We start from the raw sequence: 56,541 nt of genomic DNA, 5'->3' as shown, positions 1-56,541 counted from the left end.
CAGGAACTCACGATCGCGCCCTGCAATATCCCCCGCTTCCAGGGAGAGGCTGGCGCTGTCCAGCATCTTGTAGCTCTGCTGGGATTTGACCCAGTCATCGGCGTTCTGAAGCGTGGTCAGCGTGTAGCTTGTAGTTTCATTGAGGTAATGGGTGGGGATGATGATCTTTGGCTTGAGCCGTTCCACGATGGCGTTGCCCTGATCATAATCCAGTATGTGCTGCGAGCCGTCCACCGGCAAGGTCAGCACATCGACCTGGCCGATGGCGTCCCAGAATTCCTGTGGGGGATCATGGCGATTGTCGCCCCAGATCAGCGTGCGGATACCGCCGGTTTCCACCAGATAGACCACCATATCCATATGGCTGACATTGTCCGGCGGGCAAGCCTGTACGCCAAACTCGCCCAGCGCGTTGGTCCAGTCATACCAGCCCGGCGCACGGCAGACATGTTTATCGGCAAAGCCGGTGATCTTGATATCGGCAAACTCGAAATTGCCGACCATCCGGTCCAGCACCATGGTCGAGACGGGGCGGTGAATCGCGTCATGGTCGAAATGTGTATGGGTGGACATGCAGATATCCACCGGGGTTTCCGGGAATTCGTTCTTGAACCACAGCCCCCAAGCGCCCGAAGGATCGTCGCGCCAGGGATCAAACAGAATTGTGGCCCCGCCGGGTGAGGTGATCTTGATCGCGCAATGGCCGAAATAATCCACGCCAACGGCACCTTCCACCGTATTGCCGGTGGTTTTCTGCAACTCGATCACGCCGTTATTGTTGCCCGGTTGCGTCCAGTCGGTGGATTGCGCCTGCGCAGAGCTGCTGCTCAGCAGGCTTGCCGCTCCACCCACGCCAGCGGCACCTGCGGCCATAAAGAAGGATCGGCGCGACAGGCCCGGCGCCATATCGTCCGTGCCGCCGCGCAGCAGCGTCGGCTTCAGATTCAGGTCGTCTTTTTTCATTTTTGGATTTCCCTGTTGTCTCACGATCCGGGGATGTCCTCGGATAATGTCATCGTAGCAACCGGGGCATCTGAGGAAGGTATCGAAAAACCATGTGGGAAACATGGGGCAAATCCCCATGTTTTACTGAATGGACAATAGCAGGCTGCGCAGGTTCTGACCGCTGCGTTTCAGGCCGAGTTTCGCGCGGATATTGTTGCGGTGAAACTCGATCGTGCTGGGCTCGCGCGAGAGGGTGCGGGCAATGTCCTTGGTGGTCTGACCGCGCATGATCATCTGTGCGATTTCCTGCTCGGCAGGGGTCAGCGCCTCGAACACGGTGGTCAGTTGCCCGCTCATTTCCGAGGTGATGGATTTGAGGCTTTCCTCGGCCAGTTCCAGATAGGCGCGGCCCGCCGGGTCCCCCTCTAGCCTGCTGCGCAGCTTGGCCAGATGTGGAACAACCAGCCCCTTGATCTGGCGCAATATCTTGGCGTCATATTCTTCGCGCGAGGTCTCGACGCTGCTGAGCAGAACGCGCAATGCGGTATTGGCCTCTTCCAGATCCGAAGTGCGGTTGGCGACGCGCTGTTCCAACTGATCCAGGGTCGCCTGCAATTCCGCCTCAAGCGCGATCCGCCGATCAATCTCGATCAGCAACTCAAGATCCGCCTCGATGACCCGCGCAAATTCCTGTAGCCCTTCGCGGAACAGCAGCGCCCGCCGGTTGCGCCGTGTATCGAGAACACAGATCGTTCCGAAAACCGACCCGTCAGGCCATTTCAGCGGATAGCCGATATAGAAGCGCATCCCGTGTTCCATATCGTCATTGTCGACCCATTCAGGATCGCAGGTCGCATCCTCGACCGTCAATTCGCCATCGCGTTGCAGGACCCCGTAACAATAGAGCTTTTCGTTGAGTGTGAACTGGCAGCCCGCCGCATAGGGGTTGCCTTTGGTCCTGCTGGTGACAAAGACCGAATGATGCGGCTCGTGGGTGCGCATCACCAGACTGGCAGGGACATCAGCGACATTTGCGATCAGGTCCACGATCCGCTGCCATTTGGCGATAGTGTCTTGCGAGATGTCGGGTTTCAAAGTTGCAGCCCCGGATGTGTCTGGCGGATGAACCGGGTCAGTCTAGGGGCGAAGTCGGGCGTCAGGCAAGCGGCGCGGGACTGGCGTGCAAATACCGTACCCGATGCATCCGGCTATCTGGAATGTTCCTTTACCAGCGTCTGCAGGAACACCTGCGTGATCCTCGTTGGCTCAGGGCTGCGTCGGTTGGCGGCGGAAAAGGTGGCGCGATAATGCAGCATCTCCGGTAGGATCATCTTCATCCGCCCCTGTTCCACAAAGCTCTTTGTGAAATGGTCCGGCAGGAACCCGATATACCGGCCTGACAGGATCAGGATCGACAGGGCATGCTCGCTCTGGACCTTCGCCGCACGGCGCAGTTTGAGGGATTGCCCGACATGGAGGTTCGGAGAGTTGACGCTGATACCCGCATAGCGCGCGGCGCGCACATCATCGAGGGTTATATCCGTTTGATCGCGCTCGAAGAACGGATGTCCCTGACCGCAGAACAAGTACATGTTTTCGGTGTAGATCGGGACATAGTTCAGGCTTTTCGACACCCGATGCTCTGCAATAATGCCTACATCGACATCACCGCTGATTAATTTTGTCTCAATTACATTCGGCGGCTCAAGCGAAAGTTCGATCTGCACATCCGGTGCCAGCACGTTGAATGTGCTGATCGCACGGGCCAGATGAGAGTCGGGATTGGAGGCGCATTGATCGAACAAAGCGACATGGATTCTGCCCACCAGGTCCTGTTTTATTTCATTCACCTCGGCCTGGAAGTCTGACACGGACAGCAGCAGCCTGTCGGCTGCGGCAAGGACCTTTGCTCCGTCCTCCGTCAACGAAAACCCGCCAGGACCCCGGTTGCACAGTTTCAGCCCCAATCGAATCTCAAGATTCGATAAATACTTGGAAATTGTGGACCTTCCGATGTTAAGCTCGGTCTCGGCGGCTGAAAGGCCACCGCTTTCAACTACCGACCTGAAAATCCGCAACAAGTTTATGTCGGCCTCTCCGACTTTGGTTACCAGTGACTGCCGCGCCATCCAATGTTCGCTATCTATGAAACTTTACGTTCAATAGTTACCATTTTGGCAACGCGAATCGCAAGCTACACGGGTCGGCACCGGGGCAGATTCGGACTGGAAAGTGCGCAAAGACGCACGTTCCGGCGCGCACCTCGGGTATCAGGACAAATATGCCGGAGGTCATTCATGTCATTTCTCAAGCGGGTCTGCACCACAACTGCAGCCATTTCCATTACGGCCATGCTGGTCGCGGGGGCTGCACAGGCCAAGAATTTCAAGATCGCAGTGGGCGACAGCGGGGGCTCCAGCCAGGAGGCCACCGGTCTGGGCTTCAAGGCCGCACTCGAAGAGCTGTCGGGTGGCAAGCACACCGCTACACTGTTTCTGAACGGTCAACTCGGATCAGAGCAGGATACCGTCAACGACGCGGCCATCGGCACGCTGGATATGTCGCTGCTGGCGATCAACAACATCACCCCGTTCTCGCCAACCGTCGGCGTGTTCACCCTTCCTTACGTGATCCTCAGCCTTGAGGATGCGGAAAAGCTGACCCAGGGCCCGATCGGTCAGGAACTGGTGGAAAACACCATCAATGACGCCGGCGTTCGCATCATCGGCTGGACTTATACCGGGTTCCGCCGTCTGACGAACTCGAAAAAGCCGGTGAAATCGGTGGCCGACCTTGAAGGTCTGGTGATCCGCGTTCCCAAAAACGAGATCATGATCGACACCTACAAGGCATGGGGCATCAGCCCGACGCCGATGGCCTGGTCGGAAACCTTTGCGGGTCTGCAGACCAAAGTGGTCGACGGTCAGGACAACCCCTACACCACCATCAACGCGATGAAGTTCTATGAAGTTCAGAAATATGTGACCAACATCCGTTACATCTTCTCGATCGAACCGCTCATCATTTCCGAGCAGGTCTTCCAGGAGCTTTCCGCAGAAGATCAGGAAATCCTCCTTGAAGCAGGCAAAGTCGCGACGCAGGCCTCTGCTGACTTCCTGCGCGCCAAGGAAGCCGAGATCAAAGAAATCCTGGTCGAAAAAGGCATGGAAATCGTCGATCCCGAGAATGACGAAGCCGAGTTCATCGAACTGGCGACCACCGCCGTGTGGCCGAAATTCTATGAAAGCATCGGTGGCGTCGAAAAGCTGAACGCAGTGCTGGCCGAAATCGGTCGCGAGCCGGTCTCTCAGTAACCGGCAACCGAGCATCCAACAAAAAAATTGCGGGGCACCAACTGGTGCCCCCAACAATAAATGGAGGGTCAGATGTCTAAATTCTGGGGAATTGTCGATAACCTGGAAAGCTATATTTGCCGCACCTTGCTGGCAATGTTCGTTTGCCTGTTGTTTCTGCAGGTCATCGTGAGAACGCTGTTTGCATTCTCGTTTTCCTGGGTCGAGGAACTGTCGATCTACATGTTCGTCTGGTTCGTCTTCTTTGGCGCCAGCTATGCTGCCAAGATGGGGGCTCATAACCGGGTCACGTTCCAGTTCAAGTTCCTGTCGGCCCGCGCGATCAAGTATATCGAAGCTTTCGCGGACCTCTTCTGGATATTCTTCAACGTCTATTTCGTCTATCTGGCGATCGATTTCATCTTCAACAAGATGAACCGCTTTCAGTCGTCTCAGACGCTCGGGTTCCACCTCAGCTGGGTCTACATCGTCCTGCCCATCGCCTTCACACTGATGACCATTCGGGTGATCCAGGTGAACTATCGCAAACTGGTATTGGACGAAGAAATGGTCGACCCGGATTCGATCGACCTCGACGCTGTCAAAGCCGAAGCCGAAAGCCATGACACCTCCAAATCTGAGGGAGACAAGTAATGGGCGCCGAAATTATCCCACTGCTGTTTGGCGGATTTCTGTTTCTGCTGTTCATCGGGGCTCCGATCACCGTGGCGCTTGGCGTCTCGACCCTGATCACGTTCCTCTATCTGGGGGAAAACCCCATCAAATTCGTCCAGATCGCCTTTACCTCGGTCGGGTCCTTCCCGCTGATGGCGCTGCCTGCCTTCATCCTGGCCGGTGCACTGATGGAGGCGTCTGGCCTGTCGCGGCGACTGATCAATGTTGCCGAAAGCTTCGCCGGCCCCTTCACCGGTGGTATGTCGGCTGCGACTGTCATGGCGTGTCTGTTCTTCGGCGCTATCTCGGGGTCCGGCCCGGCGACCACTGCGGCTGTCGGCATGCTGATGATCCCGGCCATGATCGACCGCGGCTATTCCAAGGGCTTCGCCTCGGCTATCACCGCCTCGTCAGGCGGTCTGGGCATCGTCATTCCGCCCTCGATCCCGCTGATCATCTTCGGCATCGCCGCGCTCGGCATGCCGCCCCCACCCGAAGCCGTGGAAGAGTTCGGTCAGTTCCAGACCGTTTCGATCCCGAAACTCTTCATCGCCGGTTTCATGCCCGCCTTCCTGATCGCAGGCAGCCTGTTGCTGATGAACTATATCCTTGCGAAAAAGAACAACTACACTGGCAGCACCGAAGGCTGGTCCGCGCGCCAGATGTGGTGCGAGATGTATCGCGGTTTCTGGGCACTGATGGCCCCGGTTGTGATCCTCGGTGGCATCTATTCGGGCTACTTCACCCCGACCGAAGCGGCCATCGTGGCGATCTTCTATACGCTGATAGTGGGTGCCTTCATCTATCGTGAACTGTCCTGGAAAAGCCTGTTCGGCGCGCTGGAGACAACCACATGGCTGACCGGCCGCGTGTTGCTGATCATGTTCACCGCGACCGTGTTCGGGCGGCTTCTGGTCGAAAACCAGGTTCCCGCCGTGATCGCACAGGGCATGCTGTCCTTCACCGACAACATCTATGTGATCTGGACGCTGGTCATCCTGTTCCTGCTGTTTGTCGGCATGTTCATGGAGACACTGGCGACAATCCTGATCCTGGTGCCGGTGATGCTGCCCGTGGCCTATAGCGTCGGTATCGACCCGATCCACTTCGGCGTGGTCATGGTCTGTACGCTGGGCATCGGCTTCCAGACACCGCCACTGGGTGAAAACCTGTTCATTGCGTCGGGGATATCGAAAATCTCGATCGAAGAGATCTCGCTGCGGGCGTTGCCGTTTGCCTTCATCAACACGGTCGCGATCTTTGTCATAGCGTTCTTCCCCGAGATCTCGCTCTGGCTGCCGCGTGTGTTTGGCTACTGAGGTGGTTGAAAGGAAAAACCCATGAAACAGAAGATCACACATATCCTCTTCGCCACCGCTCTGACGAAACACTCGAGCTACGCATTGACGCATGCGGCCAGCCTGGCCGAAGCAACCGGGGCAAAGCTGCATGTTCTGCATGTGGCCGAGCCGCTCAGCGACGATGCGTTGATCACGATGCGGATGTTCATGCAGGATGCGGGCTCGCGCACTGAGGCGCTCAAGGCCCGGCATGACCACATGAAAGCGGTGCTGACCGAGCGACAAAAAGAGTTCTGGGCAACACTGCCCGAAGAAGACCGGGGCATTCAGGATCAGATCGAGTCGATCGAGATCATCGACGGGCATCCCGCCGAAGTGATCCTGCGCCGCGCGCGCGAGTTGAAATGCGACCTGATTGTGCTGGGGGCCCACGAACACGGGTTCTCGCAAACCTTCCTTGGTACCGTCGCCAAGCGCGTTCTGCGCCGCGCCGACATACCGACACTGGTCGTCCCTTACAGGGACGACTGATCTACCCGCTAACCCTCTAAGAAAGAACAGAAAATGACCAAGACCCTAACCGCCAAGGATTTGGCGGATACCTTTGACTCGTTCAATCGTCACGATATTGACGGTGTGATGACCCATTTTGCCGATGACTGCGTGTTCTATACGGTCGGCGGCGACGAGAAATACGGCAACAAGGTCGAGGGCGCACCCGCCATCGCCGCCGCCTTCTCTGGCGTTTGGGCTGGCATGAAGGATGCCCATTGGGACCACCACAGCCACTTTGTGCATGGCGACCGCGCGGTGTCTGAATGGACGTTCTCGGGCACTGGTGCCGATGGCATGCGCATCGAGGCCGAAGGCGCCGATCTGTTCACACTGCGCGACGGCAAGATCATCGTCAAACAGGCGCTGCGCAAATCCCGGCCAATGTTCAAGGCCTGAGTTTCACCCTCTGTCCCGCGAGATTTCGTCATGGTTGATAATGCGATCCCCCGACACTGGCCCAAGTCCAGCTATGACCCGAAATACGATCCTATTGTCGATGCCGGTCCCGGTCATAACCGCGACCACGCGCCGACCTACTGGATCGGCACTGCCGGTACCCCGCCCGAAGATGACGGCCCCGTATCAGGCGATTTCGACGCCGATGTGGTCGTCATCGGATCGGGCTATACCGGCCTGTCCACTGCCATCCATCTGGCCAAGGAACACGGCATTCAGGCCGTTGTGCTTGAGGCCAATACCGTCGCCTGGGGGTGTTCGACCCGCAATGGCGGGCAGGCCCAGATCTCGTCAGGGCGGCTGAAGCGGTCGCAGTGGCTTCAGCGTTGGGGCGTGGATGTGGCCAAGGGCATGCATGCCGAGGTCACCGAAGCGTTTGAGCTGTTCAATGACCTGATCGCGCAGGACGATATCAACTGCGATCCGCAGCCCGGCGGGCATTACTATATCGCCCACCGGGACAAGGTGATGGCCGGTCTGAAGAGCGAGAGCGCGTTGTTGAACGACACGTTCGGCTATGGCTCTCGCATCCTGTCGCGCGAGGAGCTGCATGAAAGCCATGTCCGCGATCAGGAGGCTGCAGGTGCCTTGTGGGAACCCGATGGTACTTGCATCCACGCAGGCAAGCTGGCCTTTGGCTATGTCAACATGGCGCGCCGTCTGGGGGCCAAAATCCACACCGCCAGCCCGGTGACCGGATGGACCACCAAGAACGGCGTGCACCATCTGCGCACGCCGGGCGGGACCGTGCGGGCGAAAAAGGTGGCGCTTGCTACGGCGGGCTACACACCTCCAGGTCTGAACAAGAAGACCAAGCATCGCCTGATGCCGATCTTGTCGAACTCACTCGTCACCCGCCCCCTGACCGAGGCGGAACTGGCCGAATGCGGCATCCAGACCAAGTCACCACTGACCGACACGCGCACCCTGCGCCACTACTACCGGCTGCTGCCAGACAACCGGATGCAGATCGGCAGCCGCAGCGCTCTGACCGGGCGCGACGCGGAAAACGAAAAGCACCTGGCTCTGCTGCAAAAGGGTCTGGCCCGGAAGTTCCCGGCGCTGGAAGATATCAACCTGGACTATTCCTGGTGGGGATGGGTCGATGTCAGCCACGACATGATGCCCCGGATCTGTCAGCCCGACCCGGATGCGAGCATCTATTATGCCATGGGGTATGGCGGCAATGGCGTGATGTACTCCGCACAGGCCGGGCGCCGGATGGCCCAGCTGGTGGCAGGCGACAAATCGGACAAGGCGTTCTCGCTGCCGATTTTCACCTCGCCGCTGCCAAGCCATGGGCTGCTGACGCCCTTCCGTCGGGTGGGCCAGAGTTTTGCCTATGTCTGGTACTACCTGAAAGACGAAATTATCTAAATATAACAGCGCCGTAATGCGCCGCGCACAAGGACTCAAACAATGAAAATGACGACCGAAGAAGCCTTCGTCAAAACTCTGCAGATGCACGGCATCGAGCATGCGTTTGGTATTATCGGCTCGGCCATGATGCCGATCTCGGACCTGTTCCCGCAGGCCGGGGTGACCTTCTGGGACTGCGCCCATGAATGCACTGGCGGGATGATGGCCGACGGTTTCACCCGCGCCACCGGCGAGATGTCGATGATGATCGCCCAGAACGGCCCCGGCATCACCAACTTCGTGACCGCCGTCAAAACCGCCTATTGGAACCACACCCCGCTGCTGCTGGTCACCCCACAGGCCGCCAACAAGACCATTGGTCAGGGCGGATTCCAGGAGATGGAGCAGATGCGCATGTTCGCCGATTGCGTCGCCTATCAGGAAGAGGTCCGCGACCCGTCGCGCATCGCCGAAACCCTGAACCGGGTGATCATGGAGGCGCATCGCGCCTCGGCACCCGCACAGATCAACATCCCGCGCGATTTCTGGACCCAGGTCATCGATATCGAGCTGCCGACCATTCTGGAATTCGAGCGCCCCTCGGGTGGAGAGGCCGCCATTGCCGAGGCCTCAGAGCTGCTCAGCAAGGCCGAATTCCCGGTCATTCTCAATGGCGCGGGCGTGGTTCTGGCCGGTGCGATCCCGGCGTCGGCAGCCCTTGCCGAGCGGCTGACCGCGCCGGTCTGCTGCGGCTATCAGCACAATGACGCCTTCCCCGGCAACCACCCGCTGCATGCCGGGCCGCTGGGCTATAACGGCTCGAAAGCGGGGATGGAGCTGATCAGCAAGGCCGATGTGGTCCTGTGCCTGGGAACGCGTCTGAACCCGTTCTCCACCCTGCCCGGCTATGGCATCGATTACTGGCCCACCAATGCCAAGATCATTCAGGTCGATATCAACCCGGCGCGGATCGGGCTGACCAAGAAGGTCTCGGTCGGCATCATCGGCGACGCCAAAAAGGTGGCCGAGGGCATTCTGGCCCGCCTGGGCGACACGGCGGGCGACGCAGGCCGCGAGGCGCGTCAGGCGACCATCGCAACCGCTAAGTCGACCTGGGCGCAGCAGCTGTCCAGCATGGATCATGAGGATGACGATCCCGGCACCACCTGGAACGAGCGCGCCCGCAACCGCCAGCCCGATCACATGAGCCCGCGCCAGATGTGGCGCGCAATCGACAGCGCGCTGCCGAAAAACGCGATTATCTCGTCCGATATCGGCAACAACTGCGCCATCGGCAATGCCTACCCGTCCTTTGAGACTGGCCGCAAATACCTCGCTCCGGGTCTGTTCGGCCCTTGCGGCTATGCCTTCCCGGCCATTCTGGGCGCCAAGATCGGTCAGCCCGATGTTCCGGTTGTGGGCTTTGCCGGGGATGGCGCCTTCGGCATTTCGATGAACGAGATGACCGCCTGCGGGCGCGGCGACTGGCCTGCAATCACGCAGGTGATCTTCCGCAACTACCAGTGGGGCGCGGAAAAGCGCAACACGACCCTGTGGTTCGAAGACAACTTCGTTGGCACCGAGCTGGACCTGAATGTCAGCTATGCCGGTATCGCCAGGGCCTGCGGGGTCGAGGGCGTACAAGTGTCCAGCATGGATCAACTCACTGACGAGCTGAACAAGGCCATCGCCCGCCAGATGAAGGAGAACAAGACCACCTTCATCGAGGTGCTGTTGAACCAGGAACTGGGCGAGCCCTTCCGCCGCGACGCGATGAAGAAGCCTGTTGCCGTGGCCGGAATCAACCCCGGCGACATGCGCTCCAAACGCGTGGCCTGATACTGGTCCCTGCCGCCGCGATTTGGTTGCGGCAGGCTCAAACCGACACCAAAGCGCCCCAGCGGCGATAGACCAAACGACCGGCACCCTCCTGACCGCTTCGGTCAGCCGAGGGTGCCGTTTTTAGGATTGATAAGATGCAAACAGCGGATTTCACCCGTACCAAAGTACAGGGCCTTTCGGGATTTGTGCAACAGAATGGGCAGGGCTTCCTTGTCTCTGCCGTTGTCGCGGCAGCGGCGCAGTTTCTGTCGGAGCATTACGGCGCGCCCGCGATGCTGATGGCCCTGCTTCTTGGCATCGCCTTCCACTTTCTGGCAGAGGACGGCCCCTGCAAACCCGGTATCGAATTCACCTCGCGCACCGTGTTGCGATTTGGTGTTGCCCTGCTGGGCGCGAGGATCAGCGTCGAGCTGATGGTTGGGCTGGGTGCCGGTCTGATCACTGTGGTTATCGTCGCGGTTCTGGCCACCATCCTCTTTGGCCTGCTTGGCGCGCGGCTCTTGGGCCGAGGCTGGCGCTTTGGCGTGCTGACGGGTGGGTCGGTGGCGATCTGCGGGGCATCTGCGGCGATGGCGATCTCGGCGGTGCTGCCCAAAAACGAACATTCAGAGCGCAATCTGATCTTCACGGTTCTGGCCGTAACGGTCCTGTCGACCGTCGCAATGATCGTCTACCCGATCCTGACCGAAATCTTCGATTTCAACTCTGAATATTCCGGGGTTTTCCTGGGCGGCACGATCCACGATGTGGCACAGGTGGTTGGTGCGGGTTTCTCGGTCTCGGACCAGACCGGTGAGGTCGCGACCCTGGTCAAGCTGATCCGCGTGGCGATGCTGGCCCCCGTGGTTCTGGTGATCTCGATCCTGGTACGCAAATATGCCGATGACAACACGACCGACGGCAAGCGCCCGCCCGTGCTGCCCTTCTTTGTCGTCGGGTTCCTGATCTTTGCCGCGATGAACTCGCTGGGCCTGATCCCTGCTGCCGTGGTGGATCTGATGAGCAGTCTAAGCCGCTGGGCCTTGCTGATCTCGATTGCTGCGGTTGGGATGAAAACCTCGCTCAAGCGCATTCTTGACGTTGGTGGTCAGGCCATCGTGCTGATCGTCGCCGAAACCATCTTCATCGCGATCTTTGTCCTCTTGGGCGTGGTACTGATCGGCCATTGACGCAGCGCCATCCGCCCCATCCAGGAACGAATTCACGGAACGAAAAGGAACTCAAACCATGCAAACCCATGTCATCGATATCGCCAATGACACTCCGAAATCCACCGGCCAGCGGCGACTGACCGACCTGCCGGACCGCGTCGTCTCGGGCGATCCGCACCACAACACCGAGATCCAGTTCACCAGTCCCGACGGCAAGCTGACCGTCGGCACCTGGACATCGACGCCGGGCAAATGGCATGCATTCACCGACAAGGACGAATATTGCTATATCGTCTCGGGCCATTGCGCCCTGATCCACGAGGACGGCACCCGCCGGGAGTTCCGCGAAGGTGCCTCGTTCTTCATCCCAGACGGGTTTGTCGGGTTTTGGGAGGTCATCGAAACCACCACAAAACACTTCGTCATTCGCGACACCAAATAACCCCGCCTCACGTGGCGGGGTCATCGCCCCGTCACCGGCCCATCCAGCCTCCATCGACCACCAGAATCTCTCCGTTCACATAATCCGATGCGGAGGAGGCCAGGAACACTGCCGGCCCGGCAAAATCCTGCGGCGTGCCCCAGCGTCCTTGCGGGATGCGCTCAAGGATCGCCTTCGAGCGGTCCGGGTCATCCTGCAAGGCCTGGGTGTTGTCGGTGGCGATATAGCCCGGCGCAATGGCATTAACGTTCAGCCCATGCGGTGCCCATTCATTGGCCAGCGCCTTGGTCAACTGCCCGATCCCGCCCTTCGAGGCGGCATAGCCCGGCACCGTGATCCCACCCTGAAAGGTCAGCAGCGAAGCGGTAAAGATGATCTTGCCCCGGCGCCGTCCGACCATCCCGCGGCCGATCTCACGCGAGAGAACAAACTGGGCCGAGAGGTTCACCTCGATCACCTCATCCCACCAATCGTCAGGATGCTCGGTTGCAGGCTTGCGTTTGATGGTCCCGGCATTGTTGACCAGAATGTCGGGCGCGACCCCTTCAACGGACAGTTGCTCGGCAAAATCCAGCACCGCATCCCGATCCGAGAAGTCGCATTGATAGGCCCGAAAATCGCGCCCCATCGCGGTGACGGCCTGTTCCACATCGCTACCCGAGGTCTCAAGCGTGGCCGAAACGCCGACGATATTGGCCCCGGCTTCTGCCAGCGCCTCGGCCATGCCGCGTCCGATGCCGCGTTTGCATCCGGTGACCAGCGCCGTTTTGCCGCTCAGATCAAAGCTTGCCATGATACTCATGCTTTTTCTCCTACCTTGATCAGGCTTTTCATTGCTGTCGGGCTGCGGTCCAGGGCCTCGAACGCGGTCTGAATATCGGCGAGCGGGCTGACATCGGTGATCACCGTATCGGCGTCGATGCCGCCTTCGGCAATGAGTGCGATGGCCTTTTCGTAATCCTCGGGCTCATAGACCCGCGCGCCGATCAGTTTCAACTCGCGCCAGAAGAACTGGAACAGGTCGATGCTGGGTTTCTGCGCGTGGATGGCGACCATGACGATCCGCGCCCGCGTCGCAGCCACCGCCGTCATCGCATCGACCCCCGGCTGCGTGCCCGACACCTCGAACACCACATCCGCGCCCTTCCCGCCGGTACGCGCCCCGACCACGGCCTGCAGATCACCCTCGATAGGATTGACCGTATCGAACCCCAGCGTCTCAGCGATGGCCAGCCGGTTCGGATTGACCTCGGAGATCAGCACTTTGCCCCCCGCATCGCGGGCGACCATCGCCACCAAGACGCCAATCGGGCCGCCGCCGATCACCACTACGTCCTCACCCGGTTGCAGCCCAGAAAGCCGCACGTCGTGGCAGGCCACGGCGACAGGTTCGATCAACGCGGCATGATCCATACGTAGATCGTCGGGTAGAACATGCAGCGTATGGGCCGGCACCGTCCACAACTCCTGCATCGCGCCATCAGTATCGAGGCCGAGGAATTTCAATTTGTGACAGATGTGGCTATGCCCGGCCCGGCAGGCCGGACACTCCCCGCAATGGTCCAGCGGGCGTACCACCACTTTCTGACCCGGTTTGACAGTTGCGACATTTGCCCCGATCGCCTCAACCACGCCCGACATCTCATGGCCGATCACGCGGTCAAAACCAACACGCGCATCCATGTTGCCGTGATAGACATGCATGTCGGTGCCACAGATGCCGCAATAGGCGATGCGGATCGTGACCTCATCCGCGCCCGGTTCAGGCGCTGCCCTCTGCTCGACCGAGAATCTTTTGTCGCCTCTGTAGTAAGCGGCGGTAATGGTTTGATCGCTCATGATCTCACCTCCTTGTTTAGGTTTTCTTTGCCGGTCCCGAGGACATCCCAATCGTCACCCGAAATGCGCCTTGAACCGGGCAATGCATTGGCGAAACCCGGCCTCGAAATCGCCATTTCCAGGGTGGTAGACGGATTCGAAACTGATCACCCCGTCATAGCCATCCGCGCGCAGCGCATCGGCCATGGGCTGGAACTGATCCGCCAACTGCCCCGTACCCATCTCGCGCACCTCAAGCGTGGCCTTTGGCGTATCGACCTGCACATCCTTGATATGGACATGGCCCAGATAGCCGTCCTTCACCTCGTCATAGCCATCGGGATAAGCGCGTTCATGGCACCAGCAGTTATTGGCCGGATCCCAAAGCACCTTCAGCGTGTCCTTGGCATCCAGATCGTCGATCAGTTTGCGCGCGGTGTAGTTGGAGTTGACCATGGTGCCGTTGCCGGTTTCGACCACCAAGGTCACACCCGCATTGCGCGCCAGATCAACCGCCGGGGCGATCAGTGGCAGCATCGCATCCCAGGCACCATGGGCCACATTCCATTTCTCGGCCCCGCCGAAACCCCAGAGAATCTGCTCTTTCTTCGGTGTCATGATGCGCACCAGCGGTGATCCCACCACATGGGCCATATCGATCACGCGATTAAGCGCGTCCATATGCCGGGTGTGCAGTTCATCGCCCGGCCTGTTGGCAGCGGTCATCCCCGCAAAGATATGGCGGCTGAGGCAGCTGACTGACTTTCCGCGGGCGCGCAGCAGCGCGTCGATTTCCCGGATTTCATTGGAGGAATGGTCGCCCACCTCGGTATCGCCCACGAATTGCAGTTCGGCATAGGTCAGGTCAAATTCGTCCATCACATCGACCGCATGAACCAGATCGCGACTGATGCCGTCGCAGATTACGCCAAGTTTCATCACCCGCCCTCCTTAGCGATGCAGTTCCGCGCCGACGATCTCTTCCATCACGCGGGCGCAGATCCAGTTGTCGCCATGGGGGTATTTCGTCTTGCCCTGATGGAAGATTTGCATCGCGCTCGCCGCCATGAAAAGCGGCACGCCAAGCTCTTCGGCCATGCTGAGCGAGATGGTCAGATCCTTGTGCATGGTCCCGATGCCCGAGCCGGTGCCCTCGAATTTGCGATCGATGATGTTGCCAAGCGCGGTGTTTGTGATGCCGCAACCCGCGCTTGAGGTGGAGAACACGTTGTAGAGCACCTCGCCGCTCACCCCTGCCTTGGCTGCCAGCGCTGCTGCCTCGAAGGTTGCCCCGAACATGGCGCCAATCAGCGATTGCAGGCAGGCCTTGACCACCTGCCCCTCGCCCGGCTGCGTCCCGACCCGGTGGATGGTGGCCGAGACCGCCTCCATCACCGGCGCAAAACGCTCCAGCACGTCAGGCGCGCCCGCCGCCATCATGGTCAGCGTCCCGCCCTGTGCGCCGGGAAACCCACCCGAGACCGGGCTGTCGATCAGGTGGATGCCCGAGCCGTCCATCGCCGCGCCGATCTCGCGCGCCTCGGCGGGTTTGATCGTGGCGGTCAGGATCACCGCGCCGCCGGGCTGCATGTGGCCGATCAGACCGTCCTCGCCCAGAATGACCGATTTCGCCTGATCGCCATTCATCACCATGACATAGACCGCGTCCGAGTTCGCCCCGACCTCGGCTGCGCTTACCGCAGGCGTACCGCCCATATCGGTAAAGGCCCGCATCCGCGCGTCATCTAGGTCCAGACCGCAGGTCTCAGATCCGTTTGCCATCAGGTTCTTGGCCAGCCCGCTGCCCATGTCACCCAGTCCAATTACACCTACTCGCATATCAACTTCCCAGTTTCTTCCGGTGTCACCGGTGTTGCGTCTGGCGCTTTGGCGCCGGTTCAAGCCGGGGTTTCAGGCGCTGTGCACTGCGCCGGGCGGTCCGGAAGACACCCCGTGCCCTATTTGGATGGCGCATTAAGTCACTGCGCCAGCAGGTCGACCTCGCCTGCGTTCCCGTTGCCAGATGATCACGCCGGACAGAACGATCAGCGCCGCGCCCAGCAAGGTCGCGGTATCGGGCAGCTGATCGAACACGATGTAGCTGGCGATCGTCAGGTAGATGAGAAAGCTGTAGGAAAACGGCATCAGCACGCTTGCAGTGGCAAAACGATGGGCGCGGGTCAGAAACTCGTGCCCGGCCCAGGCGCACAGACCCAATGCCGCCCAAAGCGTCAGGACCAAAGGATCGGAAGAGGGCTGCCAGATTGCAATGGCAAACGGCGCGAGCAACACCGTCCCCACCGCGCCGGTAAAGAACTGCATCGTCCGGCTGCTGACCTCACCCGCCAGATGCCGGGTCAGCAGGGCATAGATCGCAAGGCCCGTCGCGTTCAGGATCGCCAGCGGTGCCGCCCAATGGAAATCGGCGCCAAACGGATTGATGGCCACAAGCACGCCAACAAACCCCAGCAGGATCGCACCCCAGCGCCAGGGGCCGACATGCTCTCCCAGCAGTGGGACGGACAGCAGGCAGACGATGATCGGGGCAGAGAACATGATTGCCGAGACAAGCGTCAGCGACAGGTAGGTCAGCACAAAGAAGTTCCCGACCGTCGCCAAAGCCAGCGCCGCCGCCCGAAGCGTCAAGAGCCCGAAATGCCTGCGAATGGGCGCAATCGGCCCCAGCCCGCGCAGCCCCGCCTCGCTGAGAGAGATCACGAAATGGCCCGCATAGCGCAAAAAGGCCAGCTGCAGCGCTGGTAGCCCCAGAGCCAGCATCCATTTGACCGAGGTATCGACGACAGAAAACAGCAGATAGGCCGTCAGCATCATCACGATGCCCAGCGTCGGTCGGTCAGAGAGCACCGGGGCAGCCAACGTCTCAGCCCGGCTTGGTCGCGAAACGCGCCACAAAATGGTCGAGCATCTGGCTGACCATGTCATCGCCGCGCCCCTCGTCCACCGCTTCGCGCAGCGCGCCCAGCGCCGCCGGAGCCATCTGCGAGGAAACCCCCGCATCACGCGCCATCTGGTCGTAATAGCCCACATCCTTGGCGGCGTTCTTGATGGCAAAGGCCAGCATCGCCGGGTTGCCATCAACCCCGTAGGCCTTGACGAAATCCATCATACCGGAATGCAGCGGCCCGGCGGCCATCACGTCGTAAACGCTCTGGCGCGGCACACCGGCGATATCGGCCATGGCAAAGGCTTCGGCCATGGCATTGGCCACGGTCATGCCGAAGAAATTGTTGATCAGTTTCGTGGTGTGGCCCGCGCCCAATTCACCCAGATGAAAGACGTTCTCGCCCAGATCATCCAGCACCGGCTTGACCCGATCATAAGCCGCCTTGTCCCCCGCCGTCATGATGTTGAGCTGCCCCTCCAGCGCATGTGAGGGCGTCCGGCCAAGCGGCGCATCCAGATAGCTGCCTCCGGCGTCGGCAACCTCCGCGCCCAGCGCCCGCGTGCTGGCGGGCAGCGAGGTGCCGAAATCCACCACCACAGCGCCGGGCCGCAGCCCGGCGATCACGCCCTCGGGGCCACGCATCCGGGTTTCGACACTGGCCGACGTGTCCATACACAACATCACCACGTCGCTGGCTTCGGCAACTTCCCGCGCCGTGCCAACCTCAGCCGCACCGCGCGCCACCGCCGCATCGACATTGGGGCGAGACCGGTTGGCGGTAACCGTCACGCGATAGCCCCGATCCTGCAGCCGGTTGACCATGGCCGAGCCCATAAGACCGAGACCGATAAATCCGATGTCAGGTTTGTTCATTTACAGCCCTCCCAGGCGTTAAGATTTTGCAAATTCAGGCATATGCGCACCCTTGCGGGTCTTGATATCGGTGGCCAGCAGGGCCTCGATCCGGCAGGTTGCCTCAAGCGTCCGGCTGGCATCTTTCAGGTTGATGACCGGCTCGGCACCACCACCTATCACATCGACAAAGTGATCGAGCTGCGCCTCAAGCGGGACAGCGCTCTGCACCGGCAATTGCGCGGGCTGCGGTGCTTGCGACCAGTCCCTCGCACCGGTCCAGAGCGTCAGCGACGGGAAGGAAACAGCGCCTTTCGTGCCGGTGATCCACCACATGTCCTGACCGCTGCTCGCGATGTTGGGGTTTTCAGCCGTTGCCGCCTCGAACCCCCAGGGGCTTGGCGTGGTATCGGCAAAGCTGATCGTCCCGCAAGCGCCGGACTCGAACCGAAGCGCCACAGCTCCGCTTTCCACCCGCGCCCCGTCGCGCTGATGATCCGCGCCAAAGCCGCAGATATCGGTGATCTCACCCAGCACGAACCGCAGTAGGTCGATATCATGGACCAGATTGATCATCACCGGGCTGCCCTCGGACTGACGCCAGAGCGTATTGAAATAATCATCCGGCTTTCGCATCGACCAGATCAGCGTCGAATTCACCGGATCGCCGATGGCACCCGAAGTGATCACCTCGCGCAGTTGGCGCACAGCCGGGTGATAGCGGCGGTGATGTCCGACGAGACAGCGCACATTTGCCCGCGCCGCGACCTGCGCCAGTTCATGCGCTTGTTCCACCGTGGTCGCCACAGGCTTTTCAATCAGCATGTGCCAGCCACGCGCGGCGCAATGCGCGCCCTGTGGGTGATGCAGCCCGGTCGGCGTTGCAATGATCGCGCCGTCAACCTCGACATCGACGTCAAAGAGATCCTGAAAGAACGGTGCCGTTCCATCACCGCGCGCCGGGTCAGCATCGACCACCCCGGCAAGACGGCAACGCGGATGCTGGCGCACGGCCTGCACATGACGGCTGCCGATCAGCCCGGCCCCTATGACGAGAATGCGCTTCACCTGTCCCTCATGCACAGAACGGCGCATCCGCTGGCCAGCGGTGCTGCGGCATATGCGTGGTATTGGCAAGATGGTGGCGGGCGTCCTGCCAGCTTAGCAGCCACATGCGCCAGTCCTTCAGCTCGGTTTCCGGGGCAGCACGAGACCGCGCGACAAAATCCGGGAACTGGGGTCGCCCCGTCGGTTGCCCCGTCACGTTGTAGCGAATATCGAAAGACCAGCGATACCCGTCCGACTGGTTCGGCCCGGCGCTATGGGGCGTATATGGGTCAATCAGGATGATCCCCCCTGCCCCGATCTCGGCCGGCACCGCGCGCGACGCATCAAGATGACCGGGCGCGATGGCGGTCTGACCTTGCGGGCAATGCGGCAGCATTTCAGCAGGCGGATTCGGGATCAGTTGCAGGCATCCATTCCTGACATTGGCATCCGTCACCGCGATCCAGACGGTCACGAAATCGGTCTCGTCAGCTTCTTCAAGTGTCACACCCTGATCCTGGTGCCAGGCGGTAGAGACGATATGCGCGCGCGCCTCATCGCCGGGGACCTCGCGCTGCGGAGGTTTGATCCGTACATGCTGGATCGGGTTCGATGTGATCTCTCCTCCGATCAGCGTTTCGACGATGTCCAGAATGCGCCGATGGGTCAGCAGATCGAACACGGCGGGACCGAAATGCATCGGCGTGTCTTCGGTAATCCCGTCATGGGGCAGGCTGATATCCATTGGCTGGAACCACTCCAACCCGGCAGCGCGGATGCGATCCAGTTTCTCCCAGAAGCTCCATCCGGAATCGGGCGCGGGCAAAAGACCTTCGCGCTGCCAACCCGCGTAGAGTCCATCCAACAGCCCGGCATATTCGGCTTGCACGGCATCAAGTGTCACCGTGTCGATCACGTTTTCAACAACCAGATATCCATCTTGCCGGAACTGGCGGATTTGGGTTTCGGACAGCATGAGACGCCCTCCCTCTCTAAAGCAGTACAGTCACGATGGACGGCCAGATCAGCAGCACCGCCAGCGCCACAAGCTGCACACCGATAAAAGGCAGGAAACCGCGGAAGATATCGGTCAGCGAGATATGCGGCGGGGCCACGGACTTGAGATAAAATGCCGCCGGTCCAAAGGGTGGAGACAGGAAACTGACCTGCATGTTCATACAGAACAGCACCCCGAACCAGATCGACACATGCTGCGGGCTGAGCTGGCCGATGAAGCCGATCTCTTCGATGGGCAGGCGTTGCACGATGGGCAGGAAAACCGGGATGATCAGCAGAACGATCCCGACCCAATCCATGAATGCCCCCATGAAGAGCAGGATCAGCATCATGGTCAGCAGCACCAGCATCGTCGGCATTTCGGCACCCACGATCAGATCGGCGATATAGCGCGGACCGCCCGCAAGCGTATAGGCCCCCGAGAGCGCGGCCGCGCCCACGGTAACCCAGATGATCGTGCCGGTTGAGCGCAGCGTACGCATCAGGCTGTCCCAGACCAGCGCAACCGAGGCCTCACCCCGAAAGAGAGCGATGATGAACACCGCCATCGCGCCCATACCAGCGGCTTCGGTAATCCCGGTGATCCCGCCATAGATCGAACCAAGCACCACTCCGATTACCGTGAATGGCGGCACCAGTCCCTTGCCATGCTGCCAGCCGAGCTTTGATCGCTCGCGCCCGAAGATGACAAAGATCAGCGCCAGCCCGAAGACAAAGCTGATGGCCAGCCACGGGATGTGATGCGGCATGCCCATCGCGATAGGATCGACATTCTCGCCCAGCGCTGCGTTCTGGCCAGTGAGCGTCAGGAACCCGACCCGCACCAGCAGCAGGGCCGAGACCCCTGCCAGAAGGATAGACAGAAAGGCCGCAAACATACCCAGCTTCTGCACCCCTGTCGGATCGCCGGGCTGCGGTTCGGGCAGCGGCGCGTCCTCGGGCCGCAACTGGGTCCGGATCACGATATAGAGGATGATGAAACTGGCCAGCATGAAGCCCGGCACAAAAGCCCCGGTAAAGAGCGCCTTGATCGATGTTTCGGTGATCAGCCCGTAGATGATCAGAACAATCGACGGCGGGATCATCGTGCCCAGCGAGCCTGACGCACAGATCGTGCCGATGGCCAGGTTCTGATTGTAGCCCAGCCGCAGCATCTGCGGCAGCGCAATCAGGCCCAGCAGCACAACCTCACCGCCGATGATCCCCGACATGGCCGCCATGATCACCGCCATCAGCGAGGTGACAATCGCAATCCCGCCGCGCACCCGGCTGAGCCAGAAATCCAGCGCGTTATACATCTCTTTGGCGATGCCGGATCGTTCCAGCAGTGCCGCCATGAAGATGAACAAGGGCACGGATATGAGCACATATTCCGTTAACAGATCGAATATCTTCTGGGTCAGGATGTAAAGCGCGCCTGTGCCGGGCCGCCCGGTCAGCATGCCTTCGCCAAAGCTGAGCGGGTTGAAGATCAACTCCGGCTCGAATTTCATGATCATAACCGCGAGCGCCAGCACCGCCGAGGCAAAGCCCAGCGGCATCCCGATCGCCAGCAGAATGATCAAGCCAAAGACCAGAACAAGCGAGATCGTTCCTACATCCATCAGTCAGACCCCACGCTGCGTTTGATTGCTTCAAGTTCTTCTTCGTCGATATCATCCGCCGCCGAATGCACCGTCGGCTCCAGGTTCCAGTCGGCGATCAGGTTGATGAAGGCCTGCAGGGCGACCAGCACTATGGTGATAAGAACCATGGGCTGCATGGTGGCAGGAATGGGCGGGTCGAAAGCGGTCCCGAACATCTCCCATTTGTAGAATTTCGTAACGAACACCTGGTGGTAGCTGCCGAAGACCAGAAAGAAGGCAAAGACCGCCAGCAACACGACCGAAATCGTGTCAAACAGTTTCTGCATCCAGCGCGGTGCCAGGTCATAGATAATGAAGATCCGGATATGACTGCGCTGCTGCATGGCATAGATGCCCGAGGCCATGAAGACGAACCCCGCAATCCACAGCGTAAGCTCATTCGCCCAGAGCGTCGGAGCCTCGATCACGTAGCGCAGGAACACCTCATACAACATCACGCCGGTCATCGAGATGATCATCATCATCGTGACCCGGCCGATGAACAGGGCGATCCGGTCGATCGAGCGCCAATGCGGGTACTCCATCGGCGCGACCTTCACATTCAGACAACCGATCACAAAGATGATCGGGATCAGCACCAGCGCGGCCCAGTCCAGCGCATCGGCGAACCCGCCGAACAGCCCCGGCAGGCCGGGGGTCACATCCTTGCGCTGATGCAATTCGCTCATCTGGTCGAACAGGCTGGGATTGTCTGGCGGGATGAAATCCAGAAGGTAGGCGGGCGTATGCCAGATCGCCCAGCCCGTGCAGATCAGAAAGGCCAAGGGGATCACCCACTCCCAAAATCCACCGGTTTCCTCGTCCAAGACGTCCCCTCCCTTTCTTATGTGATCTCATTGTGCCGGATAGAATCTGAGGCAGGCACAACATCCAGCGTGCAGGCCTCGGGCGTGAGAATGCCCACCCAAGCCACCGGCAACCGGATCACTTGTTCGACTAAAGCACTCTTGGCCAAAGCCGCGTTTCCGAGGCAAAAACACGCGCCCCAACCGGACATGTTACAGCACATGGCTGGTGATCCCGGTGATCTTCATCCTGCGCCAGTCTGCTTAGAAATGGGGGCAGATTTCGGGTGGTCCGGCAGGGCATTTTTGCCCTGCCGCCCGTCGCACCCCGTGCAAGGCACGGGTGTCGGGTTACATCGCACCCATACCGGTCAGGAACTCGATATGGCTGTTCAGCAGCTCCTTGGATTCCGGCGTGGTGGCAAACTCTGTCCAACCGGCCTTCACCGCCTGGCGGAACTTGGCAAGCTCTTCGGGCGACCACTCATAGAGGTTCACACCCTGATCCCGCAGCAGCTTGGCGTTCTGCGCGTTCTTGACCTCGTTCAGAGTGGCATTGTGCAGCGCCAACGAATCCATGGCCACTTCCATGATCGCCTTGTGATGGTCGGGCATTGCCTCCCACACATCCATGCGGCAGGCCAGATGGTCGGCGGGCATCGAATGGAAGCCGGGATAGTTGGTGTGCTTGGCAATGTCGTAGAGACCCAAACCGATGTTGTTGGTCAGGTTGGCCGCATCCGCACCATCAATGATACCGGTTTCCAGCGCGGTGAAAATTTCGTTGAAATCCATCACGATGGGCGAGGCGCCGAGATTCTTGAACACCAACGTCGCCATGCCCGGAGGTGAACGGAACTTCCAATCCTTGAAGTCTTCGACACCGCTGATCGGCTTGGTCGAGGACAGCGATTCAGGCCCCGGAATCCACCAGCCGATGAACTGCATGTTGTGGCCGTTATAAAGCTCGTTGATCTTCTCACGACCGTCGCCATGCAACAGCCACGCCATCTGCTGATAGGGGTTGGCATAGCCGCCCATCAGGTCGCCCGCGAACTGGAATGCCGGGTTCTTGCCGGTCTGATAGGCCCCGCCGGTCATGTCGCAATCGAGAATGCCTGTTGCAGCCGCATCAAAGGTCTCAGCCGATTTCACAACGGCAGAGGAATAAAACATCTCGATTTCAATCTCGCCATTGGACATGGCGGTCACGTCATCGACGAATTTCTTGGCCAGTTGGCCAGACAGCGTCTCGGGTGAGAAATGGGTCTGGATGCGCAGCGTGGTGGTCTCTGCCGAGGCCGAAAGCGCCGCTCCAACCGATAAAGCCGCAGCCGATGCCACAACCGAAAATGTCCTGAGTAATTTCATTATGTCCTCCCTGGTTTTTTAGATTCGACGGACGGCTCCTCTTCCCTCCGCTGAATTTGGTATGACTAAACTAGTCAGGCCCCGATTTTCTGACAAGAAAATTGTGCGGTTTTTGAAAATTTCGTAAATCCAGTTGTTTCCCGAAATTTTTTAGATATTTTAAACCGGCAATTTGGAGCAGATTCATGACCACGACGCCCTCGCTTCATGACATTCTGCGCGACCGCGTTGTAAATGGAGAATTCGCGCCGGGACAACGGCTTAGGCCGGAAGCGTTGCGAAAGGACTGCGATTGTTCCGCCAGCGCGGTACGCGAAGCGCTGTTCCGCCTGTCCACCGTGGGGCTTGTCGATTTTCAGGAGCAGCGCGGCTTTCGCATCCCGCAGCGATCACCGGCGCTGCAGCATGATCTGACCCAATTCCGAATCCTTCTGGAATCGGAAGGGGCGTGCCGGTCGATCCGCATTGGCGGTGTCGCCTGGGAGGCGCGCCTGACGGCGGCGCATCACAAACTGTCCCATATCGAAAGCCGCATCGGCGATGGCATGGGCGCGCCCAAACTGTTGACGCTCTGGACCGAGGCGGAGTTGGAGTTCCACCAGACCCTGATCGAAGCCTGTGGTTCGGACGTTCTCAAACAGACCCATGCGCGGATATACCAACAGTTCCGCCAACAGATGATCAGCAGCGACCGGGAGTTTTCCTATATCGCGGAAAACGTCGAAGAGCATCGCGGGATTCTCGAAGCGGCGCTGGCGCATGACGAGGCCCTCATCCGGCAGCGCATCCACAATCACCTGTCGCGTAACCTGCTGCCCTCCGAGGACAGTCCGGCCGATATTCAGGCGCCGTCCATGTCATCGGCCATATAGACCGCAATGATCTCGTCATAGCTGCGCTCGGCCACAAACCCCAAATCATGCGCCCGAACGGTGTCGAAATCACGCGGCCACCCTTCGACGATGCGCATGATCTCAGGGTCTGGTTCATGGCGGATCAAATCGACCGCTGATTGCCCGGCGGCCCGGCGCAGCGCCTCTATCTGCTCAGCGACCGTGCAGCTGAGACCCGGCATGTTGAGCGCCCTTCTTCCCTCCAGACGGCCCAGATCCAGAGTTGTGGCATGGGTCAGAAACCCCGCTGCTGATCGCGGCGAGGCATGCCAGTGACGCACGGTGTCGGGCACCGGCAAGATCGCAGTCTGACCATTGAGCGGCTCACGGATGATCGAGGAAAAGAAGGACGAGGCAGCCAGATTCGGCTTGCCGGGGCGCACCGTGATCGTGGGCAGACGGATCGAGATGCCCTCAAGGAACCCCTTGCGGCTGAAATCGCTCAGCATCGCTTCGCTCACGGCTTTCTGCGCGCCATAGCTGGTTTGTGGCGCCGACAGGAACGTGTCGTCGATCTTGTCGGGATAAGGCCCACCGAACACCGCAATCGACGAGGTAAAAACCAAACGCGGACAATAGGTTCCGCCACTTGCCGCGTGTTCAGCCTTGATGGCGCTCAACAGGTGCCACATGGCGAACATGTTGACCTGCCACCCTTTGTCGAAGTCGCGCTCGGCCTCGCCCGAAACAATCGAAGCGAGATCGAAGATCACGTCAGGGCGCGCCTGGATCAGCGCTGCGGCCGCGCCCGTTTGCGCCAGATCGCCGGTGACCTGAACCACGCCGTCGGGGGCTGACCCCGCAAATGCAAGATCGTGCAAAGTGATCTGCAGGTCGCGATCACCATTCAAACCATCTGCCATCAGGCGCGATAACAGCTTCTGCCCGACCATGCCGCCGCCGCCAAAGATCAGGACCTGTCTCATGATTTCAATCCATTCAGGTCCAGCAATTCCTCATACAGGCCCGAATGATCGCGCTCGCCGCCATCCAGATCGGTCACATATCGTTGGAACCGGTCGCGGATTGTGCTTGCCGTGGGCAGCACGAGGCTCAGGCCACCTGCCTCTGCCAAAGCGTTATCCAGATCCTTGACCTGCAAATGCGAGGGCCCGCCTGGCGAGAAATCACGCGCACTCATCCGGGCGCCATGTTGTTGCAGGATGGTGCTGTCGGCAAACCCGCCTTTCAGCGCGTCGCGCACCACCGCCACATCCGCCCCGCCAGCCTCCAACAGCAGCGTGGCTTCGGCCACGGCGCCGATGGTGATGGCAACGATGGTCTGATTGGCCAGTTTCGCCAGTTGCCCCGCGCCCGTCGGCCCCACATGCACGGGCCGCCCCATCGCCTGCAGGACAGAGCGGGCGTGCTCCAGAACCTCGGGCGCGCCCCCTACCATGATGGCAAGGCTTGCCTGCTCTGCCCCCCGCGTCCCGCCCGAGACGGGCGCATCCAGCACCTGAACGCCGATCTGTTGCAAACTGGTCGCCAGCGCCCGCGCCTCCTCGGGTTTGGTGCTGGACATGTCGATCCATATCGCGCCCTGCCCCAATGTCGCGCGCAGATCCTCCTGCCCGGCAAGAGCCAGGACCGCTGCGCCATCCGAAACCATGCTGATCACGACATCCGCCCCAGCAACCGCATCAGCCGCGGATGCGGCGACCCGCGCGCCGAAGGCGGCCAAGGATGCGGCCTTGTCCGCGCTGCGGTTCCAAACGGCAATGTCAAAGCCGGCAGAACATAAGTTCCGCGCCATCGGAAACCCCATCAATCCCGTCCCCAGCACCGCGACTTTCAGTTCTGATTGCATGTCCCGCTCCCTTTCCCGGCCCGACCATATGGAATCTCCGCCAAGACGCAGGCCTAAATTCGCCCTTGCAGCCCCGCGCCGCTTCCTGTCTGATTGCGCTAACGTCAAATTTGGTCCGACAAAACTCATGGGAGGGGAAATCATGGCGAAAGTAAAGCCCGAAGACCTGCGGTCACGGCAATGGTTCATGAACCCGGAAAACCCCGAAATGACCGCGCTCTATCTTGAGCGCTATCTGAATTACGGGCTGACGCGGGAAGAGCTGCAATCGGGCAAGCCGATCATCGCCATTGCCCAGACCGGCAGCGACCTGAGCCCGTGTAACCGGCACCATCTGGAACTGACCAAACGGGTGCGCGACGGGATCATCGCCGCAGGCGGCACGCCGCTGGAAATACCCGTGCACCCCATTCAGGAGACCGGCAAGAGGCCCACGGCGATGCTGGACCGCAACCTTGCCTATCTGTCACTGGTCGAGACGCTGTTCGGCTACCCAATCGACGGGGTGGTGCTGAATATTGGCTGTGACAAGACGACACCGGCGCTGCTGATGGCCGCCGCCACGGTGAACGTGCCCGCCATTGCGCTGAGTGTTGGGCCGATGCTGAACGGCTGGTACCAGGGCGAGCGCGCCGGGTCGGGAACAGTGATCTGGAAAGCGCGCGAATTGCTGGCCGCCGGTGAGATCGACAATGATGAATTCATGGAGATTGCTGCCGCTTCGGCCCCCTCTGTGGGCTATTGCAACACGATGGGCACGGCAACCACGATGAATTCGCTGGCCGAAGCGCTTGGTATGCAACTGCCCGGCGCGGCCGCCATTCCGGCGCCCTATCGCGAGCGCGGGCAAATCAGCTATGAAACCGGCAAACGCATTGTCGATATGGTCTGGGAGGACTTGCGCCCTAGCGACATCATGACCCGCGCGGCCTTCGAGAATGCCATCGTGATCAACTCGGCCATTGGCGGTTCGACCAATGCACCCATCCACCTCAACGGCATCGCCCGGCATCTGGGCGTGCCGCTGGATAATGAGGACTGGCAGTCAGTGGGCCATCAGGTGCCATTGCTGGTCAACCTGCAACCCGCCGGGAAATACCTGGGTGAAGATTACCACCGCGCCGGGGGCGTGCCGGCAGTGATCGGAGAGTTGCTGGAGGCTGGGTTGCTGCCGCACCCCGAGGCGATCACCGCAAACGGGCAAAGCATGGGGGACAATTGCCGATCTGTGCGCTCGGGCCATGCAGATGTCATCCGACCGTTTGCTCAGGCGTTGAAACCCGAAGCGGGGTTCATCAACCTTAAGGGTAACCTGTTTGACAGCGCGATCCTGAAGACCAGCGTCATCAGCGCGGATTTCCGCGCCCGCTACCTGTCGAACCCGGATGATCCGAATGCCTTCGAAGGGCGCGCGGTGGTCTTCGACGGGCCGGAGGATTTTCATCACCGGATCGATGACCCAGCAGAAGAGATTGACGAGACCTGCATCCTGTTCATGCGCGGCGCCGGCCCCAAGGGCTATCCCGGCGGGGCCGAGGTGGTGAACATGCGCCCCCCCGCCTATCTGCTGAAACGGGGGATCGACGCTTTGCCTTGTGTCGGCGACGGGCGGCAATCGGGAACCTCCGGCTCTCCGTCCATTCTGAACGCTTCGCCCGAGGCGGCGGATGGCGGCGGCTTGGCGCTACTGCGGACGGGAGATCGGGTCAGGTTCGACCTGACCAAAGGGACGGCGGATATGCTGGTGGAAGAGGCGGAACTGACGGCGCGCAGGGCGGATTTGCAGGCGCAGGGTGGCTATCCCGTCCCCGATAGCCAGTCGCCCTGGCAGCAGTATTTCCGCGAGCTCGTGCAGCCTTTCGACAAGGGCATGGTGTTGCGGGATGCGCCAGAGTATCGAGACATTTCAAGGAAATCGCTGCCTCGAGACAATCATTGAAGCCCAGATGAGCGACCTTCTTGTTCTCGCCCCGCTGACCGAGCACATGCACGCCTTACTAGAGGCAGACTTTACCCTGCATCGCGTATCGGACATGGCTGATCCGCAGCGCTGGTTGGACGAGAATGGAGCAGGCATCCGATACGTGTTGACCGACGGGCATTTGGGCCTGCCTGCCGCCTATCTGAACGCCCTGCCCGCGCTAGAGCTGATTTCGAGCAATGGTGTCGGGTATGACGCGATCGACACCGACGCGGCTGTACGGCGCGGGGTGCTGGTCACGCACACTCCGGATGTGCTGAACGAAGAGGTCGCCAGCACGGCCTTGCTGCTCTACCTGTCCTGCTATCGCAACTGGGAATCGCAAATGGCACAGGCGCGGACAGGCCGGTGGCAAACAGAGGGCGAACTGCCCCTGGCCCTGAGCGCAGATGGGCGAACCGTCGGCATTCTGGGATTGGGCCGTATTGGTATGGCAATCGCTCGAAAGCTCGAGGCATTTGGCTGCACCATTTGCTACACGGCGCGTGCGCGCAAAGATGTTGGCTATGCGTTTTATGACGACCTAGTCAAGCTGGCCCATGTCGTGGATGCGCTGATCTGCGTGATACCGGGCGGGGCGGCCACGCGGCATATGGTGAACGCCAAGGTAATCGCCGCACTGGGACCTCAAGGCGTTCTGATCAATGTCGGACGCGGTTCTGTAGTCGACCAGGCGGCTCTTGTGGTGGCACTGCAGGAGGGTCATCTTGGCTGGGCGGGACTGGATGTGTTCGAGAACGAACCTCACATCCCTCAAGCCCTGCGCACGCATCCATGCACCATCCTGACTCCGCATATTGGCAGCGCCACCGTGGAAACGCGTGCCGCGATGGGACAATTGGCGGCGGAAAACCTCCTGCTGCACAAGCGCTCCGGTCAGGTCAAATCTCCAATACCGGAATGCGCCTCGCTGCTTTAGCGGGTGCGTAACCTGTTGGCTGCTCTTTTTGGTATAACCAAATCTAGAAGAAGTCTGAGAAACCTCTCGATATTTTGTCCATATTGCATTTCTGGCGCCTATTTTGTATGACAAAATGAGGCGTTTCGCCAACTCCGCCAGCCGGGGGGGAGCTCGTGAGACAGGAGTCACAGATTTGAAGACAGGCGCAAGGTCGGGTCGGGCTGCTGACCAGATCGTTCAGTCACTGGAAGACAGGATCAGATCCGGCCGCTTGGCGGACGGTTACCCGTTGCCCTCGGAACGCGAATTGATGGAAGAGTTCGACATCTCGCGCACGGTGGTCCGTGAGGCGGTGCAGACATTGTCGAGCAGGGGCCTGGTCGAGGCCCGGCCTCGGTTCCGACCTGTAGTGCGCAAGCCAGGCTTTGACACCGCGATTGAAACGATCAGCGGCGTGGTCGGGCATCTGCTGGACCAGCCGGGCGGCGTGCGCAATCTGTTTGAGACCCGCATCATGGTCGAGGCCGCCCTGGTGCGCCAGGCCGCAAAAGACGCGACCCGCGATGACATCGCGGCGCTCAAATATGCGCTGGACGAAAACCGGATGGCCATCAACGACTCCGAGTTGTTTTATGTGACCGATACCCAATTCCATGCTGTGTTCTTCAACATTTCGGGCAATCCGGTACTGCCTGCGGTGCAACGCGCCTATACCACCTGGCTCGCGCCGCAATGGAGGCGCATGCCACGGCTACCCGAACGCAACCAGCGCAATTACGAGGCGCATAAGGCGATCTTCGGGGCCATCCTGATGCGCGATCCCGACGCCGCCGAAGCCGCCTTGCGCGACCACCTTGCCGAAGCCTGGGCACAGGTACGGGCCACATTTGGCGATATCTGACCCCGACGGAGAAACCCCGACAATGACGCCCAAGCGTACCATCCGCAGGCTCGCCTGCATCGGCGAGGTGATGATCGAACTGTCCACTGATCCACAGGGCCAAACCCGGCTGGGTATCGCCGGGGACAGCTACAACACTGCCGTTTACCTCAAACGCCTATTGCCCGGGGCGGACAGGACAGTCTCGTATGTGACGGCGCTTGGGACCGATCGGTTTTCTGCGCGCATTCTGGGCGACATGGCCGCGCACGGCCTGGACGCGACGCATATTGAGCGGCGCGCCGACAAGTCCCCCGGTCTCTATGCCATCGACACTGATGAGAGTGGCGAGCGCAGCTTTACCTACTGGCGCTCGGATTCCGCCGCGCGCACGTTATTTTCCGCACCCTGCAAGGTCACGCCGGATGTGCTTGATCAGTTCGATCTCGTCTATCTTTCAGCCATCACGCTTGCGATCCTGCCGGATGGAGTTCGCGCCCTGCTCGCCGAGCGGATCGACAGGTTCCGCCAGGCGGGGGGCTGGTTTGCCTTTGACAGCAATTACCGGCCTACGCTGTGGGAGGATACCGAAGCCGCGCGCGACTGGACCATGCGGTTCTGGAGGTCGTCCGATCTGGCGCTGCCCTCGGTCGATGACGAAATGGCGCTGTTCGGGGAGCGCAACGAAAACGCGGTTCTGGCCCGATTGGCCAAAGCGGGCGTGACACGTGGCGCACTGAAACGCGGGGCCGAGGGGCCGTTGAACCTGACCGACGGAACGGTGCCGGAGGGGCTGGCGCAGGTCGATCAGGTGATCGACAGCACAGCCGCCGGTGACAGCTTCAACGCGGGCTATCTGGCGGCCATTGCCGAGGGCAGATCGGATCAAGAGGCGATGCAGCGCGGGCACAATCTGGCAGCGCGGGTGATCGCGCATCGCGGCGCAATCATTCCGCCGGACGCGATGACGGGTTAGCGCATCTGGACAAGCCCGAAAAACGCTGCGCCAATGGGGCCGATTACAAGACAGTCACAGCCGGAGCCCGCCATGACAACTGCCCTCACCCGCGTGATCGACGCTATCGACGCTGCCAATGCCAAAGACCCGCGCCAGGATGAGGGTCAGCCCGAAGCGCTGCTTTATGGTCAGCGCATGAGCGAGGAACTGGCGCGTCTGTTCTCCGATGCTTCTGAACCGCTGCAGATCGCGGCGCGCGGCCAGCATGTGGAACGCTGGAAACTGGCGCGCAATGAGTATCCCGAAGGCCGCGCCGGGTATCTGGCCTGGCGGCGCGCGCAGGCCGAACATCATGCGGAGGTGGTCTGTGCCCTGATGGAGGCCGAGGGCTATAGCGTCGAAGATACCGATGCCGCGGGCCGGATGCTGCGCAAACAGGGCATCAAGCGCGACACCGAGGTGCAGGCGCTTGAGGATGTGATCTGTTTCGTGTTCCTGAAATGGTATTTCGCACCTTTCGCCGAGAAACACTCACCGGAGAAGATCGAAAGCATCGTGCAGAAAACCGCGCGCAAGATGTCATCTGAAGCGCGCGCGCGGGTGCTGAGCGAGTTCGATCTGCCCGCCCCTCTGGCCGCCGCGTTTCAGGCATAGCTGGTACAACTCAGCTTGTGTTTGCACTGGACCAATAGGCCACCATCTTTTCGATCTTGCCCTGATCGTCGAAATCGAAAACATCGATGATATGCATTACCTTGCCATCGGACTGCGCCGTAAAGGCAAAGGCCGCCGCGTTGCCCGCAACGCGCACCGGGCCGTCCAGCGCGGCCTTGATCCGGTGCAGAAAAGGGCCATTGGCGAAAAAGTCGCGCAACGCATCGCGCCCCCGGATCGGAGGTGTGCCCAGCGGGTCGAGCGCAAGCGTGTCCGCCGCGAACAGCTCGACCACCGCATCAAGATCGGCACGGTTGAGCGCGGCTATATAGCGTTCGACAACACGGGTGCGATGGGCCACGTCAGCCGGGCTGACACTGGCAGCGCCAAGCCGGGCCTCTATGGTCAGGGTGCCTTTGGGCGGGGTGGTGTCGCCATTGCCTGCCATCAGTTTTCTCCCGCTATGACAGGCCCCTTCTACAAAGTTTGCGCGACCTCTGTCACCACCGCATCGCATCGCGCCATTCCGACAGAAAGGCCCGGCGCTTCAGCCCGTCGAGATAGACCAGCAGCCCCGGTCCCAGCCGGATCGGGCGGCGGGTGGCGCTGACCGCGCCTTCCGGTGCGGGAAAGCGGGGGAACGGGTAATAGTCAAGCTCGGCAGGCCCCCAGGCCGCGCGGATCAGGTGGTCGATGAACAGGCCCGCCGCCTGCGCGTTGGGCGCGTCACGCAGGATCGCAGCGGTGCGCAGCATCATGATCGTGTAATCCTGCAACTCGACGATGCGGATACCGTCGGCAAGGTCGGTGCGGGCGGCGGCGTAACTGCCCAGCACGTTATAGGCCATGGCAATCTCACCGGTGGCCACCTTCTCGATCATTTCGCTGGTGCAGCAAAAGAACCGCGTGCCGAGATTGCCCATCACCTCGGACAGCCGCCAATAGCTTTCCGAGGCGCGCGCGTCCTGCGTGGCAAACAGATAGCCCGCCCCGCTTTGCGAGATGTCATATGTGCCGATACGCCCCCGGAACCGGTCTTCGTGATCGCGCAGCAGGCGGATCAGGTCCTGCCGTGTTTGCGGGATGTCGAGCCCCTCGAAGGCGGCGGGCGAGATGACCAGCGTCACGGTTTCCTGCGAAAACGCAAAGAGGTGATCGCGCCAGTTGCCCCAATCCGGCACCAGATCGGTGGCCGCCGAACTATAGGGCTGGGTGTAGCCGTCATTGGACAGCTTGGTCTGCAGGTCCATGGCCGAAGACAGAACCAGATCAAACGGCTCGCCGCTCTGTACCGCCTTCATAAGCTCGGCGCTGCTGGCGACCACATAATCGATGGCAATCTCGGGATTTGCGGTGACAAATGCGGCCAGGAACGGCTCGAACAGGTCGATATCGGTGGTCGAGATGATGCGCAGCCGGGCGTCGGCATCGGGATCGCCGACGATCAGTTCGCCTTCGATTTCATAGGCATGCAGCGCGCTGACAAAGCTAAGCCAGAACGCGATCAGGAGGCCGGGAACCACAGCGTGACGCATGCGCCATCTCCTTTGTTTTCAAGGGTAAGCCTGCCGCCATGCGCTTCCAGAACCTCGCGGGCAATGGTCAGACCGAGGCCCGAACCAACCGTGCCACCGGCATTGTCGCCACGCGCAAAGCGCTCGGTCATGCGGTGCAGGGCCCCCTCGGGGAAGCCGCCAGCGTGATCGCCGACCATGATGAAGCAATGGGACATCTCGCGCCCGATACGGATATCCACGTCGCTATCGGGGGCGGAGTATTTGATCGCATTGTCCAGCACGTTGCGCAGGGCGTTTTCGATCAGCACGGCATCGCCCTGCACCTGCGGGGTACCCTCACTTTGCATCGAAAGCCCGATATCGCGCAGATCGGCAACCGGGCGCAGCCGGTCGACCAGTTCTTCGGCCAACTCGGTGAGCAGCACCCGCTCCTTTTCCAGATGATCGGTGCGGAAGGTGACCATCGCGTGATCCAGCAACTGACCGGCGGCACGCGAACTTTCGTCGAGAGCGCGGATCATCTCTTTGATTGCGGCGCGGTTTTCGGGGCGCTCGACACGTCTGAGCGCGATCTCGGCCTGCGTGCGCACGGTGAAGAGCGGTGTACGCACGCGATGCGCTGCTTCGGCGATGAAATCCTCGGACCGGGACAGGGAATAGCGCAGCCGGTCTATGAAAGAATTGAGCGAGGTGACCAGCGGCGCCATTTCCTGCGGCACCGGCCCCTTGACCGGACGCAAATCCTTTGGGCCGCGCCGTGACACGGCGCCTGCCAGATCGCGCAGCGGTCGCAGGCCGAACTCGGTGGTCAGCACGGCCAATAAAGCGGCCAATACAAAGAACCCGATGCCCACCGCCGCGCCCCGGCGCGAAACCTGCGCAAGGGTGTGCATCAACCCCTGCCGGGTCTGGGCGACCGAGACCGTGACCATGATCGGCGTACCCGCAACCGACAGGCGGCGCTCAGCCGTGGCCATGCGCACTTCGGTCCCGGCATAAGGCGCGGTGATGTAGCCGCCATCGCGACCCGGATCACCGGGATCGGGCAGATCCTCATAGCCGGTCAAAAGCTGACCATCGGCCAGAATGCGATAGAACACGCGGTCTTCGCTGACATTGCCCAGCATCGACAGCGCGGCATAGGGCAGATCGACGGAAATCTCGCCATCGCGCACCGTCATCGTATCGAGAATTGAGGTCACGCTGGCCATCAGGATGCTGTCCTGCGTGTCCTGCGCCACGTTGCGGGCCAGATTAGTCACCAGCAGAACCAGCACAGCCGCCAACACGGCGGAACCGAGCACCAATTGCCCGATCAGGCGGCGGCGGATCGAGCCGCTGATCTGCGCCATGCGGCTCATGCGCGGGAAATCCTGTAGCCCATACCGCGCACCGTCACGATCTCGACATTTGATCCCGCCAGATGCTTGCGCAACCGGCCCACATAAACCTCGATCGCGTTGTCCGAGACATCCTCGTCATAGCTGAACAGCCGGTCCACCAGTTTGGGCTTGGAAAAGATACGGTCCGGCGCGCTCAGGAAAATTTCCAGCAGCCTTAACTCCTTGTTGCGCAGGCTGACGCGGCGGTCGCCCACGGTGAGCGTCCCGGCAAGCGGGTCGAAAGTGACATCACCGAATCGCTGGACGGTCGATGCGCCGCCTCCACGCCGCCTGAGAACCGCACGGCAACGGGCCTCAAGCTCGGAAAAGTCGAAAGGTTTGGTGATGTAGTCATCCGCGCCAAGATCCAGAACACTGACCCTGTCCGACACCGCAGAACGCGCGGTCAGCACGATCACCGGCGTTTCGTTGCGGGCCTGCCGATGCGATTTCAAAAAGTCGCGCCCATCGCCATCGGGCAGCATAATATCCAGCAAAATCAAATCGTAATCAGCCGCCTCGGCAAAGGCGCGCGCCTGTTCGACGTCAGGTGCATGATCCACAACATGACCGTCCAGACGCAACCGGTCCAGCACCGCGGAGGCGAGCGTCATCGAGTCTTCTACCAGCAGGAACCGCATGTCCGGGCTACGCCTTTGTCCTTCGCGACAGGTTTGTGTCAGCTTTGCATGTTTGTCTTCTAGTGATGGGCGGCCAAGCCGCCTTTTGTCAAACGGGAGGACACCATGACAAAACTGAACGTGACCCGCCGGGTCATGATGGCTGCAACTGTGGCCGCGCTGAGCTTTGGGGGCCAGTCGGCAATGGCGGAGCAGGTGGTGGACAGCATCCATTTCCTCATCCCTGGCGGCGCGGGCGGAGGTTGGGATGGCACCGCACGCGGCACTGGCGAAGCACTGACCAAGGCAGGGCTTGTGGGCACCGCATCTTACGAGAACATGTCAGGCGGCGGCGGCGGCAAGGCGATCGGGTATTTGATCGAGAATGCCAACAGCCAGCATGGCACGCTGATGGTGAACTCGACTCCCATCGTGATCCGCTCGCTGACGGGCGTATTCCCGCAGAGCTTCCGCGATCTGACGCTGGTGGCAGGCACAATCGGTGACTATGCAGCGCTGGTGGTTCCCGCGGATGGCGACATTCAGGACCTGAACGGCCTGATCGAAGCCTTCAAAGCAGACCCCAACGGCACGGCCGTGGGCGGTGGCTCGGTTCCCGGTGGTATGGATCATCTGGTGGCGGCCATGGTGATGGAATCCGCCGGAGCGGACCCCGTTGCCATGAAATACGTGCCTTATGATGGCGGTGGCGCCACCATGGCGGGCCTGCTCTCGGGCGAAGTTCAGGCGGTGTCTACCGGGTTCTCGGAAGCGGTGGAACTGGCCAAAGCCGGTGAGGTCCGCATCATCGGCGTGACCTCGGACGAGCGTGTGGACGCCTACCCCGACGCGCCGACCATGAAAGAACAAGGCAACGACACCACCTTCGTGAACTGGCGCGGCTTCTTTGCTGCCCCCGGCCTGCCCGAGGACAAGCTGGCCGCCTACCAGGCCGCGATCGAGGCGATGTACGCGACACCCGAATGGGCAGAAGTGCGTGACCGCAACGGCTGGGTCGACATCCACAACAATGGCGACGACTTCAAGGTCTTCCTCGAAGGTCAGGAACAGACCATTGGCGATCTGATGAAGAAGCTGGGCTTCCTCTGATCCGGGCTTAAGCCACTGACTCAACAGCGCCCGGGGCACCAAAATCCCCGGGCGTTTTTTTAAAAACAAAGGGAGGGACACCGAGATGGCGCTGGATCGCTGGATCGCCTTTGTCATTCTTCTGGTCTGCATGGCCTATGGCTATGCTGCCTATTTCACCATGGACGGGGTCTTGCCGCCGATCATGCAACGCAGCCCGATCTGGCCATCGAGCTTTCCCAAGGTTCTAGCCGTGGGTGCCATCCTGTTCTCGCTCGTGATTGTTCTGGGGCTTGAAAAAGCACCCGAGAAAAAAGACGCCGCTGATATCAACCTGTCTCGTCTGGGCGATTACAATGTAGGGCAGGCGCTGATGCTGCTGGGGCTGATGGTCGCCTATGCGCTGCTGCTGCGGCCGCTGGGCTTTCTGGCGTCAACCTTCCTGTTCCTGTTTCTGGGATCTTTCATTCTGGGCGAGCGGCGGTTTGTTCTGATGGCGATGGTCGCCGCCATCGCCGCAGGCTGCGTCTGGTATCTGGTCGACGCGGTTCTGGGTATCTTCCTCAGCCCGCTGCCCGATTTCATAAACACTGCAGCGAGCGGAGGCTGACATGTTTGAAGGCATTATGACGGGTCTCGCGACGGCCTTTACATTCACCAATATCATGATGGTCATTGGCGGCTGTCTGATCGGGACTTTCATCGGCATGTTGCCGGGTCTTGGCCCAATGTCGATCATCGCGATCATGATTCCGGTGGCGATCACCATCGGTGATCCCTCAACCGCGCTGATCCTGCTGGCGGGGGTCTATTACGGGGCTGTCTTTGGCGGCTCAACCTCTTCGATCCTGATCAACGCGCCGGGGGTCGCATCAACCGTTGCCACCAGCTTTGACGGCTATCCGCTGGCGCGCTCGGGTCAGGCGGGCAAGGCGCTGACAGTCGCTGCGATCTCATCCTTTGCGGGGGGCTCCATCGGGGCGATCCTGCTGATGATCTTCGCGCCCATGCTGGCCTCGGTGGCGCTCTTGTTCCACTCGTCAGAGTATTTCGCCCTGATGGTGGTCGGGCTCTCGGCCATTGCGGCGTTCGCGGGCACCGGACAGGTGGCCAAGGCGCTGCTGATGACCTTCCTCGGGCTGATCATGGCCACTGTGGGCGAAGGCGTGCTGTTCAACATGCCGCGTTTCACTATGGGGATCATGGACCTGCAATCTGGCTTCGGCTTCATCACCCTGGCCATGGCGATGTTCGCCCTGCCCGAAGCGATCTATCTGGTGCTCGACCCCAGCCGCTCGAAAACCGGTGATGGCGAGGATGGTGGCAAAATCACCAATCTACGCATCAACCGCGAAGAGGCGAAAAGCATCGCGCCGGTGATCGGACGCCAGTCATTGCAAGGCTTCTTCATCGGTGTTCTGCCCGGCGCGGGCGCAACCATCGCGTCCTTCCTCGGCTACGCGGTAGAGCGCAACATCGCGCCCAAAGAAGAGCAGGAGCAGTTCGGCAAAGGCGCGATCAAGGGCATCGCGGCACCCGAAAGCGCCAACAACGCCGCCTGTACCGGATCTTTCGTGCCTCTGCTGACGCTGGGTATTCCCGGTTCGGGCACCACGGCGATCCTGCTCGGCGCGTTGATCGCGCTCAACGTCTCGCCCGGCCCGCGCCTGATGGTGGATGAGCCGCAAATCTTCTGGGCGGTCATCATCTCGATGTATCTTGGCAATCTGGTTCTGCTGATCCTGAACCTGCCGCTGATCCCCTATATCGCCAAAGTACTGGCGGTTCCGCGCAACTTCCTGATCCCGTTCATTTTGTTCTTTACCCTGATGGGGGCCTATATCGGCCAGAACAACGCAACCGAGTTGCTGCTACTCGTGGGCTTCGGCATCTGCGCCACGATCCTGCGCTTTGCTGACTACCCGCTGGCGCCGCTCTTGATCGGGTTCATCCTTGGCCCGCTGCTGGAGAACAACTTCTCTCGCGCGATGCAGCTTTATGACGGGATGGGGTTCATCTGGTCGCGCCCAATGACGCTAGGGCTGCTGATCTTTGCGGTGATCCTGGTGGTGTTGCCCAGCTACCGCGCCCGCCGCGCCCGCGCCCGCGCCGAAGGGGTGGCCGACGGCGATTGATCCGGGTTTCCGACGCATTGGAAGGGGCCGGCGCAAGCTGGCCCCTTCTTGTTTGGACACGGCAAGGCAGAGCGATGGCCCGTCAGCCGCTTTCAAGTCATTTCAGATAGGTATTGAACCAGTCGATCGTCCGGTCCCAGGCCAACTCGGCCATGGCTTCGTCGTATCGCGGCGTGCTGTCATTGTGGAAACCGTGGTTCGCCCCCTCGTAGATATACGCCTCATAGACGTTGCCATTGGCTTTCAGGGCCGCTTCGAAATCAGGCCAACCCGCATTGATGCGCTCATCGAGTTCACCCATCTGGATCAATAGTGGCGCCTTGATTTTTGACACATCATCCGCGGCAGGCTGACGCCCGTAGAACGGCACCCCGGCGGCAAGCTCCGGGTAGGCCACCGCGATGGCGCTCACAACACCTCCGCCATAGCAGAATCCGACCGCACCGACCTTGCCGGTGCTGTCCTCGCGCGCCATCAGATATTCGAAACCGGCGAAGAAGTCGTTCATCAACTCGGTCCGGTCAACCGTGCGCTGAAGCTCGCGACCATCCGCATCATTGCCGGGATAACCGCCGACCGAGGTCAGCCCGTCCGGGGCCAGTGCCATGAAACCGGCCTTGGCGAGGCGGCGGGCCACATCCTCGATATAGGGGTTGAGCCCGCGATTCTCGTGAATGACCAGAACGGCCGGCAAGGGCCCCTCGACCCCGGCAGGGCGCACCAGATAACCCCGGACGTCCCCGGTGCCATTGGGCGAGGGATACATGACATACTCTGCGTGGATATCAGGGTCATTGAACGATACCTGCTCGGCCAGTGCGTAGTTGGGACTGAGCATGTTCAGCAGCGCGACGGCGGTCACGCCACCGGCCGCAAACTTGCCTGCGCGATCTAGAAATTCACGTTTGGTGATCTTTCCGTGGGCGTAGAAATCATAGAGATCAAGAAGTTCCTGATCGAAGTCTTTTGCGGTCATGCGGGTCATGACACGTCCTCCTGGGTTCAGTTTGACAAGGTGATCTTTCTGAAAAAGTGAGGGTATTGCGGACCAGTCTACAAGAAGACGTCGACGCTGTGTGTCTTAAGAAGCCTCCATGTTGCGGAAATCCTCCTGCGACGGGATGGAGTCATAGATCATACGAATGGAGCGAAAGCGGCTCGGATCCGCATTCAGGTCGAAAATACCCACACAATCGAACGCCTGCTGCCCTCCGTCGCTGATGGTTCTGCTATCGCTGAGAGTCACGGCGGCGCAGGTGCACCGGTTACATCTGCAGGCATACGCGACACGAAAAAAGGCGCGCCGTTTCCGGCGCGCCCTGATGCGAGTGAGTGGCGCATCTTTAGTTCAGATCGAAACGATCCGCATTCATCACCTTGGTCCAGGCCGCGACGAAATCGCCAACAAAGCGCGCGCCGCCGTCATCCTGCGCATAAACCTCGGCCAAAGCCCGCAATTGCGAGTTGGACCCAAAGACCAGATCGACCCGAGTGCCGGTCCATTTGACCGCGCCGCTCGCCCGGTCGCGACCTTCATAGACACCGTCATCTGCCGGTTTCCAATCGGTGCCCATGTCGACCAGATTGACGAAGAAGTCGTTGGTCAGCTTGCCCGGCTGATCGGTAAAGACGCCATGCGGTGCCCCATCGGCATTTGCACCCAGCACACGCAGGCCACCCACCAGCGCCGTCATCTCAGGCGCGGTCAGTGTCAGCAGTTGCGCACGATCGACCAGCAGTTCCTCAGCCGAGACCGCATATTCGGCCTTCTGGTAGTTGCGGAACCCGTCAGCGGCAGGCTCCATTACTGCAAAGGAGTCCACATCGGTATGCTCTTGAGAAGCATCGGTACGACCCGGTGCGAAGGGCACCTCGACCGCATGACCGGCCTCTTTGGCGGCCTGTTCCACTGCGGCACCACCTGCCAGCACGATCAGGTCAGCCAGCGACACTTTCTTGCCGCCGCTTGCGGAGTCGTTGAAGGCGGTCTGAATGCCCTCAAGCACATCCAGCACTCGGGCCAGTTGTGCGGGCTGGTTGACCTCCCAGTCCTTTTGCGGAGCCAGACGGATGCGCGCGCCATTGGCACCGCCCCGCTTGTCCGACCCGCGGAAGGTCGAGGCCGACGCCCATGCGGTCGAAACAAGCTCCGATGTCGAGAGACTCGAGGCCAGGATTTTCGCCTTCAGATCAGCCACATCCGCCGCATCGATCAGCGCGTGATCCACCGCCGGCACGTTGTCCTGCCAGAGCAGTTCCTCTGCCGGCACCTCGTCCCCGAGATAGAGCGCGCGCGGCCCCATATCGCGGTGGGTCAGCTTGAACCATGCGCGGGCGAAAGCGTCGGCGAACTCTTCGGGATTCTCGTGGAAGCGCCGCGAGATCGGCTCATAGATCGGGTCCATGCGCAGCGACATATCCGCCGTGGTCATCATCGGCGCATGTTTCTTCGAGGGATCGAAGGCATCGACGACCATATGTTCCTCGGCCACGTCCTGCGCCTGCCATTGGTTGGCGCCTGCCGGGCTTTTGACCAGCTTCCACTCATAGCCGAAGAGCACGTCGAAATAGCCATTGTCCCAGGTGGTCGGGTTCGGTTTCCACGCGCCTTCAATGCCGCTGGTGGTGGTGTCACCCGCCTTGCCTGAGCCGTACTGATTAATCCAGCCCAGCCCCATATGTTCGATCGCGGCACCCTCGGGCTCGGCCCCGACCAGATCGGGATTGCCCGCGCCATGGGCCTTGCCGAAGGTGTGTCCCCCGGCGACCAGCGCAACGGTTTCCTCATCGTTCATCGCCATGCGCGCGAAGGTCTCGCGCACATCACGGCCCGAGGCGACCGGGTCGGGATTGCCGTCGGGACCTTCGGGGTTCACATAGATCAGGCCCATCTGCACGGCGGCCAGCGGGTTTTCCAGATCACGTTCACCGGAATAGCGGCTGTTTTCCTTGTCGCTGGTGGCCAGCCACTCTTTTTCCGCACCCCAATAAATATCTTCCTCGGGTTCCCAGATATCGGCGCGCCCCCCGGCAAAGCCGAAGGTCTTGCCCCCCATGGATTCGATGGCGCAATTGCCCGCCAGGATCATCAGATCGGCCCAGGAAATCTTGTTGCCGTATTTCTGCTTGATCGGCCAGAGCAGGCGACGCGCCTTGTCCAGGTTGCCATTGTCGGGCCAGGAATTGAGTGGCGCAAAGCGCTGTGTGCCGGTCGATCCGCCGCCGCGACCATCGGCCGTCCGGTAGGTGCCCGCGCTGTGCCAGGCCATCCGGATGAACAACCCGCCATAGTGACCGTAATCTGCGGGCCACCAATCCTGGCTGTCGGTCATCAGGTCATAGAGATCCTGCTTGAGCGCCTTCAGGTCGAGTTTCTTGAACTCTTCGCCATAGTTGAACCCCTCGCCCATCGGGTCCGACAGGCTGGAATGCTGGTGCAGGATGCGCAGGTTAAGCTGGTTGGGCCACCAGTCCGAGTTTGATCTGCTGGCAAAGGTTGTATGTGCGTGCATCACCGGGCATTTGCCGGTGTTGTCGATGTCGTTGCCGTCCATCTAAAGTCTCCGATCGTGGCTGCGTTACATAACTCTGTCTGCGCAAGACTTTGATACGTCCGGTTCCCGCCCTTTGGCATCGGCCACCCGTATGCTGGGCGATCCCACCAGATTCGCATCATCCTCCCCGTAGCTGCTGTGCATAGGTTAGCAAAAGCTTGGAATTGGTTTAAGTTGCATTTTCCGATTGTTGCGATAATTTTTTATTATGACAAACCTGACCCTCCGCCAGCTGCGCTATTTCCAGGCGCTGTCGCGCCATGCTCATTTCGGGCGTGCCGCTGATGCCTGCGCAATTTCGCAACCCGCCCTGTCCGTGCAGATCAAGGAGTTGGAAGAAAACCTTGGCGTTCAACTGTTTGAACGGGGCGCGCGGCATGTGCGGCTGACCAGTTTTGGCGAGGAGTTCGCTCTGCGCGTCCGCGACATTCTGCGATCGGTGGATGAGTTGGGCGACATGGCGCGCGCCTCTCAGGCCGAGCTGGCGGGCCGGTTGCGCATCGGCGTCATCCCGACCGTCGCCCCCTATCTGCTGCCATCGCTTGTCGGCGCGCTGGCCCGCACTCATCCGGGGCTCGATCTGCACATTCGCGAGACGCTGACATCCAAGCTGCTGGAGGAGGTCACCGAAGGCCGCCTGGACACCGCCATCGTGGCGCTGCCGGTGTCAGAGCCCGCATTTACCGAGGTGGAGCTGTTTGCCGAGGATTTCGTCCTGATCCGACCCGAAGCTGACGCGGGCAAACCGACCCCCAGCGGGGAGTCCTTGCGCAAGATGCGCCTGCTGCTGCTGGAAGAGGGGCATTGTTTTCGCGACCAAGCGCTGTCTTTCTGCAACATCCAGTCGGCGGTGCCGCGTGAGGGGCTGGATGGCAGTTCGCTGTCGACGCTGGTCCAGATGGTGGGCGCCGGGATCGGTGTTACGCTGATCCCGGATATGGCGGTTCCGGTGGAAACCCGTTCCGCCGCCGTATCGGTCGCCCGCTTCGACACCCCCCGCCCCTCGCGCACCATCGGCATGATCTGGCGCAAGACCAGCCCGATTGCCGGTCAGTTGCAGGTCATTTCCGAATGTGTTCGCGACGCCGGGATGGAACAGCTAGCCTGACAAGGCACAGATCAGGGAACCCCAAATGGCACAGATCACCGGCTACCATGCCCATGCCTATTTCGACGAGATCACGCAGGATGTGGCCCGGCAAGTCTGCGACGAGGCCGCGCGCCTCTTTCCGGTTGAAATGGGCCGGATGCACGCCAAACGGCTTTGTTGCACAAATCGTCTGGGGGATTCACTGTTTGAATCCAGCATGATAGCTGGATAGCATGAGCAGTTGGTCACGCACGAAGTACAAGACGAAGAATTGGCCGTCGTATAACACGGCGTTGAAGCAGCGCGGATCGCTGTCGATTTGGTTCGACCCCGAGATGGTCTGGGTCCCGCCGCCGAACGGCAAGCGCGGTCGGCAACAGAGTTTCAGTGGTGCGGCGATCCAGGCGTGCCTTAGCCTGAAGGTGTTGTTCGGAATGCCGCTTCGGCAGACGACAGGGTTCGTTCAGAGCCTGTTGCGGATGGTGGGGCTGGATTGGGCTGCGCCAGATTTCAGCACATTGAGCCGACGTCAAAAGACACTGAACGTGAACCTACCCTATCGCGGCAGAACCGGTCCGTTGAGCCTACTCGTCGACAGCACCGGCGTTAAATCCGAGGGTGAAGGCGAATGGAACGCCCGCAAGCACGGCGGGCCAAAACGGCGCATCCGCTGACCGGCAGCGCATTGCGCAGCAATGTCCCGAGAGGTTGGCGCAAGATACACATAGGGATCGATGAGGAAACGCTGGAGGTGCGGGCCGTCGAGGTCACGACCAACAATATTGGGGATGCACCTATGCTGCCCGAACTGCTGAACCAAATCCCACCCGATCAGGACGTTGGGTCAGTGACCGCCCCCTCTCGACAGCATGCTTTGCATGCGCCTGCCGGGCAATGGACGGGGCCTATGACACACGCAAATGCCATGATGCGATTGCCGCCCGCGGTGCTCATGCCATCATCCCGCCGCGCAGAAACGCCAAACCATGGAAACCCACCACAGCCGGAGCCATTGCACGAAACGATGCAGTTAACGCCTCGCGCTATCTCGGTCGAACCATTTGGAAACGGTGGAGCGGATATCACCGCATGAGCCGCGTCGAGACCAAGATGCACTGTGCGAAGCGACTGGGCCAATCCTTGATGGCGCGGGGCTTCGACCCTTGATGGCGCGGGGCTTCGACCGTCAGGTTGCAGAAATCCAAGTCCGCATTGCCGTGCTCAACCGCTATACCGCTCTTGGCACACCCGTCACAGAGCCAACAGGATAAGTCCGTCCGGGGAAAGGGGAAGTCTGCCCTTCAACCGTTTTGGGCAACAAAGCCTCCGCGCCTGTCGCCGGTCGATTGAACGGCTGGTTTCGTGGAATCTGAACTTCTGTTTCACGCTGTCTGGCACTCCCCAAAAAGGCCTTGATAGCACACGCGCCCTGTGCACCGATCCAGATTTCTTCGAAGAAATCTGGCGCCCGCGCTTAAAGCGCGCGGGCGCGGTCTCGTAGCAGGAATTTCTGGATCTTGCCGGTAGAGGTCTTGGGCAGGACACCAAACACCACCGTCTTGGGCGCTTTGAAGTGGGCCATGTTGTCCCGGCAATGGGTGATCAGACCCGCCTCGTCGGCCTCCGCCCCCGGCTTGAGTTCCACAAAGGCGCAGGGGGTTTCACCCCATTTCTCGTCAGGTCGCGCCACAACCGCCGCTTCCAGCACGCCGGGGTGTTTGTAGAGCACATCCTCCACCTCGACCGATGAGATATTCTCGCCGCCCGAGATGATGATATCCTTGGACCGGTCCTTGAGCGCGATATAGCCATCCGAGTGCATCACCCCCAGATCGCCCGAAGCAAACCAGCCGCCCCGGAACGCAGTGTCCGTAGCCTGCGCGTTCTTGAGATACCCTTTCATCACGATATTGCCCTGCATGAATATCTCGCCCATCGTCTCGCCATCCGCCGGGACCGGCTCCATCGTTTCCGGGTTGGCCACCATCAGACCGGACAAAGCCACGTATTTCACGCCCTGCCGAACCTTCAGAGCGGCGCGTTCCTCACCCGAGCGCGTATTCCATTCGTCTTTCCAGGCGCAGACGACGGAGGGGCCGTAGGTCTCGGTCAGGCCATAGACATGGGTCACCTCGATCCCCATTGCTTCCATCTTTTCGATCACAGCGGCGGGGGGCGGTGCGCCTGCCGTCATGACCTTGATCGCATGGTCGAACTGTTTCAGCGCATCCGGCGCATTGGACAGCATGTTCAGCACGATGGGCGCGCCGCAGAAATGGGTGACCTGATGGTCGCGAAACGCCTGGAACACGGCCTCGTCCCGCACAGCGCGCAGGCAAACGGAGGTGCCCGCATTTGCCGCCATGGTCCAAGGGAAACACCATCCATTGCAGTGAAACATCGGCAGGGTCCACAGGTAGACCGGATGCTGCGGCATCCCCCAGGTCAGGATGTTCGACGTCGCGTTCAGCGCCGCCCCGCGGTGATGATAGACCACCCCTTTGGGGTTTCCGGTCGTCCCAGAGGTGTAGTTGAGCGAGATGGCATCCCATTCATCGCCGGGCAGTGACCAGTCAAACTCCGGATCACCCTCGGCCAGCAGCGCGTCATAGGTTATCGCGCCGATGGGTTGAGCGCCCTCGAAGCTGGGGTCGACAATATCGACCACCAGCAGGTCCGGCAGATCGACCTGTTTCAGCGCCTCGCCGACCACGCCCGAAAACTCTGGGTCAACCAGCAGCACCTGTGCCTCGGCATGACCGAGAATGAACGCGATGACAGCGGCATCCAACCTCGTGTTGATCGTGTTGAGCACCGCGCCCGCCATCGGCACGCCAAAATGCGCCTCATACATCTCAGGTATATTCGCAGCGATGATCGAGACGGTGTCCCCCTTGCCGATCCCGCGCTGCGCCAGCGCGCTGGCAAGCCTGCGGCACCGGGCATAGGTCTCGGACCAGTGATAGCGCCGGTCGCCATAGATGACCGAGGGGTAGTCCGGATAGACGGCGGCGCTGCGTTCCAGATAGCTCAGCGGGGACAGCGGTGTGAAATTCGCACCGCACTTGCCAAGATGCTGATCATAGATACTTGCCTGCGACATGTGCGCTCCTCCGCTTCACGGCATGATAATGCCCAGAATGGCGCGGCATGAAAATCCCTAACCATTGTATCAGCTTGCAACCAGTCAAGCTCAATTTGGCTATAAGCCGCCCCTCGTTCTGGCCCTAACGGTCCCTTTGATTTTGGCGTTTCTGGATAGGTAGGACATCGCAACGCCGCCGGGGTTCCTTGATAGATCCGGCGCGCGCAGACATAGCAGAAAGGACATGTCATGGACGGCACGTTCAACGAAAACGACCTGAGCCGTGTGGTCGAAGCCGACCGCGCCCATATCTGGCACCATCTGATCCAGCATAAACCCTTTGAAACCAACGATCCCCGCATCATTGTCGAAGGCAAGGGCATGCGCGTCTGGGACCAGAAGGGCAAGGAACATCTGGATGCGGTATCCGGCGGGGTCTGGACCGTGAATGTGGGCTATGGCCGCGAATCCATCGCCAAGGCGGTCTATGACCAGTTGATGAAGCTGTGCTATTTCGCCAATTCCGCAGGCTCGATCCCCGGTTCGATCTTTGCCGAAAAGCTGATCGAGAAGATGCCGGGCATGAGCCGTGTCTACTACACCAACTCAGGTTCCGAGGCGAATGAGAAGGCGTTCAAGCTGGTTCGCCAGATCGCGCATAAGCGCTATGGCGGCAAAAAGACCAAGATCCTCTATCGTGACCGCGACTATCACGGCTCGACGCTAGCGACGATGTCGGCGGGCGGTCAGGACGAGCGCACCGTGCAATACGGCCCCTTTGCCCCCGATTTCGTGCGCGTGCCCCATTGCATGGAATACCGCAAGCACGAGTTGGACGGCGCGCCGGAAGAGAATTTTGGCGAATGGGCCGCCGATCAGATCGAAGAGGTCATCCTGCGCGAAGGCCCCGAGACCGTCGGTGCGCTCTGCCTTGAGCCGGTGACCGCCGGTGGTGGCGTGATCGAAGCGCCCGAGGGCTATTGGCAGCGCGTGCAGGAGATCTGCAAGAAGTACGACGTGCTGCTGCATATCGACGAAGTGGTCTGCGGCGTTGGCCGGACCGGCACCTGGTTCGGCTATCAGCAATACGGCATCAAGCCCGATTTCGTGACCATGGCCAAAGGCGTTGCCTCGGGCTATGCGGCCATTGCCTGCATGGTGACCACCGAAGAGGTGTTCAACATGTTCAAGGACGATGTCGAAGACCCGCTGAACTATTTCCGCGATATCTCGACCTTTGGCGGCTGCACCGCGGGTCCCGCGGCGGCGATCGAGAATATGCGCATCATCGAGGATGAGAACCTGCTGGACAACTGTGCTGCGATGGGTGACCGCATGACGGCGAACCTGCAGGCGCTGATGGACAAGCACAAGGTGATCGGCGATGTGCGCGGCAAGGGCCTGTTCCTGGGAGCTGAACTGGTCGCGGACCGTTCCACAAAGGAACCGGTGGACGAGAAACTGGCGCAGGCCGTTGTGGCTGACTGCATGGCGCAGGGTGTGATCATCGGCGTCACCAACCGCTCGATCCCCAGCCGCAACAACACGCTGTGCTTCTCGCCCGCGCTGATCGCAACTGCCGATGATATCGACCAGATCACCGATGCGGTGGATGGCGCGCTGGGGCGTGTCTTTGGCTGATCAGCGCTGAAGTAACCATAGAGACCGGCGCCTCCCGCGCCGGTTTTTTTGTGCGCTCAACCGATTGCCAAATGCCTGAACTCGGGTAGCTTGACGCCAACCCACACCGATGCAGGAGATCACCCCATGTTACGCACACTTGCCCGCAGCCTTGCTGCTATCCTTGTGCTTGCCGTCGCCGCCCCGGCCAGCGCGGATGAGGGGGAGGGTTTCCCGCAGATCGTCGGCACCTGGACCGGCACCTATCTGGTGGCCTTTGCCAAATCCAACCCGAACCACGAAAAGGGGCTTTTGCGCACCGAGATGGAGCTTGAGATTACCAAGCTCGACGGCAACCTCATCACCGCCACCAATCGCTGGCGCCGGATCGGGGACAGCGAGTGGATCGTAGAAGAGGCGATGGGCACGTTCAGCCTTGATGATCCGACCCGCTTCGTGCTGGCCGAGGCCGGGATTTCGGGCGACGACGTGTCATCGGGGATCTTCAACGGGGTCTATCTGGATGATGTCCTGCTGATCACTTATGCCGGTCCGGGCACTGGTGTCGCCTTTGCCGCGCAACTGGTCAAAAAAGGCGCGGACAAGTAGGCCCGACACCCAGGTCAGTCACCGCGCCTGCCGTTTGTTCTGAGGATTTTCGCCATGTGGGCTTCTCCCGTCGCTCTGACCGGTACGCATGTTTCGGTCGTGCCCCTGTCGCAGGATCATGCGGCGGACCTGACCGAGGCGGCGGGGGATGGCGCGTTGCACCGACTCTGGTACACCTCGGTTCCCGCCCCCGAGGCGGTGGCCGATGAGATCAACCGCCGCCTGTCGCTGCTGGAGGCGGGCAGCATGGTGCCCTTCGCCATTCTGGACCCGAGCGGCAAGGCGGTGGGGATGACCACCTATATGAATATCGACCACGCCAATCGCCGGTTGGAGATCGGCTCGACCTGGTATCGCAAATCGGTGCAGCGCGGCCCGATGAACACCGAATGCAAATTGCTGCTGCTGAGCCACGCGTTCGAGACGCTTGATGCCATCGCGGTCGAGTTTCGCACCCATTTCATGAACCACCAGAGCCGCCGTGCGATCGAACGGCTGGGCGCCAAGCTGGACGGGGTGCTGCGCTCGCATATGATCCTGCCCGATGGCAGCCTGCGCGACACAGCAGTCTATTCGATCACCACCGCCGAATGGCCCGCCGTCCGGTCCAACCTGCGCTGGAAACTGGAACAACCGCGCGTCTGACTGAGCGGGTCAAACCTCAAGTATCGTACTGCCCGTGGTCTGTCGCGCCTCAAGCGCGCGATGCGCATCCGCCACGCGTTCTAATGGAAAGCGCTGGTCTATGCGGATCTGGATATCGCCCTTGGTTACCTTGCCGAACAGGTGCTGCGCCATGTCCTGACAGGTGGCGGGATCGGCGATATGGGTGAACAACGTCGGCCGCGTGATCTTGAGCGATCCGCGTTGCGCCAGCATCGACAGATCAAAGGACGGCACCGGCCCCGATGCATTCCCGAACGATATCATCATGCCCAGCGTTTTCAGCGAATCGAGCGAGCCGACAAAGGTATCCGCCCCGATTGAATCCATCACCACATCGACCCCTGCCCCATCGGTCAGTTCGCGCACTTTGCTGGCAAAATCCTCGCCGCGATAGTTGATGCAGTGGCTCGCTCCGTGATGCAGCGCCAGCTCGCATTTCTCATCTGACCCAGCCGTGCCGATCAACCGGATACCTTCGGATCGCGCCCACTGGCAGGCAATCAGCCCGACCCCGCCTGCCGCCGCATGAAACAGCACGGTATCGCCCCGCTTAAGCGGTGTGGTGCGGTGGAACAGATATTCGACCGTCATCCCTTTGAGCATCATCGCCGCCCCCTGATCGAATCCAATGGCAGCGGGCAGCGGACAGACCTGCGCTGCGGGCATCACCCGCGCCTCGGCATAGGAGCCCGGCGGGGCTGCGGCATAAGCGGCGCGGTCGCCAGGCTTCAGATGGGTTACGCCCGCCCCAACCGCCTCGATCACGCCAGCGGCCTCCATCCCCAGCGCATGCGGCAGGTCCAGCGGATACAGCCCCATGCGCTGATAGACATCGATAAAATTCAGCCCGCAAGCATGATGGCGGATACGAATCTCGCCCGGTCCCGGCGCACCGACGTCGCGATCCTCGATGCGCAGTACTTCGGGGCCGCCGGTCTCATGGATCACGATGGTGCGGGCGGTCTGTGACATCTTCGCCTCCTTCTGGCTGTTGCGGGCAGGCTAACAGCCAGCAGTCAAAGGGCAAGCGCGTCCTCGCCAAGCCGTGAGCAATAGCGCTCGCAACTTATGCTATACTAAGAACAGCTGTCGCGGACCAACCGAGTCTGATGCGATTGTCGGGCCCTTGGTACGCGGCGCATTTGCACTGCCAAGGAAGGATACGCCATGGCGAAAACAATCGGAAATCCAATCAGCTGGGCGGCACAAAGCCTGAGCAGCACCAGCGATCACATGGGCGAGGCCATTTCGGGTCTGGGCGGCGAGGCCAAGGCCGAGTTGCCGATGGTTCAGGTCCTCACGATGAGCGATATCGCCGCCTGCCTGCGCGCCGGATATGACGATTTCATCGCCACCCGCGCGGATGCGATCTTTGCCATCGTGGTCTACCCCATTGCAGGGTTGATCCTGTTCGGGATGGGCATGCAGATGGACCTCGTGCCGCTGCTTGCGCCGCTGGTGCTGGGCTTTGCGCTGGTCGGTCCCGCCGCGGCGGTGGGGCTTTATGAGATCAGCCGCAGACGCGAGGCTGGAGAGGACGCGCATTGGCGCCATGCCTTCAGCGTGTTCCGCTCGCCCGCCTTCGGGTCGATCTTTGTACTGGCCGCTTACCTGACCATGTTGTTGCTGGTCTGGCTGATGGCGGCGCAAAGCATCTATGCCGCGACGCTGGGACCAGAACCCCCTGCCTCGGTCGTGAGCTTTGTCAGCGATCTTTTCACAACACCTGCAGGCTGGGCCCTGATCGTGGCAGGCAACGCCGCTGGGTTCCTGTTTGCCATCGTCGCACTGGCGATGAGCGTGGTCAGTTTCCCGCTGCTGCTGGACCGCAAGGTCGGGGTGCCGATTGCGGTGGTCACCTCAGTCCGTGTGCTGCGCCGCAATCCCGGCGTCATCATCAGCTGGGGCGCGATGGTTGCAGCATTGCTGGTTCTGGGATCGATCCCGTTCATGCTGGGGCTGATCGTGGTGCTGCCGGTGCTGGGCCATGCCACATGGCATCTCTACCGGCGGGCCGTGGCCTAAAGCATCGCGCGGATACCACGCGATGCTCTGTCCAATTGCGTATTAGCCGCCGACGTTCAGGACGATCTTGCCGATATGGTCCGACGCCTCCATCCGCGCATGGGCCTGCGCAGCATCGGCCAGATCAAAACTGCTATCCATGACCGGGCCAATGCGCCCGACCTCCAGCAGCGGCCAGACCGCCTCGCGCAGGCTCTGCGCGATCTGCGCCTTGGCCAGATCGCTTTGCGGGCGAAGGGTGCTGCCGGTCAGCGTCAGCCGCTTGACCATCATCATCACAAAGTTCAGCTCGACCACCGGACCTTGCAGAAAGGCGATCTGCACCAGTCGGCCATCATTGGCGAGCGCCTTGACGTTGCGGGGAATATAATCGCCCCCCACCATGTCCAGGATCAGATCGGCCCCGCCTTCGGCCTTCATCGCCTTGACGAAATCCTCGTCGCGATAGTTGATCGCACGTTCCGCGCCCAGATCGGTGCAGGCCTTGCATTTCGCTTCGGACCCGGCGGTGGCGAACACCCGTGCGCCCATCGCATTGGCAAGCTGGATGGCGGTTGTGCCGATCCCGCTGGAGCCACCATGAACGAGAAACCGTTCCCCCGCCTTCAGACCACCACGGGTGAACACGTTGGACCAGACGGTGAAGAAGGTTTCGGGAAGGCAGGCCGCCTCTTTCAGCCCCATGCCCTTTGGGACCGACAGGCAATGGGCGGCAGGGGTTGCGACATATTCGGCATAGCCGCCACCGGGCAGCAGCGCGCAGACCTGATCGCCGATCGACAGCGAGGTGACCCCCGCGCCCAGCGCCACAACCTCGCCCGAGGCTTCCAGCCCCGGCAGGTCACTGGCACCCGGTGGCGGGTCATAAGCCCCAGCCCGCTGCAGCGCATCGGGTCGGTTCACACCGGCATAGGCGACCTTGAGCACCACCTGGCCCTGGTCCGGTTCGGGCATGGGGCGCTCGACAAGGGTCAGCACCTCGGGGCCGCCGGGTTGGGAAATTTCGACGGCACGCATCATCTCGGTCATTCTTCAGGGGTCCTTATTGTTCATTCAGGTGCATGAGAGCGTCGCCGCTCAGGATTTGGGCCGCAGCATCCCCGGCAGATCGACACGCGGCGCGCGCGCGGGCGCGCGAATTTGCTTGGACAGCCAGCTTGGCCCGATCAGGAACGGCTTCAGCAGCGGGTTGCCATTGACCTGCGCCTTGACCTTTTCGATCAGCATAACATCGTCAATCCGGCGGGCCAGAAAGGTCCAGCTTGCGCTGTTGCCCTCCGAATCGTCGCCCATCCAGAACAGCAGGGTCGAGGAATAGACACCTGACAGGATGGCCCGTTTGGAATACCAGTTGAAATCATCCGAGGTGTCGCCCAGCGCGGTCCAGATCTGGTCGCAGGTGTTCCAAACCGCGCGCGCGCCTTCGGCCGCCAGATGCGGCAGGGCGAACAGGGTCAGGCCACGGCGCACCGCCTCGCGCTCATTTGGTCCGCTCACCGCCTCCAGCCGGTAGCGCACGGCCAGCGCCACGCGATCACGGTATTTCAGCGCGTTAAGGTCGGTTTCTTCAAGGCGTTTAAGCATGATGGCATCGCCGCGCTGATGAAAGGCCAGCGCCAAATCAACCGCCCCGCGCGGGCAGGCGGCCTCGGCCACGGTCCGGTCCAGCCCGGTATCCGTGATCGCCGCGTCGAAGCAGGCAGAGGACCAGCCGTCAAAGGGAACATGGTCGAGGGCGGCATCCAGAAGCTGGTCGCGCACTGTCTCGTAAGGCATTGTCATGGCGTAACTCCTTCGTCTGACCCACTACTAGACAAGATAGCGGCGCTTTGCTATATCGCCACTTCCTGCAATTTCCTTGCAACTCATATCTAGAAAGGTGGTGACAACCACATGCAGGTTAGTGTTCGCGACAACAATGTCGATCAGGCGCTCCGCGCCCTGAAGAAGAAGCTGCAGCGCGAAGGCGTGTTCCGCGAAATGAAGCTCAAGCAACATTTCGAGAAACCGTCCGAGAAGAAAGCGCGCGAGAAGGCAGAAGCGATCCGTCGTGCCCGTAAGCTGGCACGCAAAAAAGCCCAGCGCGAAGGTCTGCTCTGATCTTTTAGTCCAGCTTTGGACGACACTATTTGACGACCCCCGAGGCATCGCCCGGGGGTTTGTCGTTTTAAGATGCAAATTCCGAGACCGAAGCCCGGTTTTTGATCAAACTGCGCGCCGAAACGACCGAACAGGGCGTTATCTGCGATTCATATGAGATCAAAGATGCTACATGCCGGGGTATTCCGCTGGCCATACGAGCCATCGGCGCAGCATTCCGCCATTTCAGCCCTAAGCGACCTTTTGCCCAGCATTTTGCAGCCGTGCGAATCTGGCTTCGGCAGCGCCCGGCCGCTCAGTTGCACTCCCTGATCGTGCTCCCCTTCCAGCCTGTTTGCCGCTGCTTCTACCTCGGCGCTGTCCACCCGGACACAAACAAAAACTTTGGAGGCTGAAATGTCGAATGCAAATACGGTCGAACGCGAGATGCTGGCGTTGATAAACGAAGAGCGCACCTCTCGCGGGATTGAACCGCTGCAACTGGAAACCCGGTTGAACGACTCGGCAGAGGATCACAGTGCCTGGATGCTGGAAAGCGACAGTTTCTCGCATACTGGCGAGGCCGGTTCGAGCGCGCAGGAGCGTATACAAGACGCAGGGTTCGAGTTTTCCGGCAATTGGCGCTCGGGCGAGAACATCGCCTGGCAATCGGAACGTGGTGCCCCCGGTAACAGCGATGACGTGGCCGACCTGCATGCCGGGCTGATGAACAGCCCCGGACATCGGGCAAATATCCTCAATCCTGATTTCAAGTATATCGGGATTGGGGTCGAGGATGGCGACCTCAACGGATGGGATGCCGTCATGGTCACGCAGAACTTCGCAAAGACCGACGCCCAAGTACTGCTCGACCTTCCGCCTGCGGACACGCCAACGGAGATGCCCGACACCCCGGTTGCCGAAGCACCTGCTCCGGCAGAGGACGATTCAGGCAGCGAAGATCCTGATATCGACGTCACGGATATGGACGTTCCCGGCACCCCGGAGGAACCTGAGCCCGAAGACCCAGAGACAGAGGTTACCGACACTGAGGACACAGAAACCGAGGAACCGGAGATGGATGTCATCGACACCGACGATCCGGAAACCGAGGAACCGGACGCGGATGTCACCGACACCGATGACCCGGAAACTCAGGAACCGGGTAACAAAGATATGCTCCACGCCCAGGTCACCGACCTGCTCGAAGACGTGCTGGAATTTGTCGATCAGTTCGATTGGGGCGAGCCCGGCTCGCAGGGCGACGATTTTGCCGACTTCGCGGTGGGCATGGTCGGCCTCTGGATCACAACCGAGGTTCTTGAGAACTTCTTCGAGGGGGCCAATGAGCCGATGGAAACCGAACTCGCCATGTCGGACCCGGCCAGCAATTATGACGACCCCATGATGCTGCCCGATACCAGCGGCTGTATGTTCGACTTCGTCTGATCCCCGGATAAGAAACGGGGCGCCCCTGGCGCCCCGTTTGCAAACCCATCCGATGGTTCCGCTGCAGCCCTAATAGACTTTTGGAACATAGAGCTCGTCCGGCAGGACCTGACGCTCATACTCGGGATTGTATTTGCGGTCCGGCAGCGTGACTTTTTCGCTGGGTACATCCTCATAAGGAATCTGCGACAGCAGATGTTCGATGCAGTTCAACCGCTCGCGCTTCTTGTCATTGCCTTCGACAATGTACCAGGGCGCCTCGGGGATGTTGGTGCGCGAGAACATTTCTTCCTTGGCCTTGGTGTAATCCTCCCAGCGGATGCGGGATTCCAGGTCCATCGGACTCAGCTTCCACTGCTTCATCGGGTCGTGGATGCGCATCAGGAATCGCAATTGCTGCTCTTCATCGGTGATCGAGAACCAGTATTTCAGCAGGATGATCCCGGACCGTTTCAACATCCGTTCGAATTCGGGAACGTCCTGAAAGAACTGTTCAACCTGATCTTCTGTGGCAAAGCCCATCACCCGCTCGACACCCGCGCGGTTATACCAGGACCGGTCGAACAGCACGATCTCGCCGCCCGATGGCAGATGCGGCACGTAGCGCTGGAAATACCATTGGCTCTGTTCCCGGCGCGAGGGTGCGGGCAAAGCAACGACCCGCGCGACGCGCGGGTTCAAGCGCTGGGTGATGCGTTTGATGACGCCGCCCTTGCCGGCCGAATCCCGCCCTTCCATCAGGATCAACACCTTGGAATTGGTGTGCTGCACCCAGTCCTGCAGCTTGATCAGTTCAGATTGCAGCCGCAGCAGGTTGCGGAAATAGACCTTGCGGTCAAGCATGCCGGGGTGCTGCGATTTATAGAGCTTGCGGATCTCCATCGACAGCATGGGTTCGCTGAATTCGATCTCGAAATCCTCGTCCAGCGTATCCTCCAACTCGGCCTCAAGCCATTTCATGCCCAGGTCTTCGGAATCGTCGGTCAAGGTCAGCTCCTTCATTCGGTTCACAATCGGATCTATGCCATATCCGGCATGTGTAAATCTCTGATGTCGGTCAAATCGGGGCAAACACCCGGTTCTGAGCAAAACATACTCGCCCGCCGCTCCGGGCGAAGCAAGCCCCTTGCGCGGCACAATCGACCCATCCTGTAGAAAAGACTGGCGGCTTTCACTTAATCTCAAGTCCGGGTTTGCGCGACAACATGAGGTGCATGCCAGCTTTTTTTGCCGCCCTTTGTTTGCAGTCCACAAACACATTAGTCCAAGCATCACCTCTATCCCAAGGGCAGAAAGGATGCTGTCCGATGGTCGTCCGACAAGCATAAGGCTGACCAAGCGCCCCGCGGCAATAGCGAAGAACACAGTGGCTCCAAGCCAAGCTGCTGTCTGGGCCATCCTTTGGTTTAGCGCACCCGAAAAGATGATCAGGCCAAGTGCAGCCAGATTGGCAGCAGGAGCGCAATTCACTCATCAGGTTCGGCTGCGGCGAAACAACTATGCCGTAGCTGGATTAAAAGGCCAGTGGGGCCAGCGTGATGATCAGCCCCAAGTTGGCTGCAATAAGACCCGCCAACCCCAGGGCAAGCCTGTGTTTTACGTCAAACGTCATGATTGTGTTCCTTTGTCGTCAGACCAACTCATGCAGCTTGTGTCCAAGCGCCAGACTTTGCGGCTTCATTTGTAAAATCGGAAAAGTCGCGCGGCTCTCTCCCCAAGGCGCGTTGAACACCATCCGCAACGTTCGCATTGCGGCCATCAAGTGTTTCCCTCGCTATGTCGGTAATCACGTCGGCAATCATCTGACCGCTCGCGTTCATAATTTCCGCATGGAAGTCTTCAAACGAAATCGGCACGTATTGCACAGTTCTGCCCATTGCGCGCGAAAGCTCCTGACCTGAGCCCCTGAATCTCCTCCAGCTTTGTATAGAGTCCGCCCAACTAAAGGACGGACAAATGAAGACGAGGTTCTCCGACGAACAGATCATTCAGATGATCAAGGAGCAGGAGGCTGGCGAGAAGACGGCTGACGTGTGCAGGCGCTATGGGATCAGTCAGGGCACGTTCTACAAATACAAGTCGAA

Annotated in this window: 56 protein-coding genes and 2 pseudogenes (1 of these 58 only partly in view); 29 read left to right on the top strand and 29 right to left on the bottom strand. The window is 60.5% G+C overall.

What is annotated here, in order from left to right; translation table 11 throughout:
- From AB1E34_RS20710 to AB1E34_RS20700, 3 genes are all read right to left on the bottom strand, one after another.
- Positions 1-963, bottom strand: partial view of an MBL fold metallo-hydrolase gene (locus tag AB1E34_RS20710; RefSeq protein ID WP_372574217.1) — the 5' portion only. 30 nt of this gene lie to the left of the window's left edge; the window shows 963 of its 993 coding nt (coding positions 1-963); the start codon lies at positions 961-963; its stop codon lies off the left edge, out of view.
- 123 nt (positions 964-1,086) lie between these two features.
- Complete coding sequence (locus tag AB1E34_RS20705) at positions 1,087-2,040, bottom strand: LuxR C-terminal-related transcriptional regulator (protein WP_372574216.1); 954 nt, start codon at positions 2,038-2,040, stop codon at positions 1,087-1,089.
- A 113-nt stretch (positions 2,041-2,153) separates the two neighbouring features.
- On the bottom strand, positions 2,154-3,074 hold the full coding sequence (locus tag AB1E34_RS20700) for a LysR family transcriptional regulator (RefSeq protein WP_372574215.1): 921 nt from the start codon (positions 3,072-3,074) through the stop codon (positions 2,154-2,156).
- Positions 3,075-3,242: 168 nt separating this feature from the next.
- Here AB1E34_RS20700 and AB1E34_RS20695 point away from each other — a divergent pair, with 168 nt between their 5' ends.
- The 9 genes from AB1E34_RS20695 (at position 3,243) to AB1E34_RS20655 (ending at position 12,019) form a co-directional block, all read left to right on the top strand.
- On the top strand, positions 3,243-4,259 hold the full coding sequence (locus AB1E34_RS20695; RefSeq protein WP_372574214.1) for a TRAP transporter substrate-binding protein: 1,017 nt from the start codon (positions 3,243-3,245) through the stop codon (positions 4,257-4,259).
- 72 nt (positions 4,260-4,331) lie between these two features.
- Complete coding sequence (locus AB1E34_RS20690) at positions 4,332-4,892, top strand: TRAP transporter small permease (RefSeq protein ID WP_372574213.1); 561 nt, start codon at positions 4,332-4,334, stop codon at positions 4,890-4,892.
- Positions 4,892-6,232, top strand: a complete 1,341-nt coding sequence (locus AB1E34_RS20685) for a TRAP transporter large permease (protein ID WP_306197684.1) — start codon at positions 4,892-4,894, stop codon at positions 6,230-6,232. The genes AB1E34_RS20690 and AB1E34_RS20685 overlap by 1 nt, the downstream gene beginning before the upstream one ends.
- A 21-nt stretch (positions 6,233-6,253) precedes the next feature.
- Positions 6,254-6,745: a universal stress protein gene (locus AB1E34_RS20680; protein ID WP_372574212.1), complete on the top strand. Its 492-nt coding sequence runs from the start codon at positions 6,254-6,256 to the stop codon at positions 6,743-6,745.
- A gap of 33 nt (positions 6,746-6,778) precedes the next feature.
- Positions 6,779-7,165 carry a nuclear transport factor 2 family protein gene (locus AB1E34_RS20675; protein ID WP_372574211.1) on the top strand — a complete coding sequence of 129 codons (387 nt, stop codon included), beginning with the start codon at positions 6,779-6,781 and terminating at the stop codon, positions 7,163-7,165.
- 30 nt (positions 7,166-7,195) lie between these two features.
- Entirely contained in the window at positions 7,196-8,602 is a 1,407-nt protein-coding gene (locus tag AB1E34_RS20670; RefSeq protein ID WP_372574210.1) for an NAD(P)/FAD-dependent oxidoreductase, read from the top strand.
- Between the two features lie 42 nt (positions 8,603-8,644).
- On the top strand, positions 8,645-10,423 hold the full coding sequence (gene xsc, locus AB1E34_RS20665) for a sulfoacetaldehyde acetyltransferase (protein WP_372574209.1): 1,779 nt from the start codon (positions 8,645-8,647) through the stop codon (positions 10,421-10,423).
- A gap of 137 nt (positions 10,424-10,560) precedes the next feature.
- Positions 10,561-11,595 (top strand): YeiH family protein, encoded by a 1,035-nt coding sequence (locus AB1E34_RS20660; RefSeq protein ID WP_372574208.1) that lies wholly within the window; start codon positions 10,561-10,563, stop codon positions 11,593-11,595.
- A gap of 58 nt (positions 11,596-11,653) precedes the next feature.
- Positions 11,654-12,019 (top strand): cupin domain-containing protein, encoded by a 366-nt coding sequence (locus tag AB1E34_RS20655; RefSeq protein WP_372574207.1) that lies wholly within the window; start codon positions 11,654-11,656, stop codon positions 12,017-12,019.
- A 31-nt stretch (positions 12,020-12,050) separates the two neighbouring features.
- Here AB1E34_RS20655 and AB1E34_RS20650 read toward each other — a convergent pair whose 3' ends face one another.
- The 11 genes from AB1E34_RS20650 to AB1E34_RS20600 form a co-directional block, all read right to left on the bottom strand.
- A complete protein-coding gene (locus AB1E34_RS20650; RefSeq protein ID WP_372574206.1) occupies positions 12,051-12,821 on the bottom strand; it encodes an SDR family oxidoreductase in 771 nt (256 codons plus the stop codon).
- Positions 12,818-13,858 (bottom strand): zinc-dependent alcohol dehydrogenase, encoded by a 1,041-nt coding sequence (locus AB1E34_RS20645; protein ID WP_372574205.1) that lies wholly within the window; start codon positions 13,856-13,858, stop codon positions 12,818-12,820. The genes AB1E34_RS20650 and AB1E34_RS20645 overlap by 4 nt, the downstream gene beginning before the upstream one ends.
- A 54-nt stretch (positions 13,859-13,912) precedes the next feature.
- Complete coding sequence (locus tag AB1E34_RS20640; protein WP_372574204.1) at positions 13,913-14,776, bottom strand: sugar phosphate isomerase/epimerase family protein; 864 nt, start codon at positions 14,774-14,776, stop codon at positions 13,913-13,915.
- 12 nt (positions 14,777-14,788) lie between these two features.
- Positions 14,789-15,676 (bottom strand): NAD(P)-dependent oxidoreductase, encoded by an 888-nt coding sequence (locus AB1E34_RS20635; RefSeq protein ID WP_372574203.1) that lies wholly within the window; start codon positions 15,674-15,676, stop codon positions 14,789-14,791.
- 135 nt (positions 15,677-15,811) lie between these two features.
- Entirely contained in the window at positions 15,812-16,714 is a 903-nt protein-coding gene (locus AB1E34_RS20630; RefSeq protein ID WP_372574202.1) for a DMT family transporter, read from the bottom strand.
- A 4-nt stretch (positions 16,715-16,718) separates the two neighbouring features.
- A complete protein-coding gene (locus AB1E34_RS20625) occupies positions 16,719-17,615 on the bottom strand; it encodes an NAD(P)-dependent oxidoreductase (protein ID WP_372574201.1) in 897 nt (298 codons plus the stop codon).
- An 18-nt stretch (positions 17,616-17,633) separates the two neighbouring features.
- A complete protein-coding gene (locus AB1E34_RS20620; protein WP_372574200.1) occupies positions 17,634-18,662 on the bottom strand; it encodes a Gfo/Idh/MocA family protein in 1,029 nt (342 codons plus the stop codon).
- Positions 18,663-18,669: 7 nt separating this feature from the next.
- Positions 18,670-19,617 (bottom strand): phytanoyl-CoA dioxygenase family protein, encoded by a 948-nt coding sequence (locus AB1E34_RS20615; RefSeq protein WP_372574199.1) that lies wholly within the window; start codon positions 19,615-19,617, stop codon positions 18,670-18,672.
- 16 nt (positions 19,618-19,633) lie between these two features.
- Positions 19,634-21,262, bottom strand: a complete 1,629-nt coding sequence (locus AB1E34_RS20610) for a TRAP transporter large permease (protein WP_372574198.1) — start codon at positions 21,260-21,262, stop codon at positions 19,634-19,636.
- The gene (locus tag AB1E34_RS20605; RefSeq protein ID WP_372574197.1) at positions 21,262-22,110 is read right to left on the bottom strand and encodes a TRAP transporter small permease subunit; all 849 of its coding nucleotides are present in this window, start codon (positions 22,108-22,110) and stop codon (positions 21,262-21,264) included. Before AB1E34_RS20605 ends, AB1E34_RS20610 begins: the two co-directional genes overlap by 1 nt.
- A gap of 330 nt (positions 22,111-22,440) precedes the next feature.
- The gene (locus AB1E34_RS20600; protein WP_372574196.1) at positions 22,441-23,460 is read right to left on the bottom strand and encodes a TRAP transporter substrate-binding protein; all 1,020 of its coding nucleotides are present in this window, start codon (positions 23,458-23,460) and stop codon (positions 22,441-22,443) included.
- Positions 23,461-23,645: 185 nt separating this feature from the next.
- Between AB1E34_RS20600 and AB1E34_RS20595 the strand changes: the two genes are divergently transcribed.
- Positions 23,646-24,332 carry a GntR family transcriptional regulator gene (locus AB1E34_RS20595; RefSeq protein WP_372574195.1) on the top strand — a complete coding sequence of 229 codons (687 nt, stop codon included), beginning with the start codon at positions 23,646-23,648 and terminating at the stop codon, positions 24,330-24,332.
- Here AB1E34_RS20595 and denD read toward each other — a convergent pair.
- Positions 24,302-25,279 (bottom strand): D-erythronate dehydrogenase, encoded by a 978-nt coding sequence (gene denD / locus AB1E34_RS20590; RefSeq protein ID WP_372574194.1) that lies wholly within the window; start codon positions 25,277-25,279, stop codon positions 24,302-24,304. The genes AB1E34_RS20595 and denD overlap by 31 nt on opposite strands.
- Positions 25,276-26,292 carry an NAD(P)-dependent oxidoreductase gene (locus AB1E34_RS20585; protein ID WP_372574193.1) on the bottom strand — a complete coding sequence of 339 codons (1,017 nt, stop codon included), beginning with the start codon at positions 26,290-26,292 and terminating at the stop codon, positions 25,276-25,278. Before AB1E34_RS20585 ends, denD begins: the two co-directional genes overlap by 4 nt.
- 13 nt (positions 26,293-26,305) lie before the next feature.
- Between AB1E34_RS20585 and AB1E34_RS20580 the strand changes: the two genes are divergently transcribed.
- From AB1E34_RS20580 to AB1E34_RS20560, 5 genes are all read left to right on the top strand, one after another.
- Complete coding sequence (locus AB1E34_RS20580; RefSeq protein ID WP_372574192.1) at positions 26,306-28,102, top strand: IlvD/Edd family dehydratase; 1,797 nt, start codon at positions 26,306-26,308, stop codon at positions 28,100-28,102.
- 7 nt (positions 28,103-28,109) lie between these two features.
- Complete coding sequence (locus AB1E34_RS20575) at positions 28,110-29,063, top strand: 2-hydroxyacid dehydrogenase (protein ID WP_372574191.1); 954 nt, start codon at positions 28,110-28,112, stop codon at positions 29,061-29,063.
- 175 nt (positions 29,064-29,238) lie between these two features.
- Complete coding sequence (locus AB1E34_RS20570) at positions 29,239-29,946, top strand: FCD domain-containing protein (protein ID WP_372574190.1); 708 nt, start codon at positions 29,239-29,241, stop codon at positions 29,944-29,946.
- A 22-nt stretch (positions 29,947-29,968) separates the two neighbouring features.
- Positions 29,969-30,901 (top strand): sugar kinase, encoded by a 933-nt coding sequence (locus AB1E34_RS20565; protein WP_372574189.1) that lies wholly within the window; start codon positions 29,969-29,971, stop codon positions 30,899-30,901.
- A 72-nt stretch (positions 30,902-30,973) separates the two neighbouring features.
- On the top strand, positions 30,974-31,537 hold the full coding sequence (locus AB1E34_RS20560; protein ID WP_372574188.1) for a DUF4202 domain-containing protein: 564 nt from the start codon (positions 30,974-30,976) through the stop codon (positions 31,535-31,537).
- 10 nt (positions 31,538-31,547) lie between these two features.
- On the opposite strand, the gene AB1E34_RS20555 is transcribed toward AB1E34_RS20560, so the two are convergent.
- Genes AB1E34_RS20555 through AB1E34_RS20540 form a run of 4 tightly spaced genes read right to left on the bottom strand, consistent with a single transcriptional unit; the run spans position 31,548 to position 35,077 of the window.
- Positions 31,548-31,985 (bottom strand): nuclear transport factor 2 family protein, encoded by a 438-nt coding sequence (locus tag AB1E34_RS20555; RefSeq protein WP_372574187.1) that lies wholly within the window; start codon positions 31,983-31,985, stop codon positions 31,548-31,550.
- 52 nt (positions 31,986-32,037) lie between these two features.
- A complete protein-coding gene (locus AB1E34_RS20550) occupies positions 32,038-33,072 on the bottom strand; it encodes an ABC transporter substrate-binding protein (protein WP_372574186.1) in 1,035 nt (344 codons plus the stop codon).
- Positions 33,042-34,415 carry a sensor histidine kinase gene (locus tag AB1E34_RS20545; RefSeq protein WP_372574185.1) on the bottom strand — a complete coding sequence of 458 codons (1,374 nt, stop codon included), beginning with the start codon at positions 34,413-34,415 and terminating at the stop codon, positions 33,042-33,044. The genes AB1E34_RS20550 and AB1E34_RS20545 overlap by 31 nt, the downstream gene beginning before the upstream one ends.
- The gene (locus tag AB1E34_RS20540) at positions 34,412-35,077 is read right to left on the bottom strand and encodes a response regulator transcription factor (protein WP_372574184.1); all 666 of its coding nucleotides are present in this window, start codon (positions 35,075-35,077) and stop codon (positions 34,412-34,414) included. The genes AB1E34_RS20545 and AB1E34_RS20540 overlap by 4 nt, the downstream gene beginning before the upstream one ends.
- Positions 35,078-35,182: 105 nt before the next feature.
- Here AB1E34_RS20540 and AB1E34_RS20535 point away from each other — a divergent pair, with 105 nt between their 5' ends.
- The 3 genes from AB1E34_RS20535 to AB1E34_RS20525 all read left to right on the top strand — a co-directional run bounded on the left by AB1E34_RS20535 (position 35,183) and on the right by AB1E34_RS20525 (position 38,280).
- The gene (locus tag AB1E34_RS20535; protein ID WP_372574183.1) at positions 35,183-36,166 is read left to right on the top strand and encodes a Bug family tripartite tricarboxylate transporter substrate binding protein; all 984 of its coding nucleotides are present in this window, start codon (positions 35,183-35,185) and stop codon (positions 36,164-36,166) included.
- 85 nt (positions 36,167-36,251) lie between these two features.
- The gene (locus tag AB1E34_RS20530) at positions 36,252-36,755 is read left to right on the top strand and encodes a tripartite tricarboxylate transporter TctB family protein (protein ID WP_372574182.1); all 504 of its coding nucleotides are present in this window, start codon (positions 36,252-36,254) and stop codon (positions 36,753-36,755) included.
- A gap of 1 nt (position 36,756) precedes the next feature.
- Positions 36,757-38,280, top strand: a complete 1,524-nt coding sequence (locus AB1E34_RS20525) for a tripartite tricarboxylate transporter permease (protein WP_372574181.1) — start codon at positions 36,757-36,759, stop codon at positions 38,278-38,280.
- A gap of 97 nt (positions 38,281-38,377) precedes the next feature.
- Here the strand turns inward: AB1E34_RS20525 and yghX are convergent, their stop codons facing one another.
- Both yghX and katG read right to left on the bottom strand, forming a co-directional pair.
- Positions 38,378-39,265 carry a YghX family hydrolase gene (gene yghX / locus AB1E34_RS20520; RefSeq protein WP_372574180.1) on the bottom strand — a complete coding sequence of 296 codons (888 nt, stop codon included), beginning with the start codon at positions 39,263-39,265 and terminating at the stop codon, positions 38,378-38,380.
- Between the two features lie 358 nt (positions 39,266-39,623).
- Positions 39,624-41,834, bottom strand: a complete 2,211-nt coding sequence (gene katG / locus AB1E34_RS20515) for a catalase/peroxidase HPI (RefSeq protein WP_372574179.1) — start codon at positions 41,832-41,834, stop codon at positions 39,624-39,626.
- Between the two features lie 208 nt (positions 41,835-42,042).
- Here katG and AB1E34_RS20510 point away from each other — a divergent pair, with 208 nt between their 5' ends.
- From AB1E34_RS20510 to AB1E34_RS20500, 3 genes and pseudogenes are all read left to right on the top strand, one after another.
- A complete protein-coding gene (locus AB1E34_RS20510) occupies positions 42,043-42,942 on the top strand; it encodes a hydrogen peroxide-inducible genes activator (RefSeq protein ID WP_372574178.1) in 900 nt (299 codons plus the stop codon).
- A 25-nt stretch (positions 42,943-42,967) separates the two neighbouring features.
- On the top strand, positions 42,968-43,156 hold the full coding sequence (locus tag AB1E34_RS20505) for a hypothetical protein (protein ID WP_372574177.1): 189 nt from the start codon (positions 42,968-42,970) through the stop codon (positions 43,154-43,156).
- 1 nt (position 43,157) lies between these two features.
- Positions 43,158-44,195: pseudogene (locus AB1E34_RS20500) on the top strand (IS5 family transposase).
- Positions 44,196-44,398: 203 nt separating this feature from the next.
- Here the strand turns inward: AB1E34_RS20500 and AB1E34_RS20495 are convergent.
- Positions 44,399-46,027 (bottom strand): acyl-CoA synthetase, encoded by a 1,629-nt coding sequence (locus AB1E34_RS20495; RefSeq protein ID WP_372574176.1) that lies wholly within the window; start codon positions 46,025-46,027, stop codon positions 44,399-44,401.
- A gap of 231 nt (positions 46,028-46,258) precedes the next feature.
- On the opposite strand from AB1E34_RS20495, the gene AB1E34_RS20490 reads away from it, so the two are divergent.
- From AB1E34_RS20490 to AB1E34_RS20480, 3 genes are all read left to right on the top strand, one after another.
- A complete protein-coding gene (locus tag AB1E34_RS20490) occupies positions 46,259-47,650 on the top strand; it encodes an aminotransferase family protein (RefSeq protein WP_372574175.1) in 1,392 nt (463 codons plus the stop codon).
- Between the two features lie 126 nt (positions 47,651-47,776).
- The gene (locus AB1E34_RS20485) at positions 47,777-48,238 is read left to right on the top strand and encodes a hypothetical protein (protein ID WP_372574174.1); all 462 of its coding nucleotides are present in this window, start codon (positions 47,777-47,779) and stop codon (positions 48,236-48,238) included.
- A 54-nt stretch (positions 48,239-48,292) separates the two neighbouring features.
- Positions 48,293-48,883: a GNAT family N-acetyltransferase gene (locus tag AB1E34_RS20480; RefSeq protein WP_372574173.1), complete on the top strand. Its 591-nt coding sequence runs from the start codon at positions 48,293-48,295 to the stop codon at positions 48,881-48,883.
- A gap of 9 nt (positions 48,884-48,892) precedes the next feature.
- On the opposite strand, the gene AB1E34_RS20475 is transcribed toward AB1E34_RS20480, so the two are convergent.
- Complete coding sequence (locus AB1E34_RS20475) at positions 48,893-49,876, bottom strand: quinone oxidoreductase family protein (RefSeq protein ID WP_372574172.1); 984 nt, start codon at positions 49,874-49,876, stop codon at positions 48,893-48,895.
- A gap of 195 nt (positions 49,877-50,071) precedes the next feature.
- Here AB1E34_RS20475 and AB1E34_RS20470 point away from each other — a divergent pair, with 195 nt between their 5' ends.
- Positions 50,072-50,929 carry a DUF2189 domain-containing protein gene (locus AB1E34_RS20470; RefSeq protein WP_372574171.1) on the top strand — a complete coding sequence of 286 codons (858 nt, stop codon included), beginning with the start codon at positions 50,072-50,074 and terminating at the stop codon, positions 50,927-50,929.
- A 42-nt stretch (positions 50,930-50,971) separates the two neighbouring features.
- Here the strand turns inward: AB1E34_RS20470 and AB1E34_RS20465 are convergent, their stop codons facing one another.
- Positions 50,972-51,958, bottom strand: coding sequence for an NAD(P)H-quinone oxidoreductase (locus AB1E34_RS20465; protein WP_372574170.1), 987 nt, complete (start codon positions 51,956-51,958; stop codon positions 50,972-50,974).
- A gap of 48 nt (positions 51,959-52,006) precedes the next feature.
- Entirely contained in the window at positions 52,007-52,711 is a 705-nt protein-coding gene (locus AB1E34_RS20460) for a COQ9 family protein (RefSeq protein ID WP_372574169.1), read from the bottom strand.
- Positions 52,712-52,822: 111 nt separating this feature from the next.
- Here AB1E34_RS20460 and rpsU point away from each other — a divergent pair, with 111 nt between their 5' ends.
- The 3 genes from rpsU to AB1E34_RS20445 all read left to right on the top strand — a co-directional run bounded on the left by rpsU (position 52,823) and on the right by AB1E34_RS20445 (position 54,457).
- Positions 52,823-53,029 carry a 30S ribosomal protein S21 gene (rpsU, locus tag AB1E34_RS20455; protein ID WP_005614280.1) on the top strand — a complete coding sequence of 69 codons (207 nt, stop codon included), beginning with the start codon at positions 52,823-52,825 and terminating at the stop codon, positions 53,027-53,029.
- A gap of 101 nt (positions 53,030-53,130) precedes the next feature.
- Positions 53,131-53,424, top strand: a complete 294-nt coding sequence (locus AB1E34_RS20450; protein WP_372574168.1) for a hypothetical protein — start codon at positions 53,131-53,133, stop codon at positions 53,422-53,424.
- 1 nt (position 53,425) lies between these two features.
- Entirely contained in the window at positions 53,426-54,457 is a 1,032-nt protein-coding gene (locus AB1E34_RS20445) for a CAP domain-containing protein (protein WP_372574167.1), read from the top strand.
- Between the two features lie 69 nt (positions 54,458-54,526).
- Here AB1E34_RS20445 and ppk2 read toward each other — a convergent pair whose 3' ends face one another.
- The 3 genes and pseudogenes from ppk2 to AB1E34_RS20430 all read right to left on the bottom strand — a co-directional run bounded on the left by ppk2 (position 54,527) and on the right by AB1E34_RS20430 (position 56,334).
- Positions 54,527-55,459, bottom strand: coding sequence for a polyphosphate kinase 2 (gene ppk2, locus AB1E34_RS20440; protein WP_372574267.1), 933 nt, complete (start codon positions 55,457-55,459; stop codon positions 54,527-54,529).
- A gap of 258 nt (positions 55,460-55,717) precedes the next feature.
- Positions 55,718-55,927: pseudogene (locus AB1E34_RS20435) on the bottom strand (DUF4345 family protein); the annotation flags it as partial.
- 170 nt (positions 55,928-56,097) lie between these two features.
- Complete coding sequence (locus AB1E34_RS20430) at positions 56,098-56,334, bottom strand: Rossmann-fold NAD(P)-binding domain-containing protein (RefSeq protein WP_372574166.1); 237 nt, start codon at positions 56,332-56,334, stop codon at positions 56,098-56,100.
- Between the two features lie 79 nt (positions 56,335-56,413).
- On the opposite strand from AB1E34_RS20430, the gene AB1E34_RS20425 reads away from it, so the two are divergent.
- On the top strand, positions 56,414-56,541 hold a 128-nt coding region (locus AB1E34_RS20425; protein WP_372574266.1), incomplete at its 3' end, for a transposase.

Origin of the sequence: Ruegeria jejuensis (assembly GCF_041537905.1) — a bacterium.
GTDB lineage: Bacteria > Pseudomonadota > Alphaproteobacteria > Rhodobacterales > Rhodobacteraceae > Ruegeria_C.
The sequence above is the reverse complement of the archived record's forward strand: the minus strand, read 5'-3'. Positions and strand labels throughout refer to the sequence as shown.

Coding starts and splice junctions, on each gene's coding strand:
- AB1E34_RS20430 (WP_372574166.1), bottom strand. CDS start 56,334: ATGGGCAGAACTGTGCAATACGTGCCGATTTCGTTTGAAGACTTCCAT.
- AB1E34_RS20690 (WP_372574213.1), top strand. CDS start 4,332: ATGTCTAAATTCTGGGGAATTGTCGATAACCTGGAAAGCTATATTTGC.
- AB1E34_RS20545 (WP_372574185.1), bottom strand. CDS start 34,415: ATGAGCCGCATGGCGCAGATCAGCGGCTCGATCCGCCGCCGCCTGATC.
- AB1E34_RS20595 (WP_372574195.1), top strand. CDS start 23,646: ATGACCACGACGCCCTCGCTTCATGACATTCTGCGCGACCGCGTTGTA.
- AB1E34_RS20575 (WP_372574191.1), top strand. CDS start 28,110: ATGAGCGACCTTCTTGTTCTCGCCCCGCTGACCGAGCACATGCACGCC.
- AB1E34_RS20460 (WP_372574169.1), bottom strand. CDS start 52,711: ATGACAATGCCTTACGAGACAGTGCGCGACCAGCTTCTGGATGCCGCC.
- AB1E34_RS20585 (WP_372574193.1), bottom strand. CDS start 26,292: ATGAGTTTTGTCGGACCAAATTTGACGTTAGCGCAATCAGACAGGAAG.
- AB1E34_RS20625 (WP_372574201.1), bottom strand. CDS start 17,615: ATGAACAAACCTGACATCGGATTTATCGGTCTCGGTCTTATGGGCTCG.
- AB1E34_RS20555 (WP_372574187.1), bottom strand. CDS start 31,985: ATGGCAGGCAATGGCGACACCACCCCGCCCAAAGGCACCCTGACCATA.
- AB1E34_RS20565 (WP_372574189.1), top strand. CDS start 29,969: ATGACGCCCAAGCGTACCATCCGCAGGCTCGCCTGCATCGGCGAGGTG.
- AB1E34_RS20670 (WP_372574210.1), top strand. CDS start 7,196: ATGGTTGATAATGCGATCCCCCGACACTGGCCCAAGTCCAGCTATGAC.
- AB1E34_RS20465 (WP_372574170.1), bottom strand. CDS start 51,958: ATGACCGAGATGATGCGTGCCGTCGAAATTTCCCAACCCGGCGGCCCC.
- AB1E34_RS20530 (WP_372574182.1), top strand. CDS start 36,252: ATGGCGCTGGATCGCTGGATCGCCTTTGTCATTCTTCTGGTCTGCATG.
- AB1E34_RS20675 (WP_372574211.1), top strand. CDS start 6,779: ATGACCAAGACCCTAACCGCCAAGGATTTGGCGGATACCTTTGACTCG.
- AB1E34_RS20635 (WP_372574203.1), bottom strand. CDS start 15,676: ATGCGAGTAGGTGTAATTGGACTGGGTGACATGGGCAGCGGGCTGGCC.
- AB1E34_RS20445 (WP_372574167.1), top strand. CDS start 53,426: ATGTCGAATGCAAATACGGTCGAACGCGAGATGCTGGCGTTGATAAAC.
- AB1E34_RS20680 (WP_372574212.1), top strand. CDS start 6,254: ATGAAACAGAAGATCACACATATCCTCTTCGCCACCGCTCTGACGAAA.
- AB1E34_RS20540 (WP_372574184.1), bottom strand. CDS start 35,077: ATGCGGTTCCTGCTGGTAGAAGACTCGATGACGCTCGCCTCCGCGGTG.
- AB1E34_RS20695 (WP_372574214.1), top strand. CDS start 3,243: ATGTCATTTCTCAAGCGGGTCTGCACCACAACTGCAGCCATTTCCATT.
- AB1E34_RS20480 (WP_372574173.1), top strand. CDS start 48,293: ATGTGGGCTTCTCCCGTCGCTCTGACCGGTACGCATGTTTCGGTCGTG.
- AB1E34_RS20650 (WP_372574206.1), bottom strand. CDS start 12,821: ATGAGTATCATGGCAAGCTTTGATCTGAGCGGCAAAACGGCGCTGGTC.
- AB1E34_RS20660 (WP_372574208.1), top strand. CDS start 10,561: ATGCAAACAGCGGATTTCACCCGTACCAAAGTACAGGGCCTTTCGGGA.
- AB1E34_RS20475 (WP_372574172.1), bottom strand. CDS start 49,876: ATGTCACAGACCGCCCGCACCATCGTGATCCATGAGACCGGCGGCCCC.
- AB1E34_RS20615 (WP_372574199.1), bottom strand. CDS start 19,617: ATGCTGTCCGAAACCCAAATCCGCCAGTTCCGGCAAGATGGATATCTG.
- AB1E34_RS20550 (WP_372574186.1), bottom strand. CDS start 33,072: ATGCGTCACGCTGTGGTTCCCGGCCTCCTGATCGCGTTCTGGCTTAGC.
- AB1E34_RS20510 (WP_372574178.1), top strand. CDS start 42,043: ATGACAAACCTGACCCTCCGCCAGCTGCGCTATTTCCAGGCGCTGTCG.
- AB1E34_RS20580 (WP_372574192.1), top strand. CDS start 26,306: ATGGCGAAAGTAAAGCCCGAAGACCTGCGGTCACGGCAATGGTTCATG.
- xsc (WP_372574209.1), top strand. CDS start 8,645: ATGAAAATGACGACCGAAGAAGCCTTCGTCAAAACTCTGCAGATGCAC.
- yghX (WP_372574180.1), bottom strand. CDS start 39,265: ATGACCCGCATGACCGCAAAAGACTTCGATCAGGAACTTCTTGATCTC.
- AB1E34_RS20645 (WP_372574205.1), bottom strand. CDS start 13,858: ATGAGCGATCAAACCATTACCGCCGCTTACTACAGAGGCGACAAAAGA.
- AB1E34_RS20535 (WP_372574183.1), top strand. CDS start 35,183: ATGACAAAACTGAACGTGACCCGCCGGGTCATGATGGCTGCAACTGTG.
- katG (WP_372574179.1), bottom strand. CDS start 41,834: ATGGACGGCAACGACATCGACAACACCGGCAAATGCCCGGTGATGCAC.
- AB1E34_RS20505 (WP_372574177.1), top strand. CDS start 42,968: ATGGCACAGATCACCGGCTACCATGCCCATGCCTATTTCGACGAGATC.
- AB1E34_RS20700 (WP_372574215.1), bottom strand. CDS start 3,074: ATGGCGCGGCAGTCACTGGTAACCAAAGTCGGAGAGGCCGACATAAAC.
- ppk2 (WP_372574267.1), bottom strand. CDS start 55,459: ATGAAGGAGCTGACCTTGACCGACGATTCCGAAGACCTGGGCATGAAA.
- AB1E34_RS20610 (WP_372574198.1), bottom strand. CDS start 21,262: ATGGATGTAGGAACGATCTCGCTTGTTCTGGTCTTTGGCTTGATCATT.
- AB1E34_RS20600 (WP_372574196.1), bottom strand. CDS start 23,460: ATGAAATTACTCAGGACATTTTCGGTTGTGGCATCGGCTGCGGCTTTA.
- AB1E34_RS20495 (WP_372574176.1), bottom strand. CDS start 46,027: ATGTCGCAGGCAAGTATCTATGATCAGCATCTTGGCAAGTGCGGTGCG.
- AB1E34_RS20655 (WP_372574207.1), top strand. CDS start 11,654: ATGCAAACCCATGTCATCGATATCGCCAATGACACTCCGAAATCCACC.
- AB1E34_RS20470 (WP_372574171.1), top strand. CDS start 50,072: ATGGCGAAAACAATCGGAAATCCAATCAGCTGGGCGGCACAAAGCCTG.
- rpsU (WP_005614280.1), top strand. CDS start 52,823: ATGCAGGTTAGTGTTCGCGACAACAATGTCGATCAGGCGCTCCGCGCC.
- AB1E34_RS20685 (WP_306197684.1), top strand. CDS start 4,892: ATGGGCGCCGAAATTATCCCACTGCTGTTTGGCGGATTTCTGTTTCTG.
- AB1E34_RS20640 (WP_372574204.1), bottom strand. CDS start 14,776: ATGAAACTTGGCGTAATCTGCGACGGCATCAGTCGCGATCTGGTTCAT.
- AB1E34_RS20560 (WP_372574188.1), top strand. CDS start 30,974: ATGACAACTGCCCTCACCCGCGTGATCGACGCTATCGACGCTGCCAAT.
- AB1E34_RS20525 (WP_372574181.1), top strand. CDS start 36,757: ATGTTTGAAGGCATTATGACGGGTCTCGCGACGGCCTTTACATTCACC.
- denD (WP_372574194.1), bottom strand. CDS start 25,279: ATGAGACAGGTCCTGATCTTTGGCGGCGGCGGCATGGTCGGGCAGAAG.
- AB1E34_RS20485 (WP_372574174.1), top strand. CDS start 47,777: ATGTTACGCACACTTGCCCGCAGCCTTGCTGCTATCCTTGTGCTTGCC.
- AB1E34_RS20490 (WP_372574175.1), top strand. CDS start 46,259: ATGGACGGCACGTTCAACGAAAACGACCTGAGCCGTGTGGTCGAAGCC.